Origin of the sequence: Sporosarcina koreensis, from assembly GCF_000826145.2 — a bacterium.
Classification (GTDB): domain Bacteria; phylum Bacillota; class Bacilli; order Bacillales_A; family Planococcaceae; genus Sporosarcina; species Sporosarcina trichiuri.
In genome coordinates this window covers 1,773,714-1,829,738 of sequence record NZ_LN651337.1, presented here as the reverse complement: position 1 = coordinate 1,829,738, position 56,025 = coordinate 1,773,714, and the positions used below count along the sequence as shown (strand labels likewise).

Sequence of the window (56,025 nt, the reverse complement as noted above, 5' to 3'; positions counted from 1 at the left end):
GGACTCCGGATTCTTTCAGTCCCACTGTCACAAACTCATCCCCTTTTGTTTTCGTTGATATACCCCGCAGTTGTCAGGCGATCCCCAAATCACTTGGCAACTAGAGGCAGGACATACCTATTTTGTAAAGGTAACGAAAAGACAGAAAATATGCAATATTATTTTTACATAAGAAACAGACGGCCGGCAGTAAAAAGACCGCAATCTCATAGGAGAGTCGCGGTTTCCGGTGGATCTGATGAAGCTGAATCCCTAATCTGCAGGATTGAACACCACGGTAGACGTGTTAGTGACACGGAGCCACTGCCCTTCCCTGAGCTCCACACGGCTTTCGGTCTTCCCTGACGTGCCGCCGATCAGTTCGTAAAGGATGGGGTCTTTTCCTCTCTCAAGAATCTGCAAGTACCCATAGAGTTCATCAGTTGAAATCGTATATACTCCCGGGTCGATATCCGTTCCCACTTTCCATACACCTGCAGACAGGGTGTTCCTGGGTTCCGTCTCAGCAGGAAAAACTGAAACCGAATCATATCCGCCATCTGCGCGCACGGTCATCGATTCATCCACCGAAACAGTGAGCGTATGAGCACCGGCATAATCGCCGACAATTTCCCGGAGTATTTGCTTGCCGTCTTTATCCAATACATAGATATTCCCGGTAGGATTTCCGGCAATCATATACCGGCCAGGGGGCAGTGTGATGGTTTCACCGGTCTTCGGGACAACAGGGACAGCGGTTTCACGGGCTTCGCTGTTGGCGCGGTCGACTTCCGTAAACAGACCTGGATGAACAGAGCCGATCAGCTCCTGTTTCTCCTTGCCGGTGATTTCCTGATTCTCTGCGTAGCGGACAACGGACTCGGAAGACGGAACGGACTTTGTCTGGCAGCCTGCGGAGAGCGAGATCAGCAGGACGAGCAGCACGTTACGCATAGTAGTTTTCATAGTATTCCACCGTTCCGAGCGGTCCGATCGTCAGTTTGGCTGTGCCCTGCGTAAGAAGCTTTTCGATCCATTGCACCTGATCAGGCATGGACAGTCCGTTCAGCGGAATGCAGAGCAGGTGACGGGCGATATAGAGATGATCCTGCGGTAGGGCCAATGACTCTGCCAGAAGATTATATTGATCTGGCGCCATCTCGGCCTTCAGGAAAAGGTCCCGCTCGCCTGTCAGCTTCTGTTCGTGGACGATCACCCCGTCCTTCAGGAAGATGACACGGTCGGCGTATAAGTCGAGGTTTTCGAGCAGATGGGAGGCGACAAAGATCAGTTTCCCTTCCTCCTTCATCTGCATCAGACAATCGGAAATGAGGGCGACGTTAGCGATATCGAGCCCGTTCATCACCTCATCCATCAGCATGACAGGCGTGTCGGCGGCCATCATCATGGCAAAACAGAGCCGCTGCCGCATGCCGAGTGAATAGGTTTTCACTTTCTTCTTCACATAGTGGCCCATCTGGAGACGTTCGATGATGGCCGGGACTTGCTTGGACGAGTGCTGCCACATCGAGGCGTATAATTTCAGGTGAGCGGTGCCTGTCAATTCTTCAAAAAGGTCCCCCTGTTCCGGGAATGTTGTCAGCTGCCGATGGATCGCAACCTCTTCCCGTTCGCTGCGGTAGGAATGCTTTCCGTCAAACAGCACTTGGCCGGAGTCCGGCTTCGTATAGTTTGCAATGATATTGAACAGCGTCGTCTTCCCGGTGCCGTTCGGTGCAGCAACACCGATGATCTCTCCTTTTCCGGCTGTGAAATCGATCCGATCCAGGACCACCTTGCCCGGATAGGCGATCGATATGTTCGTCAGTTTCAGCATGACTGTCCCTCCTTAGTGTTTCCTGGCTGTCCGGTATGCCCGGGCCGGCTGTCTGTAGCGAAGCCGGTTGACGATGGCGGCTGTGCCGAGAAGGATGGCGGTCAGGCCCGCATACCAGAAGAATGCATGACGGATATCCAGCTGCCTGCTTGCATACCGTTCGGCTGCGATGCCGTTCATCACGGAAGCACTGTCCAGCATGACGAGCGGCCGGAGCCAGCCGGCCTGCAGACCTGCCGTCGACAGGATAGAGGGCAGCAGGATGAAAAAGAGAATAATCAGAACGGCTGCATAGGTGTTTTCCGTGAATTCCTGCAGCAGGGCGAACGCCGCAAGCAGCAGCAGGCTGATGAGCAGGAACGATAGGGACTGGAGCACAATATAGGAGACGGACGAGACCGCCCGGAACTCTCCGCCGTCATAGAGCAGCAGAGGTGATAAGAAGTCCCCCCATCCTGTCTTCAGTCCGGCATACAGCGCGCCGGCACCGATACCGGCGGCCAAGAACAGCGTAATAAGCGCCAGATGGACGCCCAGTTTCGTAAGCATCCGCTGTGACGATGAAACCGGCAGCCCCTCCATGACGGAGCGGTTCGCCCGGTCATGGAGCATCATGCTGCTGCCGATCAGCAGGACGAACAAGCCGAATGGCGCACCGCTGATCCGATCCAGAGCAGCCGGTATGAAAGCACTTGCTGCCAGTGGATCTGCGATAATCGGCACGTCATGCTGCTGCTGATAGGTCAGCAGGGCCGTTTCTTGACGGATCTCTTCTTCCGTCATGATCAATTCCTCAGGCATGCCTTTGTTGCCGGCATCGTAAAGCTGCAGGCGCAGTTCGGTAAGCCGCAGTCCGTCTTCGATGTAAGCCTTGCTGTTCTCCTCTTCATCCCATAAGTAGAAACGCTGCATGTTGATGAGGGATGCCTGTTCCGTCAGGTTGTCGTAGATCATCTGCCCCTCTTCCGACTCCCTCAGCTCTTCCGGAAATGCTTTGAAGATCGTTTCGAACAGTCCGGCTTCTTCATTCTTCTGATCTTGTACGGTTTCGATCTGCTGCTGGCTGTAGTGACCGAAATAGATCGGGAAGAAGAGGACCAGTGCCAGACCGAGCAGCCAGTTTTTCCGGTTATGTGCAAGCATGTTCAGTTCGAATAACAGATAGGTCCGTTTCATGGACAGACTCATTCCTTCCCGGGGTTTGTCAGCGTGCTTGGTAGAGGCGCCGCTTCGTGATGATCCGCGATACGGCGAACAGGAGGAGTTCCACTGCCAGCACAGCAGCCAGCAGGACGATGAATCCCTTCGCGACGGTGATCGTCTCCGTATTCAGCAGGTAATTCTTCTCACCTGTAATAATCTTGCCGAAATCGAAGTAGGTCTGCGGGAAATAGCTGATGTCAATACCGGCAAGTTCCCGCGTCGTCCGGCCGTCATACAGCCGCTCCGCAAAAATGACAGCCGTTCCGAAGAGGAGGACGAGCCATTCGTTCTTCAGCAGGAGTCCGAGCACCGTATTCAGACGGATGATGAGATAGACGAGCAGGGGGACGGCCAGTAATGAAATCCCTATGAACTTCAAGATGCCCATCACGCCGTAGTCCTCGATGGTGAACGTCTGCTGGGCTGTCATGATGGGCACATCGAGATCGGCAGGCCCGAAGCCGAATTGGAGAGCCAGCAGGAGAACACCGACAGCCAGCACAGCGAAGATGACAAGCAGTGTATACAGGAAGGCGGACAGCGATTTCAGGTTCAGCTGCCGGTACCAGGACACGGGAAGACCTTGTAATACAGAACGGTGGAGCCGGTCCCGGGAAACGATATCGCTGCTGAAATACACAGCGCAGAAGAGCATGAAGGCAAAGCCGTATGTCTGGAGAAAGCGCTGCAGCGACTGGAGACCTGTCTTCTCGAACAGCAGCCCTTCCGTAACCGTACGCTTATTGGAAAGGTAGTCTTCGTAGCGCAGCATTGTCTGATGGTACAGATGTTCCCGATCCTTGCCGGGAAATGGTGAATTGCTGAAAAGACGGTCATCCTGTATGTAGACGGAAGGGTCGGACTCCAGATAGGCGGTGCGCAGATGGAGATACCGGAGGAAGTTCCGGTCTTCATAGGCATTCAGGAATGCGGAGAACAGCCCGTGGTAGTATGCATTCATGGCGAATACGGGCTGCCCGGTCATGAGGATGATCCCCGTATTGCCGTTCTTCAGTCGCTGCTCCTGCTCGACTTCCAGTTTCGTCAAGTACAGTTTGGTCTCATCGATATCGAGCGTCTCAGGCGTCTCCCGATTCGGGACGAGCAGGAAACAGTAGATCAGCAGAAGTGTGCCGATGAACAGAAGGAACGGGATGGTCCGTCTGCCCGCAGCCGTCAGCAGAAATTCGTGTTTCAAATATGTGCGGTTCATTCCCGAGTCCCCTTTAACGATTTTCCAGTCATTTACTGAGAGTTGCAACCTACTATAATAGTATGTTCAAAATAGTTCAATATATCTTCTTGTGGAAAAGCCCGGACGTAATCTTCGACGGCCTCTTCACATACACTGTAAATGGTTGAAAATCTCGCTGAGAAAGGTGCGCATGTATGGATAATCGATTTTCCGACGAACATGACAAGTCGGTCACGAATCGCAAGCTCGAACAGCTTGAGGAGTTCCGCATCCAAAATACAGGAAATCCCCTGACGACGAACCAATCACTGAAACGGTCGAATGACGAAGATCAGTTGAAAGCCGGTGTCCGCGGTCCGACGCTGCGGCAGGACTATGAGTTTTTCGAGAAGATGACGCATTTTGTCAAGGAGCCGATCCCAGAGCGGAAAGTGCATGCGAGGGGATACGGCGCACATGGAGAGTTCGAGTGTTACAAATCCATGAAGCAGTACACGAAAGCCGGATTCCTGCAGGAAGAGGGGAAGAAGACACCGGTATTCGTCCGGTTCTCGACTGTTCAGGGGCCCCGCGGATCGAAGGATACTGCCCGTGATCTGCGCTGCAAAGGAGTGAAATTCTATACGGAAGAGGGCAACTACGACCTGACGACAATTGACATGCCGGTGCTCATTAACCAGGATGCCATGAAATTCCCCGATGCCCTGCATGCCTACCAGCCGGAACCGAGGACCGGCATGCCGACAGCTGCAGGCGCCCATGATAATTTCTGGGATTACGTAGCAAACAATCAGGAAGCCCTTCATATGACGCTTTGGGTCATGTCCGACCGCGGAATCCTTAGAAGTTACCGTATGATGGAATCCTGGTCGATCAACACCTATCTGCTCGTGAACGAACAAGGGGTCGCCACCTTTGTACGGTTCGTCTGGAAGCCGATCCTCGGCACGCATTCTCTCTTACAGGACGAAGCACAGAAGATTGGCGGCATCGATCCCGATTACCACCGCCGTGATCTGCGGGAAGCGATCGACCGGGGGGCATACGCAGAATATGAACTTGGCGTGCAGCTCCTGTCCCAGGAGGATGAGTTCAAGTTCGATTTTGACATCTTGGACCCGTCCAAATTTTGGCCGGAAGAACTCATCCCAGTTCAGCTGATCGGAAAAATGACATTGAACCGGAACGTCGACAATGAATTCGCCGAGCTTGAACAAGTGGCATTCAACCCGGCGAACGTCGTGCCCGGCATCGACTTCTCGAACGATCCTGTGCTGCAGGGACGGCTGATGGCCTATCAAAGTGCGCAGTATCACCGGCTCGGCAGTGCGAACTTCCAAGACTTGCCGATCAACCGCCCCCTCTGTCCGTTCACCAATAATACGAGGAAGGGCTTCATGCGGTACCGGATCGATGTCGATCAGACAAACTACCATAAAAACTCCATCTCGGATAATACACCGTATACCGTACCGCCGGAAGAGGGAGGATACGCCTCGTACCCGAAGAAAGTCGAAGGGCACGTCATACGCGCCCGGAGCAAGTCGTTCGATGATTTCTTCACACAGCCGCGGATCTTCTGGAACAGCCTTACTCCTGTCGAAAAACAGCACATGATCGAGGCACTCAGCTTTCAGCTCGGCTGTGTCCAAAGTGAGTCGGTCCGTCAGCAGAACGTCGATATCCTCGTCAAGGTCGATAAGGAGATGGCCAACATCGTTGCAGACAATATTGGTGTCAACCGTCCGAGCGGCAGCCATGTGCCGGTATCCACCAAGTATCCATCCCTCAGCCAGGCCAGCACACCGAAATACGCATATTCCCAAAAGGTCGGGGTGCTGATCACGAACGGATTCGATACGGAGGCGGTCAAAAAAACTCTGGATGTATTGGAGAAGTATGGTGTATTCGTCGTAATCATCAGTGAAACCCTCGGTACAGTGACCGGCAGTGACGGCACCAAACTGAAAGTGGATGAAACGTTCCTGACGACAAGCCCGTATTTGATGGACTCTCTCTATATCGTTGGGGGAACTCCGAAAAATGCAGATAAGTTCAATTACGACATGAACGAATACATTAACGTCGCTTACAAGCACTACAAACCGATCGGGGTTGCGTCCACTGGCCGGGCATTCATCCGGAAATCGGCGCAGAACAATATGGCTGGCGTCGTGTTTGCTGACAATAATCCGGACTTCGTCGAGGAATTTGTGGCAGCAGTCGCACAGCAGCGGTTTTTCGACCGAACGTAAGCAAACGCAAACAGACGCGTATTCCGATAACTGGAATACGCGTCTGTTTTCATTCAGTGCGGATAAGGGAGGGACAGGGCTCTCACGAATCGCAGAGCGTCTCCCCGAGCCGCAGCAGCGTCAGCCGTTCCCGCGGAAGACCGCGCCTGTGCCACTCGGCCAGAAGCCGGTCGAGCGCTTCTTCCGTCGTATCGTCGGCCAGCCGGAATGCGCCGTAATGCATCGGGATGAACGTATCCGCCCGGACATCTTCGAATGCCTGTACAGCTTCCTCAGGCGTCATATGCTGGGTGCCCATGAACCATTCCGGCTCATAGGCACCGATCGGCAGCAGGGCATAGCGGATATCCGGGAAACGGTCGCCGATTGCACGGAACCCCGGAAAGTACCCGCTGTCCCCGGCATAATACAATGTACCGAACCGCTCTTCACCAGCGGCTGCCTGGCGGATCACCCAGCCGCACCAATGGGACGTGTTCGTGTCGGTCAGCGAACGCTTCGTCCAGTGCTGGGCAGGGACCGCATGGTATGAAAGCGGGCCGATGGTGACGTATGCTCCCCAGGGGACTTCGTAAACGCACGACTGTTTCATGATCTTGCGTACCGCCGGCCCCAGACCGTCGGGCACCAGGACTGCCGGACTGCCCGGCAGCTGCAGGAGGGAAGGTTTGTCCATATGATCATAATGGGAATGCGACAGCAGAACGACATCGATCGCAGGCAGTTCCGCAGGCGGCAGACCGGGCGGCTCAAGCCGGACATCCAGCCCCATCCGGCGCGCAAACACCGGGTCCGTGATGATGTTGAGTCCAGCGATCTGCAGCAGGAACGTCGAATGGCCGATCCAGGTAATCGTGGAATCACAGCGGTTCCGCTGCAGGCGCGCCGTCTGCTTGTCCGGCGCCTGGCCGATTTTGAACCGCATGTCCTTTTTCTTCCGCATCCGCTCGCGCCGCCAGCGCATCAGTTCCCCGAACGTCGCTGGCCGTGCCGCCGGATCCAGATTCCGATACCGTCGTTTCTTCATGAAGCAGTCCCCCTGTACAACCAGTTTTCCCCATTATAGCGCAACGGAGTTACCCAGACGATGCAGAAAGAGCGGGCTTCATTGCAAGGGGCTTGGAAACTGCTCATAAACTGGCGAAACTGATCATAAATCTTGGGAAACGCTCATAAAACTTGATAAGTGATCATAAACTCGGGAAAGTGATCATAAATTTCGTAAAGTGATCATAAACACAGAAAATCGCTCATAAACCATGCCAAACCGCTCATAACTTCACACAATCAGGAACACAGCATGCCCGCGGACTGGCTGTCGGCTGCCACCAACCCGCCGTGCCGCTCCGTATGCACTTCAGACAAATCAAACCCCTGGCTTGCCGGCTCCGCTGTGCTACGCATTTTTTTATAGGAACAGAAGGACGCAAAAGGAGTCTCCCAGAGCAGAAAATAGATTGTATCGTTCACGGAAACCTGGCATCATGGACGGTAAAGGAGCAGACGCCTATGGAAATTGGAAATATCATTACATTGACCGCCACCATCACAATCATCGTGAACGCCTTCCTGCTGGCGGGGGTGCTGTTTTTCGAACGCCGGGACATCGGCAATACATGGGCATGGATCCTTGTCCTCGTCTTCCTGCCAATCGTGGGCTTCATCCTCTATCTCTTCCTCGGCAGGAATCTGAAGCAGAACAATTTCTACCGGCTCACGGAAAACGAGCGCGGGGAAATCCAGACGGAAGTCGATGCGCAGCTGGAGGCAATTGACCAGGGGACCTGCTGAAGGAGCCCGCTCTGCAGGTACAGGAAGAACTCATCCATATGAACCTGAAGTCGGCGGATGCCCTGCTGTCCACCGATAACAACATTGAGATCTTCAGCGACGGGCATGCGAAATTCGATGCACTCGAACGCGATATACGCAGCGCCCAAACCGAAGTCAACATCCAGTACTATATCTTCCAGAAAGACGAACTCGGCCGGCGGCTGCGGGATGCGCTGATCGAGCGGGCAAGAGCCGGCGTGAAAGTGCGCCTACTGTATGATGAGGTCGGCTCCAAAAAGACCCCGCCGAAATTCTTCGACGAGCTCCGGAAAGCGGGCGGGGAAGTCGAGGTATTCTTCCCGTCCTTCTTCCGGCTCATCAATTTCCGCATCAACAACCGGAACCACCGCAAACTGGTCATCATCGACGGTAAAATCGCCTACATCGGCGGGTTCAACGTAGGGGATGAATACCTCGGACTCGACAAGAAGTTCGGCTACTGGCGGGACACCCATCTGCGGATCGAAGGGCGGGCCATCCACCACATCCAGGGGAGGTTCATCCTCGACTGGCATCAGGCTGGCCGCGGGAAACCCGGTGAATGGGATCAATACGAATTCGCAGCGGGTCCGGCACGGGGGACGAGCCCCGTCCAGGTCGTCGCAAGCGGCCCCAATTCCCGGACGGAGCACCTGAAGAACATGTACATCAAACTCATCCTGGCGGCGAAGGAACGCGTCTATATCCAGACGCCGTATTTCATTCCTGATACGAGTTTCATGGATGCGTGCAAGATAGCATTGCTGTCGGGCGTCGACGTGCGCATCATGATCCCGTGCAAGCCGGATCATCCGTTCGTCTACTGGGCGACCTGGGCATATGCTGGGGACCTGATTGCGTATGGTGCGAAAATCCTGCTATACAACAACGGATTCCTGCACGCAAAGACGATGGTCGTGGACGGGGAGACGGCATGTGTCGGGACGATGAACATCGATTCCCGCAGCTTCCATCTCAACTTCGAGGTGAGTGCGGTCATCTATGACAAAGCCATTGCCGGACAGCTGCAGGAACTGTTCCTGAAAGACACTGAAATCAGCACCGAGCTGACGGCGGAACGCTACGCTGAACGCTCTTTGCTCATCAAGTTCAAGGAAGGCATCTCCCGGCTGCTGTCGCCTGTCCTATAGGGAAAAGACGTCCGCAGAATATACCCGGACGTCTTTTGCATGAATAATCCTTTTCCTCTGGAAATAAGTTGATAGGATGGCAGCAGATTGGTATGCTGGAACAAACAGAAGAAGAGGAGTGAGCACATGAAGAAGTTATGGACACTTGTCACCGTCATTGGTCTTTCCTTCATCCTCGCGGCACAGCCTGCAGCGGCTGCTGGATTCCCGGATGTCCCGAAAACGAACCGCTTCCACGATGAAATCAATTTCCTCGTCGGCAAAAACATTATCAGCGGCTATACGACCGGAAAGTTCCAGCCGAAAAAGGACGTGACACGCGGGGAAGCGGCCATCATGGTCGGCCGGATGCTCGACCTGAACGGCACGAAGCGCGCGACCAAGTTCAAGGACGTCGGCAAGAACTATGGCGCGAGCGGCTATATCGCCTCAGCAGCGGACCGCAAGATCATCAACGGCTATCCGGACGGCACCTTCCGTCCGAACGAGAAGATTTCACGCGGTGATATGGCGATGATCCTGGAGCGTTCGTTCGGCATCATGGCGGGAAGTTATGGCAGATTCAGTGATGTCGGTCATCACATGAACGCCTCCACGGCCATTTTTGAAATGGCAGGTGCCCATATTGTGACGGGGTATCCGGATGGCACCTTCCGTCCGACCGCGAATGTCACACGCGAGCAATTCTCAGTCTTCCTTGCACGCGGACTCAGTACTGAATTCAAACAGCGGACGCTTAACAAAGACGGCTATGCCTATGATCTGACAAAGACGTATACGTACGCACAGCCGAAAGGCGAGTTGCAAGTCGCGTATAAAAAAGTGACCATCAAGCCTGCAGAAGTGACATTCCACGGATATTTGTGGGAATTCAAGGATACGGGCGACGGCAGTGTCTATCACCTGGATCAGCGGGAAACAAAAGATGGGCTTTACATGGTTCATCCGCTTTCTGAAGCCGAAAAGGAGCTTATCTATCCTGTGAAATTGAACACGAAGTGGCAGCCCGGAATGGATTTCCATGAACGCGTCACGATCACAGGGATCAATAAAACCGTGAAAACACCATATAAGACATTCACAAAGGCCGTGGAAGCCACAAATACAAATGGAAATAAATCTTACTTTGTCAAAGGAATCGGACGAGTGAAGACGGTCGATAAATCCGGCAAGATGATCAGTGAATTGAAATCGATCCAGTAAATGAGGAAACCAGGCGGAACGGGGGATGCCCCTGTTCTGCCTGGTTTTTTCATTCCTTCTTTCTGCTTTCCGCAAACAACAGATTCAGCTTACCGTCCTTCAGCTCGAGCGCCGCATCAAACTTCTTGCCGGCACCGGACTGGAAGCCTTTGATGACGTTCGTCCGGCCCTTCGTGCACAGCAGTTTCACCTGCGCGGGCGTCAGCTTCTTCTTCAGGAAGTAGCCCGGGAATGTCTGCTTGCAGCCACTCTTGTAGTTGCTGCAGCCATAGAAGTCCTTGCGGGCGACAATTGTCCCTTCCTTGCAGGCAGGACACGGCGCCACTTCGACCGGCGTATATGACTTCCGGCCGGACGGCGGCCTCGGCGGCAGCGTGATGTCGATCGTCTGCTGCTCGAGCTGCTTCGGCACATCGTCGAGCAGTTTCCGGATGAACTTCGAGACGTTGTCGAGGAAGTGGGTCCCCGTGCCGTCCCCGCTGCCGATCCGTTTCAAGTACGTCTCCCATTTCGCCGTCATCGACGGGCTCGCGAGCAGGCTGCCTTCGATCGCCTGGCAGAGCACGCGTCCTTTGTCGGTGATCGAGACAATGTTCTTCGTGACGGAGATGTAGCCGTGCTTCTTGATCGTCTCGATGATTCCGCTGCGCGTCGCTTCCGTGCCGAGCCCTTCGATCTCTTTCAGGATATCCGTTTCGCTCTGGTCCTCGACGAGCTTGCCGCACGTCTTCATCATCGCGATCAGCTGGCCTTCCGTATATGGTTTCGGCGGCTGGGTCGCCCCTTCCTTGATGCCGATCTCGCTCTGCACCGTCTCGTTCTGCGACAGCGGCGGCAGGGCGGGTTCCTCTGCATCCTTGCCTTTTTTCGGCGGCACGGCGAAGAGTTCCTTCCAGCCCTTGTCCACCTCTGTCTTGCCCGTTGTGAAGAACGGCAGCCCGTTGACGTCCGTCGTCACTTTCGTCTCGGTGTACAGGTAGTCCCGGTGGAACATCGCAAGCGCCGTCCGGACGACTTCTTCATATAAATTCCGCTCGAGCGGGCCGAGTTTTGCGATGGCGGCCGCAGTCGGCACTTTCTTCGTCGGAATGATCGCATAGTGCTCCTGGACTTTCGAGCTGTCGACGAACCGCTTCTTCGGTGTTTTCGACACGATGTCGAACGGCTGGCCGATGAGCTGCTGATAGTCTTCGGCAGCGTCTGCCAAGTACTTGAACTCACTCGGCGTAATATGCCGCGTATCGGTCCGCGGATAGGATACGAGTTTCTTTTCATAGAGCGCCTGCATCGTTTTCAGCACGGTGGCGGGACTCGCTTTCCAGCGCCGGTTCGCCGTCGCCTGCAGCGTCGACAGGGAATGGAGCTGGGGCGGCGGCATGCGCTTGTCCGATGTCTTGAGCTCCGTAATCACACCGGGCGACCGCTTCGTGATGCCCCGGCTGTTCAAGGCGTCCGCAATCAGTTCCCGTTTCGGCTCCTTCAGTTTCGCCTTTCCTTTGTACGTCCCGTGTTCCGCAGTGAACAGCGCTTCCGCTTCGAAGAACGGCTCGGAGACGAACGTCTCGATCTCCCGCTGCCGCTGGTAGATCAGGTAGACGGTCGGCGACTGCACGCGTCCGATCGGGAATACTTCCTGGATGCCCTTCGCCTTCAGCAGCAGCGTATACAGCCGCGAGCCGTTCATGCCGACAAGCCAGTCGCTGATCTGGCGGGACTTCGCCTCCTCGTACAGCTGCAGATCCTGGCGGTTATCGCGCAAGTTCGCGAACCCTTTCCGCACTTCGTCGGCTTCGAGCGAATTGATCCACAGCCGCTTGATGGTCTGCCCGCGGGCGCCCGTCTGGTTGTAGATGCTGTAGAAGATGTTGGAGCCTTCCCGGTCCACGTCACACGCATTGATAATCGTATCGGCATTCTTCATAAGTTTCTTCACGACTTGGAACTGCTTGTACTTGCCCTTCGACACCTCGAACTCATAGCGCTCGGGCAGGATCGGCAGGCTGCCGAGCGACCACCGTTTCCAGGATGGGTTATACGTATGCGGTTCCTTCAGCTCGACCAGGTGGCCGACGCCCCATGTCAAAAAAGCCCCCTCCGGAAAGGTCGGGCACGGCAGGAGTTCCATATAGCCCTCATGCTTGCGCGCCGAAAACGCATCGGCGTACGCCTTCGCCTGCGACGGTTTCTCCGCCAGGATCACCGGTTTCATGACAGCACCTCGGTTTCTTGTAATAGTACAGGTGTTCTGATTATCTCATAACTAGAATGGGAATGCGAATATTTCCCAATTGAAAAAAGTAACCATCCTCCGCTCTGGCTGCGTGTGAGATGATTACTTTTCAGGTCTAACACCGAATACAGGCCAACCGCTCTTCAAGCGGATGGGACTGCAGCTGATCGGGTGTTCGCGCACCCAGCTAATTTCATGTCTCCCTAGTATAGCATATTGGTAAATTGGATTGGCAGTACAGACTAAGGCTTACCTCAGCACCGACTTCGCCATCCGGACATACGTATGGCGTCTCCCGCGGATGGTGATGGAGTATGTCATGATGTTCTCCGGCACGGCGATGCCGTAGAAACCGGTGTCGCCGATGTGATGGATGTCAGCACCGGCCATCTTGCTGTTCAAGGCGATCTGGCGGATGGTCGCCTCATCGGCCCCTTCCTGGCTCGTGCCGATCGTCAGCATGGCGAGGGCGCCGTTCGCGTGGACATGCCGCACGTAGGATTCCGCTGTCTGCACAGTAATACCGGGAATCGTGCCGGGCGCCGGCATGAGGATGACGTCCGCGCCCGCTTCGATGAACCGCGTCAGCATATCTTCGGAAATGATGTCGCCGCCCATTTCGCCGGCGACTCCAGCACCGTGCATCTTGCCGGCGATGATCAGCCCGGCCACCCCGAATATCCGACGCGCCTCACGGATTGCCGCCACGGTCGCTTCGTTCGAAACACCTGTCTTCGGATTGCCGGTCAGGCAGACGAAATCGAAGCCGAGATCGGCCGCGGCCTGCATCGCTTCCGGGGTCGCGAGCCGGCCGGCATCCACACGGCTGAGCTGTTCCGCAGCGGCGGCATCCGGATCGACCGGCTCGAGGTTCAGCCCGACCGGCCGCCCCGTCAACTCCTTCAATGTGCGGATCACTTCGGACTTTTTCTCACAGTCCAATCCTTCCACCACCGGATGGAACACATCGAACACATTCAGCAGCAGCAGGTCCGCTCCGAACGACGCGGCCAGCTCCGCATTCGTCACGTCCGGATAGAGCGGCGGGGCGGATGCGATCGTCTCCGACAGCATCACCCGGCCCTCGCAGGCCCGGATTGATTGTTTCAAAGTCTGTCCGTCCATTTCCTTGAAATCACTTGCTGTGCAGTCCAATACCCGTTTCATGCCATCTCCTCCTTTGATTGCTTCCTTCATCATCTCACAATCGGAGGGACAAGCGCCAACGCCTGCAGACAGTAAAAAACAGGCACCGGAATGCCGGTGCCTGCTGCGGGTCATGCGTAAATATAAAACAAATACTCCTGTCCGTTCTTCACAGGATCCTGTGCGAACGTGTAGCCGTGTGCGAGTGCCTCTTCCGGCACGTTGCGGAACGAACCGGGGCAGTCGGTGATGACCTGCAGCAGTTCGCCTTTCTTCATGCCTTCAAGCGCTTCCAGTGTATAGATGACCGGATACGGGCACGATTCACCGCGCAGATCGAGCGTGAAATCAGGTTCGAGATCAGTTTGCATGCTGTTTCGCTCCTTTCATCGGTACGAGTTTACTGCGGTATTGCTTTTCCCGGAACACGGTCAGGCCATACAGGACGCCGAGCATGAGGAGGGTCGCCGCGATAGCGCCGACCGGTCCGAGCGTGTCTATCAAGTTGACTTGACTGCCGCTTGCGACGAGTGTCTCATAGACGCCGAGATGATCCCACGCATAGGCGAGGAGGGTGGCGCCGATGATATTGCCGGCGAACACCGGCAAAAAGAGCACTTGGCCTTCCATCAGCCGGTACATCATCCCGGTTTCACAGCCCGATGCCATGACGATACCGAGACCGAACAGCACGCCGCCGACGAACGTACTCAGTGCGGCGATCTGCGTGATCGGCGTCATTCCGTAGACCGAAATCACGATGATTGTAATGACGGAACTGACTGCCATCCCGAGGATAATCGCTTTCGCCATCATGCTGCGGCCGACGAGGAACAGATCCCGGAATGCCGATGTGAAGCAGATCTGGCCGCGCTCGATCAGGATGCCGAATGCGAGGCCGAACAGTGCTCCGAGCCCGAGCCGTGTCTGGCCTGAGGTAAAGAAATAGATTGTCAGCGCCGCGTAGACGAGTGCGATGGCGGCTCCGGCAACCGGCTGGATGGTCCGCGATTTCACTTCCGACGGCTTGACCGCACCGCCGCGGACGAGCGACGGGCGTCCTTTCCACCAGCGCGTCTTCGTCAGTTTTGCACCGAAGAACGTTCCGATGCCTGTCGCGACGATGAAGATCCAGGAGTGGAACGAAAACTGCGGCACACCGGTGAAGAAGGCGGCCAAGTTGCAGCCGAGGGCGAGCCGTGCACCGAATCCCGCGATGATACCGCCCGTCAGCCCCTGGACGTAGCGCCGTTTCTGTTTGGGAAGACGGATCTTGAAACTGCCGCTCAACAGCACCATGACGAGCGCGCCGATGAACATCCCCCACACAATCCAGCCGTCCGGACGGTTCCAGGTCGCCCCCTGCAGGTGTACCATGTCATAGTACGCCCATCCGGAGATGTCCACGCCTGCCAGCTTGAGCAGGTCGCCGCCGAGCCGGGTGAACTCACCGGTCACTGCCCAGACACCGCCCGTGAGGCCGAAATAGACGGCACTGAGGATACCGGCAGCCGCAAGAACCAGATAAGGGTTCCAATAGCGGCCGAAAATCGAATGATATATAGTTTTCATCTCATTTAGCTCCTTCTAAAAGTACTTTTCTATTCTATGCCTATTTCCGGAGAAATCAAGAAGGAAGCCGGACAAACAAACAAGCCCCCGCTGCCGGAGGCTTGTGTACACAGCTATTTCGGATCGATGAAAACCGCTTTCAGGACAGGCACGCCGTCCGTGTCTGTTTCAGTATAGCTGCCATAGACGGTCACCGTCGTTCCTTCCGGGATTTCGGTGCGTTCCCCGAGCCGCAGATCGTCGACCCACAGAACAGTTTCAGCTTCATCTTCAACGTCATGCTTCAAACCGAGCTTCCCGTCTTCGTTTGAGAAGACAGTACCGGTGAAGTTCACTTTCTTATTGGCGGGCACGTTACCGGACGCAAGATCCGCATAGGCCACTTCTTCCGTGTCCCCTTTGAGCCCTTCTTCGAGGTCGGTCACAGCACTCGTCTCAGCGGGCTGTTCGGCAGCAGGCGCCGTATCAGCCGTCTCCGGTTTCGGTTCAGATTTATCTGTATCGCTGCAGGCGGACAGCAGAAGCCCTGCAGCCAGCAGCATCATCAGTTTTTTCATCACAATCGCCTCCTTGTCCAGTGTAAACAATTTTCGGCAAAAAGAAAATACGCAACTGATCAAAAAACCACCGGAATCGGCTGGATGCCCGGGGATGTCCTACTCTTTGACCTGCCAGAACAGCGGAGCCTTCTTCGGCAGTTTTCCAAAAACAAAACTCGCGAACGGCACGAACCGGTGGAAGAACCAGATGATGAGATAGCACAAGATCACCGTAATCGTATATTGCAGGAAGATCGTCACATGCCAGGACAGCGGTGTGCCGCGCGTCGGCAGATACTTCATGACCTGGAACAGGACAAGAGGGTGCATGAGGTAGAAGCCGAATGAGTAGGTCGCAACGCTCCGCATACGGTGCACCGATACCGTGCTGCTCCAGCGGGCAAGGTACTCCCCGAAGTAGAAGAAGAACAAACTGCCGATCACCTTGAACAGGATGCCGATCATCTTATAATAATCATCATCGATCGGCAGCCGCTCGAAGTACGTATTCCGGTAGCGGATGAACACATACGTCAGGCCGAACAGCAGCCCAGCTGCTCCGGCCAGCAGCATTCTCTTCTTCGACATCTTGTCGATGATCGTTTCGTAATGGACGCCGATCCAGGCGCCGAGCATGTACGATCCGATGAAACTGAACATGAGGGGGACTGTCACGAAGTCCGTATGCATCGTAAACTGGAAGTATCCATACTCCGCGAGGATCCCGAAGAGCCATAAGTAGTTCCGGAAGAATGCAAACTTGCGCACCAGCAGCATAAGAAGGGGAAAGACCAAGTAGAATTGCACAACAATGAAGATGAAGTAAAGCTGATATTTACTCTCCCCGAACAGGAGCCGGTGCAGAATATCGGACAGTACGAGCGGACGGTCCTGATAATGCCACATTTCGACTTCGTAGATGAGTGACCAGACAATATACGGAATCAGTATGTAGGTGACCCGTTTCTTCCAATAGGACAGCAGAACATCTTTCGTGAACGGCCTGTCCCGGTACATATAGAAGAACACAATCCCCATGATCATGACGAACATGCCGCCTTCGACACGGACGATATTATTCAGGAAAAAATAGAACGTATTCTGGAACGAAGGAGCGGGGAACAGATGCCGGTATTGAGCTGTCGTATGGACGAGCACGACAAAGAGCGCAGCAAAAAATCGCACATAGTAGATGGAAGCGATTTCTTTTTTCATTGAAATTCAATCCTTTACCGGCGTAATATGTAAACCAACTGCCAGTATACCAAACGGTCGGAACGGAATGCAAAACAATTTCGCAGAGCGAAAAACTCTGCATGTCGCGGAATAGGGTTATACTATATAGACTGTGACAATGAGTGAATAGTTGAGGAGGAATGATCTTGAAGAGATTATGGATGGCAGCGGCGGCGGCCCTCCTGCTGCTGATTGTCGGTGGATGCGCAGAAGGGAATGGATCGAAGGATCTGTTTTCGTATAAGAACTCGAAGATCGGTGACAATAGCAGCATCGGGGCGATAGTCGGACTGCTGCCGGGCAGCGGTCAGTTCGAAGGGATGGAACTGCAGACGGATACGGAACCCTATGGAGCGAAGCTGTTCTATGAGACGGCAGATGGTGCGTTCACGGATGACATGATGCTGCATAATGCCTCGGCCATCTTTGCACTTGTGCCGAATGCAGGAGTCCTCACTTTCGTCGTTGACGGCGATCCGCATACCGTCAGCCGGACGGTTCTCGATGACTGGTATGGCCAAAAACTGTACGACATCGGATCCGAAGATGAACTGAAAAAACTCGAAGAAGAGCATCCGGCGAACGCAGGGGAGATGTCGATGCTTTTCGAATCATAAGGAAAAGCCGGCCGGCATCCCGAAACGGGTGCCGGACCGGCTTTTTCAGTGGAGCAGGCCTGCGTTCTGCAAGTATTCGCGTGCCACGTCCGCCGGCTGTTCACCGCCGGAATTGACCCGGTAGTTCATATCCCGCATTTCATCATCCGTCACCTTGCCTGAAAGCGTATTGAGAATTTCCTTGAGCTCCGGATGCTTATCGAGTGTTTTCTGCAGCAACAGTGGTGCTCCCTGATAAGGCGGGAACAATTCCTTGTCGTCCTTCAAGACAGTCATCTCATACTCCTTCAGCTCACTGTCGGTGGAGTAGGCATCCATCAGGTTGATGTCTCCCGTCTCGATGGCCTGATAGCGCAGTTTCGGCTCCATCGTTCTGACGGATGGGAAATCGAGGCCGTACAGCTTCTGGATACCTTTGTAGCCGTCTTCCCGGTCATTGAATTCAAGTGTGAATCCGGCTTTCACATTGGATTGGACCGCGGCCAGATCGGAAATGGACGAGATGCCGGTCTGTTCCTCGAATGCTTTGGAGATGGCAAGTGTATAGGTGTTGTTATAGGCCATCGGTTCCAGGAACGCCATGCCGAATTGGTCTGCGAGCCCTTTTCTTGCCTGTTCATATACTTCTTTGCGGTCGTTGCTGACAGCTTCCTCCTTCAGGAACTCGGACAGCGCTGTCCCGGTGAATTCCGGATACATGTCGATGCTGCCCGACTTCAGCGCGCTAAAGACGAACGACGTTTTCCCGAGCCCGGGTTTCAGTTCGACGGACAGATCCGTCCCGTCTTCGATCAGCAGTTTGTACATATTTATGAGGATCTCGGGTTCCGCACCGAGTTTCGCGCCGATGACGAACTGCTTCTCTGAACTTCCGGACAGGAACGGAAGGACGATGACGAGCAGGGCAGCGGCGAAGAAGACACCGAGAGCCGCCGCCGCGCGCTTGAAGGGAAGACCTTCGAACTTCTTCAGCAGGAAATCGAAGAGTAGCGCGAGTAATGCAGCGGGAATCGCGCCGAGCACGATCAGGGAAGGGTTGTTCCGGTCGATACCCAGCAGGATCAGGTCACCGAGACCGCCGGCGCCGATCAGGGCGGCCAAAGTAGCCGTTCCGATGATGAGTACCATCGATGTCCGGATCCCCGCCATGATGACAGGCATGGCGAGCGGCAATTCCACTTTGATCAGCCGTTTCCACGTGTTCATGCCCATCGCGGTCGCGGCCTCTCTCAAGGATGGGTCCACCTCTTTGATGCCCGTGTATGTATTGCGCAGGATCGGCAGCAGGGCATAAGCGACGAGTGCGATGATTGCCGGCACTTTGCCTATTCCGAGCAGCGGGATGAGAAGGCCGAGCAGGGCGAGCGACGGGATGGTCTGCAGAACGGCACTCGCCCCGATGACCGGTTCGGCGATGGCGCGCTTGTTCGTCAGCCAGATGCCGAGCGGAATCGCGATCAGCACGGCAAAGAAGAGGGCGATGAACGAGAGCTGTACGTGTTCGAACAGTGCACCTGCCAATTCGCCTTTGCGTTCCTGGAATACGTCTGTGAAATGCGTCATGCAGTCGCCGTCCTTTCCTGATCAGCCAAGTACTTGAGAATGGAGCCACGGGTCAGGATGCCGATCGTCTGTCCGTCTTGGATGACCCGCACAGCATCTCGGGATTGTAATGCTTCCAGGACGGCATGCCAGCCTGCATCTCCGGGCATGGAGGGTGCGTCAGCGGCTTCCGATCCTGCCGGCTCCATATAGTCCTTCACATTGAAAAGGTGAGACGTGCGGCTGCCCGTGAATTCCTCGACAAACGGCGTGGCGGGTGACCGCAGTATTTCTGCCGGTGTGCCGAGCTGCTCGATCCGTCCGTCTTTCATGAGACAAATCCGGTCACCGAGTTTCATCGCTTCCTGGATGTCGTGCGTGACGAACACGATGGTCTTCCGGATGGTGCGCTGCAAGTCCAGCAGGTCGTCCTGCAGCTTGGTCCGGCTGATCGGATCGAGTGCACTGAACGGCTCGTCCATCAGCACGACGTCGGGATCCGCAGCGAGTGCCCGGACAACGCCGATCCGCTGCTGCTCCCCGCCGGACAGTTCGTTCGGTTTCCGGTTCCTGTATGTATCGGGCTCCAGTCCGGCCATTGTAAGCAGTTCGGTGACACGGTCCCGGATCTTCCCCTTTTCCCACTTCTTCAATTCCGGCACGACGGAGATATTCTCTTCGATCGTCATATGCGGGAACAGGGCGATCTGCTGCAGGACGTAGCCGATCTCCCAGCGCAGTTCATGGATGTCATAATCGCTGATACGCTTGCCATGGATCCGGACCGTGCCTCCGGTCAGTGGAATCAGCCGGTTGATCATCTTCAGGGTGGTCGTCTTTCCGCATCCGCTCGGTCCGATCAGTACGAAGAATTCCCCTTTTTCGATTGTGAAATTGATATCCTCCACGACATTCACACGGCCGTCGTATGATTTGTCCACATGCTCAAACTCGATCATTCCCCCACGTCCTCTCTGCTGGTCTCTCCGCAGCTGCCTGTGCAGAGTCCGCCTTCTTACCTATATCCTGATTTGTCGCATCAGAAACATGAATTATATAAGAAGTATAGTGTTTTACAATCGAGTGTTTCATAAGAGAGACGGCAGGGAAGAGGACGAATGGGCAGTGTACTGAATACATAATAAATATAGAAAAATAATCGGCCGATGCAGGATGGCCGATCAGGGAGGGGACAACTTGAAGAACAAATCAGTTTGGGCACTCGGTCTTCTGGCAGTCATAGGGGCCATTGCGATTGTCGTGCTGGCAAATGCATTGAAAGAGAGCAAAGAGGAGAAACAGGCCATCCAGGGCGGAGACGTCGGAGAGGTGCTGGATGATGTCGAAGTGGCGTATAATCCGCCCTCGATGGATGATCTGCCCGACGGACCGGAAGGCGAAGCGATCCAGAGAGGCTACGATCTCATGATGGACACATCCAATCTCCTGCGGGAAAAAGCGAAGGCGACGGATGGTGAGGAAGTGATGAGCCAACTGGCGTGTACGAGCTGCCATGCGGGCGCAGGATTGGATGAGGACGTCTCGTCGCTCGTGGGTGTCACAGTGGAATATCCGAAATACCGCTCCAGGAACGATGCGATCGCAACAATCGGCGACCGTATCAATGGCTGCATGGTGCGCAGCATGAATTACGAAAAATTCGAGGAAGGCGATGAAGATCTGAACGCGATGATCGCTTACATGGCCTACATATCGAAAGGGATTCCGCCTGGAGCTGATATGCCATGGCTCGGCAAGAATGAGGTGGATGAAGTGCCGATCCCGAATGTCGACAAAGGGGAAGGGATCTTCCAGCAGTCCTGCATCACATGCCACGCTGCCGACGGTTCCGGCTCGGGTCCGACGACAGGGCCGGCTTTGTGGGGGGATGGATCGTTCAATGACGGTGCCGGCATGGGACGTATGTCGAAGATGACGGGCTTCGTCCAGAAAAACATGCCACAGAACGCGCCGGGCTCGCTCAGTCTTCAGGAAGCAGCGGACGTGACGGCCTTCATCCTGTCACAGGAGCGGCCGGAATTCCCGGATAGCGGGTCGGACTGGCCGGATGGCGGCGGCCCGACGGATATCATGGATAAGGAAAAACAACAGCAAGTGAAAGACGGGACTATCGACTGGGAAAAGGTTTTGGGACATAAGTAAAAGCCGAAATATTCTGCATAGTAGAGGCGAAGGACAGGGGCGGCTCAGGGATTTCCCTATGTATTTCAATATCGATACAAATAGGCGGAAGGCGGGTGTATACTGTATATATAAGCAAGGAAGAAGGGGGAGAGTAAGTTGAGAAGAACATCTACATTGGTCTTATCCATCATCATTGCGGTCTTTGCGCTTACAATCGTGCTCATGTCTTTCCAGCTGAAGACGAATAAGGCATCCGAAGCGGAGGACATCACAGAAGTCGCTCAGCCCGATGTCACAGACAGCGGAACGATCGCCTATAATCCGCCGTCGATGGATGACGTTCCCGATGATGAGCTGGGAACAGCCATCAAACGGGGCTATGAACTTGTGAACGATACGTCGAATGTGCTCCGCAGTGAAGCGGCCACGGCGGAAGACGGTGAAAAACGGGTGAACGAACTGTCCTGTACAAGCTGCCATGCAGGAGCTGGGCTGGATGAGGAGGTCTCTTCACTGGTCGGCATGTCCTCCGTCTATCCGATGTATATCGGCCGCTCCGGCAAAATCGTTTCCTTGGAAGACCGGATCAACGGCTGCATGGTACGCAGTATGGACGGACAGAAGTTCGACATGGATGACCCCGATCTGCGTGCCATGGTTGCGTACATGACGTATATCTCCGAAGGGATTCCGGTTGGGGCTGAACTCGACTGGCGTCATCAGAACAGCTTCGAAGACATGCCGTTGCCGAATGTGGCAGATGGCGAGAAGGTCTACCAGCAATCCTGTGCAACCTGCCATGCTGGCGACGGCAGCGGAACAGGGTCCAATACAGGCCCGAAATTGTGGGGGCAGGGCTCATTCAATGACGGGGCAGGCATTGCACGTCTGACGAAAATGGCCGGCTACGTCAAGAATAACATGCCGGTCGGCAATGTCGGCAGCCTGTCCGATCAGGAAGTGGCGGATGTCGCTGCATTCATCCTTTCACAGGATCGACCGGAGTTCGCACACCACGACAAGGACTGGCCGAATGGCGGCCGCCCGTCGGACTCGATGACAAAAGAGCGGCGCGATGAAGTCAAAGCCGGCACGATCGATTGGGAAGCCGTCATTGGCAAAAAAGAATGACAGTGAAACACCCCCTCCATCCGTTGCGATGGAGGGGGTGTTTTGGGCAGGTCAGATATGCATAGGAATGGACCGTTCCAGCAGTTCGGCAAGTTCCCCGGCGGACATGAGGCGGGCACCGCCGCCTTGTACGGCGGCAGCTGAACCGCCTCCTTTCCCTTCGATCGCCGGCAGGGCGATCGAGGAGGCTGTCCGCAGATCAGGGGTCAAGGAGGCACTCCGCGACAGGACGAACTGGAGTTTATCCGCAGATTCGGAGACGAGGATGACGATGGCCTGCTCACGAAGTGCAATCGTTTTCTTCGCAAGTTTCTGCAATTCCTTCATTGGACGGTCAGTATACGTCTGCCGGATCTTGATGGACTTGCGGCTTGCCAGACGTTCCGCCTCCCGGTCGAGCAGTTCTTCCCGGGCGTGTTCCAGCTGCTTTTCGAGGGAATGCTGGGTCTGCAGCAGCAGCCCGGCAGCCGAGGAAGTTCCCAGAAGCGGTGCGCTCAGCAGCTGGGATGTCTTCGTCAGCTCCTGATGGACCGCTCCCAGCTGATCCAGCACACGGCCGCCGCACACAAAATGGATGCGGGTATGCTGCTTTTCTTTTTCGGAGGACAGGATCTTCAGGGCGGCGACTTGTCCGGTCGCTTGCGGATGCGTCCCGCCGCATCCGTTCGTGTCGAAGTCGGGAATGATGACAAGACGGATCTCCTCTTCGACACTGACTTCTTTCCGCAATGCATACTGACCGAGTTCTTCCTGCGTGACCCAGCGCTGTTCGATCGGCCGGTTTTCAAGGATGACCTGGTTGGCCAGACGCTCCGCTGCAGCGAGTTCTTCTGGTTTTATATGGGGCGTGTCGATATCGATCGACACAAGTTCCCGGCCTAAGTGGAAACTGACGGTCGGATATCCGAACAGCTCAACAAGCGCAGCGGTCAGGATGTGCTGGCCGGTGTGCTGCTGCATATGATCGAACCGGCGCTTCCAGTCGATTTCCCCCGATATGGTGCCTTCTGCAGAAAGCGGCTGCTCCGTATAATGACGGATTTCGCCATCCGCCTCTTCGACATCTGTTACAGCAACCCCATCGATCGTGCCGATATCATGGGGCTGTCCGCCGCCTGTCGGGTAGAATGCCGTGTTATCCAGGATGGTATATGGCCGTCCGCTCTCATCAGCGCCATGACGGATCACACGTGCAGTGAATTTCGTTACATAAGGATCTTGATAATAGAGACGATCTTTCAGCATCGGAAAACCCCTTTCAACCTTCATATACAACTGTTTCCATTGTACGGCGGGGAGCTTGCAGATGCAAAACAGATGGGGGTTATCATTTCCCGGGAAATAAAAAAACAGGGAGGTTGAACTCCCTGCCTGCATCGGTCACTGGTTATCAAATTTCTCTTCAGTCGCGGATTCGTCTTTCGACTTCCGATGGTTTTCCTGTTTCTCCTCTTCCCATTCCATGCGTGTATCTTCCACAGGAATAGCATCAACGGTCTGCATATCCTCATGCATGTCGAAGAGTGTCTCCTTATCGGTCTTGATCCCTTCAGGGTTGTCCATGTAAGGTTCTATGACGTCTTTCCGGTCTTCTGAAGTGAATGGCTTCTTCTTATCATCCATATCTGGTTCCTCCTTTAGGAGTTACTCCGCTTTGACAAGTTTCAAGAGCAGGCTGGACAGTGCTTTCTGTTCGTCTTTGTCGCCCACCTTCCAGAGCTCCTGGAGCACGTACTGTTCACGGTTTTTCGGTTCTTCGTGCTTCGCAAGGTAGCTGGCAACGAATTCAGTCGCTTTCGTCAGCTGATTGTCACTGAGTCCTAATTTTTCACCTTTTGCAACCTGATCCGCCAAATAAGACTTGAAACGGTTGAAGTTCTCAAGAATATCCTCTTTCTTCTCACTGTCCATATTCTGCAGCTCGCCTTCAACTTTGCCTTTAACGTCCATTCAAGCGTCCACTCCTTTTGTGTAGTAGTATCAGTATTCACCTTTCCGGAAATATTAAACCTGGCTGACAAAGGGTTTCTAACCCCCGGAGAATGGGGAATAGATACTGTAACCGGAAAGGCATTCATTTAAGGAAGGGATGTGAAACGACAATGAAACAGAAGAGATACGTCGGCACCTACCACTCCATTGATGTGGTACTTGCAAAAATCACTGAGCTGAAGTCACTCGGCTACACGAAGGATGAAATTTTTGCCGTTTCCAATACTGAAGACAATGATCGTATGTTGGAAGACCAGACCGATATCATGCTGCCGACACGGGAGCAGGACGGCTGGCTGGCGCGCATGAAGTTCCTATTCACCGACCAGGAGCCTGCCAAAGAGGCATTCGATCAGCTCGGCTTCAATGAGCAGCAGACGCAGGCGTTCTATAATGAAGTCAAGGACGGCGGTGTGGCATTGTTCGTCATGGATGATCCGGACGCACCGACCCATCATGATCCGGCAGGCACGCGCGGCGGAACATCCGCACCGACACCGTTTGACAGTGAGGGCGAGATGACGGACAGCGGCATCCCGCTTGAGAACGCAAGTGAGGATGTGGAAGCTGAAGAGAATGCCGGGCGGTATCCCCGCATCAACACAAATAAGCTGTAAGAAACCAGTTGTAGGCTGACCGGTTTTTTTGCAATAAAAATAGCCGGAACAGCTGGTCATTCAGCTGTTCCGGCTGCTTATCAGCAGGTATCAGCGGCGATCACGATCGTCTTTGTGCTCGCCGACCTGCTCCTGTACCTCGCCTTTCATTTTGTCGTACTTCCCTTCAGCCTGTTTGCTGATATCATCCGTCGCATTGCCGTACTGGTCTTTTGCTTCGCCTTTCACTTTGTTCACAGCACCTTTTACCTTATCTGAAAACCCGTTGTCGTTGCTCATTCAAAAAACCTCCTCTATGTGTAATAGTCATTTCATACCCTTCGTGGTGCCGAGTTAAACTACAAGCGAAAAAGGGTATAGTTACTATCTACCAAGCAGCAGGTATGTTTTTAAGTCTTCGCCCTTACTCGTAAATAGGGCGAAACATATCTATCGGAATTGCTGAATTATTTATATACTGGAAGATAGATGCAGAACTTCACGACTCGGAGGTGATGGCATGTTTCGAAGAGGAAGATTCGCACGCTGGAACGGAAACGAGTATGAAATCAGTTCCAGGAACCGACAGATTTATTTGACAACCACCGACAAGACTGAACTGGAGAATGGCTTTTCACGCTTGGGAGGGAAGACTTCTTCTTTTGTCCGGCCTGTCACAATCAGTGAATTGGAGGACGCTTATGAAATTGTTCCATATGCATTACTGGAGGGACATCGATTTGCAATAGAGGGGATCGACAGCCGGACAGGCCTCCTGAAGCTGGTGACCAACAACCCATTCGCTGCGAAAAAGGTAGCTGTGCTTCCGCATGGGAGTGACGCTTTTATGATCGAACTCCCGATGGACAATGTGCAAGTGGCGGAAGACCGCATCCCGATTTTAGGCTTCGAAGACCGGCTGGCCTGACCTCCCAGCCGGTTCTTTCGCGGGTCTGTCGGCTGCAACCAATCGCAGCGGCTTGCCCATTTATAGAGTGTAAACCATGATACCGCATAGGAAAACCGCTTCCGGTAAACCGGAAAGCGGTTTTTTTTTACTTATGTGCAGGTGATGGCGTCTGTGGAGAACGGGAATCCTTGTGTTTGTCTCCGCGCATCGGTGTGTTGGCGAAATCATCGAACTGCTTAGAGATTTTGTCCCGCGCATCTTTGTTGCGCATCAGGAAGGCGGCGCCGAGTCCTACCGCAGCAAGTGCTAATGTTTTTTTCATCGTGAACTGCCTCCTCTTTTAAAGTGTACCGTTCCATTCCCTATCCGGTGAGAAGTCAAACAGCTGCTCGGGGGCAGCGATGAATCATCGGTGAATGAGGGGGGTGATCATAAATCGGTGGAAGTGATCATAAACCCCGCAAAGTGATCATAAATCCGCGAAACCGCTCATAAACCTCGCAAAGTGATCATAAATCCGTGAAACCGCTCATAAACCCCGCAAAGTGATCATAAATCCGTGAAACCGCTCATAAACCTCGCAAAGTGATCATAAATCTGTGAAACCGCTCATAAACCACGTCAAAGTGATCATAAACCCTGTCAAACTGCTCATAACCTCAGCAAGCCAGCCTGCCAACTCACAAAGCCTTGCCTTTTCTCATTGTTTTCTAATCAATTCGACAGTGTTTTCCCATTTTCCCGCTGTAAAGTAGTCATCACAAGGAAATAGACCAGGAAAGAGAGGGAGACCCATGGCGATTGAGATCTTTTGCAGGAAAGAACAGAAATATTTGATCACACGCCGCCAATACGAGCAATTGGTTGACCAGATCGGTCCGAGGATGCGGAACGACAAGAATGGGGTGGAGGGGAAGTATTCCGTCACAAGCCTGTACTTCGACAGTCCGGACAAGACGATCTACTTTGAAACAAAGAACAAGCTGAAGTACCGGCAGAAGCTTCGGCTCCGCGTCTATGATGACACTGATCTGAACAGCACAGCATTTTTCGAATTGAAGCAGAAGCATAAGAAAGTCGTCAACAAACGGCGCATGCTCCTGCCGCTGAAAGAGGCCTACCGGTATTTGTCGGATGAAGGCAAGACGGATCTGTCCGATTATGAGACGTCGAATCGGCAGGTCATGAAGGAGATCGATTATTTCAAGAACTATTACAACCTGAAGCCTGAGATGGTCGTCAGCTACAGCCGGCATGCGCTGCATGGCGTCACTGATCCGGAACTGCGGATCACGTTCGATTTCGACTTGAAATGCAGAAAAGGTGACCTGCATATCGAGCACGGTCCATACGGTGAGCACTTCATCGATCCGGATCTTGTCGTGCTTGAAGTGAAGGTGGATCACGCCGTGCCGCTCTGGCTTGCGCGGGTGCTGCAATCGCTGAACTGCGAGCAGCGCAGTGCCTCGAAGTTCTGCACAAGCATGGAACTGCTGAGCGGGGATGTCCTTCCGCAAAGCGGATTACTGGAACCAAAACAACTGGAAGAACCAACAATTGGGGGAATCGAAGATGGATCAGATCACGAGCTTGTTTACGTCTAATGGAGTGGAAGGGGCGCCGACCCTCTGGATGAGCCTGGCCGCTATGGCGCTGGCGTTCGTCCTCAGTTTGCTCATTACGAAAATCTACCAGATCACCTTTACAGGAGAACGCTATTCTCAGGCATTCGTCCATACGATCATCATGATGAGTGTCGTCGTATCGGTCGTCATGAATGTCGTCAGCGGCAACGCGGGGGTCGCATTCGGGCTGTTCGCCGTCTTCTCGCTCATCCGGTTCCGGAGTGCTGTGACCAATGCGAAAGACATCGCCTATATTTTCTTCGGCCTTTGTGTCGGGATGACAGCTGGTCTGTTCCAATTCCAGCTGGCCATCGTGCTGACCGTGTTCTCCTGCCTGGTCTTCTACTTCATCTACAAAGTGGATTACGGGAAAGGGAAGGATACGCAGCTGCTGAAAGTGACGGTTCCTGAGAACTTGAATCACGAAAATCTTCTCGATGATATTCTGGATGAAAAAACCGATTTCTACCAGCTGCGCCAAGTCGAGACAACCAACCTCGGCACGATGATCCTTTACACGTTTGCCATCCGCAGCAAAACGGACACGAAAGACCAGGTGCTGCTCGATGCGATCCGTGAACGCAACGCCAACTTGAAAGTTTCGCTTTCCTATCTGGAAATGCGCGACTGATCAAAATTCCCGCTCTCAGCCGAGAGACGGGGATTTTTTTCGTTCGTGTTCGACAGAGGGCAGGGAAACTCGTATACTAGAAACAATTCAACGGAATAAATGGAAGAAAGGAGGCTGCCGTGTGACAAAGAAATTATGGTTCCAGACAGGGGTCGCCATTTTGCTGGCACTGCTCATCATCAAGTTCTTCCTGGAAATCAACTATATTTTCGCGCCGGTCGGCATCATTGCAAAGGCGATCATCCTGCCGCTGATTGCAGGCGGAGTCCTGTATTACATGACGGAGCCCATCCAGCGCTTCCTCGAGAAGCGGAAAGTGCCGCGCTGGGGAAGCATCCTCATCATCCTTGTGCTGCTGGCAGGCGCCATCTATGCCTTCTCGGCACTCATCGGTCCGCCGATCGCCAAACAGGTGAACAACCTGATCGACAACGGCCCGAAGATTTCTGCGGAACTCATCCATCTGAAGGACCTGGCACTTGAGCAGAAGGATGATCTGCCGCCGCAAGTGAAAGACTCGCTGAACAGCGCAACGGATAAATTGCAGTCGTATTTACTGAAATTCGGCGGTTGGTTCATCTCCTTCCTGCAATCGTTCGTCCAGGCAATCGTCCTGCTCGTCCTTGTGCCGTTCTTCTTCATCTTCATGCTGAAGGACCATGAGAAACTCGCGCCGAATATCTATAAGTATTTCCACGGCAAGCGCCGTCAGTGGATCAAGAAAACGATCGACGATATCGATCATGTGCTCCGCAGCTACATCCAGGGACAGCTGCTGATCAGCGCCATCCTGGCGACGATCATCCTGGTCGGTTATTGGATCATCGGACTCCAGTATGCACTGCTGATTGCGATTTTCACGCTGTTCATGAACTTGATTCCATTCCTCGGCCCGTGGATTGCTGTAATGCCTGCGATCCTGATCGCCTTTACACAAGACCCGAAAATGGTCATCTGGGTGGCGGTCATCACCCTGGCGGCCAACCAGATCGACAGCAACTTCATTACCCCGAATATTATGGGGAAAACGCTTGATATCCATCCGCTCACCGTTATTACGCTGCTCCTGGCAGCAGGGAATATGGCGGGATTTGTGGGGATCCTTCTGGCGGTGCCTGTATACGCAGTGGCGAAGGTCATCGTCGCAAACATCTATGCAGCCAGACAGGATATCAAGAAAACGGCCACGAAGTCAGTGTGAAGAACGCCTGCATCCATACATACCGGATGCGGGCTTTTTTTATTGTGCCTGCACGTCTGCCTATGTTGCGGAACAGGCGAACGCATAGAGTACGGTGAGGTGGTGAACATGACTCAACCAGTCGACGCAAGACAAGACGCGGTGCAGATCGAGCGCATCGAATGGAGGCGGCGGCAGGCAAAAGCGAGATGGCAGCAGCTCCTGACTGTGGTGTCGCCCGTATTTCTCCTCGCCCTGTGGGAAGTGCTGTCACGGACAGGAGCGATCGACATCCGGTTCTTCCCGCCGCCAACAGCGATTCTCGGGACGTTCTGGGAAATGCTTATGAACGGCGCGATCGCCGAACATGTCGGCGTGTCGCTGTACCGGATCGCCCTCGGATTCCTGGCAGGGGTCATCCCCGGTATTCTGATCGGCCTTCTGATGGGACTCTACAAACCAGTCCGTCACTTCGTATCGCCGCTCGTCATGGCACTCATGCCGATACCGACGCTCGCCCTCCTGCCGATCATCATCATCCTGTTCGGCATCGGAGACGTCTCGAAAGTGGTGACGATTGCAGGCAGCGTCTTCTTTCCTGTTGTCATCAACACGGCTGCAGGCGTGCTCAGCATCGACAAGATCTATCTGGATGTCGCGGACAATTACGGTGCCAGCAAATCACAGTTCTTCTTCAAAATTGCGCTGCCCGGCGCACTTCCCGTCATGCTCGAAGGGATCCAGATGGGGCAGGCGATCGCCTTGCTGACAATCGTCGCCGCTGAAATGATGGGCGCGACGTCCGGGATCGGCTACCTGATCTGGACCTCATACAAAGCATTCCTGCTGCAGAATATGTTTGTCGGTCTCATCATGATTTCGTTTTTCGGATACGTCTTTTCCCTGCTGCTGCGCGGCCTGCAGAAAAAACTGCTGCCTTGGAGGTGACTGAATGCAGTCAAAAATTGAAATCCGCAACTTGACGAAAGTGTTTGTGAAGAAGAACGGGAGTGTGACAGCGCTGCAGGATATTTCGCTGGATGTGGCAGACGGGGAATTCGTCTGTCTCGTCGGCCCGAGCGGCTGTGGTAAGACGACATTGCTCCGTATACTGGCCGGCCTGGAAACACACAGTGCAGGTGAAATCGCCATCCATTCCGAACAGACGGGACGGCCGCTGCAGTCCATGGTATTCCAGGAGAAAGGGATCCTCCCGTGGATGACGGTGAAAGATAATGTGGCATTCGGACTGGAGATGCGGAAAGCCCCGAAACCAGTGATTGCCGAACAGACAGCATATTACCTGGAAAAGACCGGTCTGGCGAAATTCGCCCATCTGTATCCGAGTGAGCTGTCGGGCGGCATGAAGCAGCGGGTCAGTATCGCGCGCGCATTCGCCAATGACCCGGAGATCCTGCTGATGGATGAACCGTTCGCAGCACTCGATGAACAGAACAAATTCATCCTGCAGGAAGAACTGCTGTCCATCTGGTCGGAAACGAAAAAGACAGTGCTGTTCATCACGCACAGTATCGACGAAGCACTCATGCTGAGTGACCGGATTTTACTGATGAGCGCCCAGCCGGGACGGATCATCCAGGAAGTCCGTATCGACCGGCCCCGGCCGCGCAAGATCGAAGAAATCCGGAAAGACCCGGAGCTGGCCGGACAGTTCGTAGAAATCTGGAAACACTTGCAGCAGGAAGTCCAGAAGACGAGAACATGACGAAAGGGGAAGCGTGTGAAGAAGTGGATGAAAGCGGGGGGACTCGCGCTCGTGCTCGGTGCTGCACTCGTCCTTGGGGGATGTACAGGAAAAGAGGAAGAAAAGAAGCCTGCAGCCAAACCGGCTGACCAGACGGAAGAGGGAACTCTCAGCCCGCTCAGCAAGAAGACAAAAGTACTGATTGCCGAAGACGGGGCCGCCTCCGGAGCAGGGTTTTATATCGCGAAAGAACGCGGGTATTTCGATGACTACAATATCGACGTGGAATTCACAGATTTCGCGAACAGCGATGACATGCTGCCGGCACTCGCAGCAGGGGAAGTCTCCATCGCGGGCGGTGTCTCGACAGCGTCATTCTTCAATGCAATCGCACAGGGAATCGATGTGCGGATCGTTGCCGACAAAGGACATAACATGCCTGGCGAATCGTATTTCTCATTCGTCATCGGCAATCATATGAAAGACGTCATCCAGGACTACCCGGATTTCAAAGGGAAGAAGATTGCGGTCTCCTCCCGAAACTCGATAGACGGCTATATTTATGAAGAGATGCTGAAGCATGCGGGACTGACGGAGGATGATGTGGAGTATGTCCATATTGCAGATTTCAGCGCCATGCTCGGGGCACTCGATTCCGGTACGGTGGATGCTGCGCTCAGCATCGAGCCGCTCATCGCGCAGGGAATCGAAAACGGATTCCATCTGCGGTTCGGTGATACGACCGATTATGCACCCGAATCCCAGATCGCGATGGTCCTCGCCTCTCCGCAGTTCATGGAAGACGAGGAATTGTCCCTCCGTTTCATGGCAGCCTATCTGAAAGGCGTCCGTGATTATAACGATGCGTTCTTCGAAGGGGTGGACGAAGAGGAGATCATCGAGATCATGGTGAAGCATACGGCCCTGAAAGATGCCGCCCTGTGGGATAAAGTCTTCGTGACCGGTCTCGACCCTGATGGTAAGATGTTCATCGAAGATATCAAAAAGCAATATGAGACATACAAGGCGAACGGAGCGATCCAGGGGGAGATCGATTTCGATAAAGCGATCGATACGTCCCTTGCAGAAGAAGCGGTCAGCCTGCTTGGCGCCTATGAAGCCGCCCAATAAGAAAAAAGGATCCGAACGGAAAATCCGTTCGGGTCCTTTTTCATGGAATTTCAGAAGCTGCCCGCTTTGCGGCAGCTGCTGTCTGCCAGCTGTGCAGCGACATGCCGAGTATGATGATAGCAGTGCCTGCCAGCGAAACAGGTCCCGGCAATGCCATATGCAGCAGCAGCATTTCACCGAGCATCGCAAACAGGAGCTCGAGTGACTGCGTCGCTTCGACGGCTGCCAGACGGCCCTGGTCGTGCCGGGCGAGGTCCGTCGCCATGAAGAACAAAGTGGTCGCAATGACACCGGAACTGACCCCGACGACGAATGATTGGACGAGCTGGCTCCACGAGGGAAGGCCGACCGTCAGCCAGGCGTACAGCGCCAGCAGGAACCAGACCGGCAGTGTCATGAGCGTCATGCCGAGCACCCGCTGGAACGTATCCAGCGAACCGCCGAGCAGTTCCATCATCTTGCGGTTGCCGAGCGGATAGGCGAATGCGGCCAATACGACAGGCAGTATGCCCAGCAGCAGTGCATCCGCCGGCACGGACCGGGCATGCGGAATCTGGATCAGCACCACGCCGCCGAGAATGACGAGCGAAATAAGAAGGGAGGCAACCGGGATGCGCTGCCGGACTCCGCGTTCCGTGCCATCCGATCCATCCCCTGACAAAAACAGGGGAGCCAGCAGGACTCCTGCAACAATCGTCAATTGCCACGTACCGGCGAGAAGCCAGCCGGGGGCATATCCTGCTGAAAAGGTGAGTGGTCCATAAAACAGCACGAAAGCAACCGTACTCCAGATGAAGAACTGCCAGGGATGACGGCGCATCTCCCGCTGGACGGGCGTAAAGCCGCCCCTCATGGCGACAATAGCGGCCAGAAACGGCACCATGAAGAAATAGCGGAGGGAGGCGCTCCACATCCAGCTGCCGCCTGATAACTCCATGGAACGGTTCAATACGAACGTGACCGCAAAAAACACGGCGGCCAGTACCCCGAGCCAGATCCCTTTCATGCCGTTGCCCTCCTTATGCGCGAGCTTCGTATAACTGGACGGCTTCGACGATCACCTGTGCCGCCTTCTCCATCGTTTCTGCAGAGACGAACTCATAGCGGCCGTGGAAATTTTCACCGCCCGCAAAGATGTTCGGTGTCGGGATGCCCATATAGGAAATCTGTGAGCCGTCCGTGCCGCCCCGGATCGGTTCGATGACCGGTTCGATGCCGAGATTGCTGAAAGCATCTTTGATGATTTCGATGATTTCCATGTGCGGCATGATTTTCTCGCCCATATTATAATATTGGTCTGCGAGCTCGAGCATGACCGCCTCTTCCCCGTAGTCGGACTGCATCTGTGACGCTGTGTCCCGGAACAGCTGCTTGCGCGATTCGAACGTCTCTTTGTCGAAATAGCGGATGATATACTCAAGCTCCGTCTTTTCGACAGATCCCCGGATGTCCATCAGATGGACGAACCCTTCCCGTCCGTCGGTCAGCTCCGGCACTTCCAAAGACGGCATTGCCGCCATGAATTCCTGCGCCCGCAAAATGGAATTCACCATCTTGCCTTTCGCTGTCCCGGGGTGGACGTTGGTGCCGGTGAATGTCACCTTTGCGCCTGCGGCATTGAAGCTTTCGTACTGAAGTTCGCCGAGAGGCCCTCCGTCCATCGTATACGCGAAGTCCGCGCCAAACGCTTTGACATCAAAGTGATTCGGTCCGCTGCCGATCTCTTCGTCTGGTGTGAAAGCGACACGCAGCTTTCCATGCTTCACCTCAGGGTGTGATTGCAGATAGGCCATTGCCGTCATGATTTCCGCAATGCCCGCCTTATCATCTGCACCGAGGAGAGTGGTTCCGTCCGTCGTGATTAGTGTCTGACCCATATAATTCTTCAGCTCTGGGAAACGCTCGGCTGATAGTGTTGTTTGGTCATTCAGAATAAGGTCACTGCCGTCATAGTTGTTGTGGATCTTCGGCTTGACATCCTTACCGGAATAATCGGGAGACGTATCGACATGTGCAAGGAAGCCGATGACAGGCACGTTTTTATCCGAATTGGAAGGAAGTGTCGCAAACAGATATCCATTGTCGTCAAGGGTGATGTCTTCCATATTCAACGCTTCCAACTCGGCTTTGAGTAAATGGAGGAGATCCCACTGGCATTTGGTGGATGGAACAGTCAGGCTTTTTTCATCGGACTGTGTATTGACTTTTGCATAACGGATGAACCGTTCAAGTACTTGCTGTTTCATGGATGTATGAACTCCTTTCGGCTTGGAGGCAGTCCCGGTGCAGCCCTTCCTCAGCGATTGCAGGGACGCCAAAACGGCCGCTGTCCCAGCAGACGGCCTGGCGGGCGGTCAGTGCTGTACAGCGTCCTCTAATTGGTTTGGTACACGAAGTAACGTTTTCAAGTATAACATAATTCGAACAATTTCACGCCATCAGCGTTTCTATGCAACTGTTTCATTGACGAAATACGCGATGGGGTATAGAGTGAAGAGAAAAGGAAGGGGACGGTATAGTGGAATACGATGCAAAGGTCGTGAACCGGCTGAAACGGATCGAAGGACAGATCCGCGGTGTTCTGCGGATGATTGAAGCGGGGGATGATTGCAGGGATGTCGTCACCCAGCTGTCCGCCTCACGTTCTGCGATCGACCGGACGATCGGCGTGATTGTCAGCAGCAACCTGATCGCCTGCATGGAAGGACAGGAACTGTCCGGATCGCCGGAAGACAAAGAGGCACTGGTCAAGGAAGCCGTCGATCTGCTGGTGAAGAGCCGCTGATCGATGGCTCTTTTTTAACCGGGTAAACATTAGAAATCATCTTTACAATTCTCATCGTCTCTTAATTTGCATCTCAGTCTCCTCTCAGACAGCGGGGTTATGATAATAGCATCCCAACAAGATAAGGAGAGGAACAAGATGAAAAAAACATTGATCACAGCAGTAAGCGCACTGATGCTATCCGCAGGAGGTGCCCAGGCGGCGACATTCGCACACGGCCATCAGGCAGACGGGCAGAGTTCGTACTCGCACGTATCGTACAGCCAGCAAGTGAACCAGGACATTACAGGATTCGAGGAATACGCATCAATCGCCTCCGTCATCGATCCATCAAGCTTCACGGTACGCGTAACGGAAAACAATGTTTCCAACCGGGTCATCCTTTTCTCCGACAATTATGGACGTACGCAGTATAAGAGTGTGTTCGTGAAGAAGACAGGTCTTCTGAAAGTCATCAGCCAAAAAGGCGGCGGTGTCCTGCTCCAGACAACAGTGACAGGAAACACAGCAGCTCCGGAAGCGAAACCGGACCAGAAACCCGCACAGCCGGCAAGCACAATCAGCAGCCTGCCTGAGTACAAGACACTTGCTGCGCATGTCGACATGAGCGGTCTGGCACCTGCCGTTGTTTCCGATAACTACAACAACCGCACAATCCTGCTGAAAGATGCGAATGGCCGCGGCCAGTACAAGAGCATCTTCGTAAAACGCACGAACATGCTCAAAATCGTTGATTTGAATGGCGGCCAGATTTTCTACGGTGCTGCCGAGTAATGAATGTCACCTGCATACCGCGTCCAATGACGCCCGGTATGCGGGTTTTTCTATTTGCGGAAGCAGCCGCCTTGAAGAGGATCGGGCACGGCGTTGATTGGCTGAATACGAAACTGTCAAATTATTTTGAGTAACCTGTTGACTTTCTGATTTTACGTGTGTATACTCGTTTCCAAGATGGAAAACTGAATAAGTCACAAACTCTTATCAAGAGCGGCGGAGGGACTAGGCCCTGCGATGCCCGGCAACCGGCAAGCATACCAGCTTGCAAAGGTGCTACTTCCTACAGATCCAGTGATCTGAAAGATAAGGGGAAGTGCCAGCAATGGCGGTCCTCTTCTATTTTCAGAAGGGGGCTTTTTCGTTTTCCCCCACCCGTCCGGTGTGCACAGTTCCATCAAAACTACTTTCCGGAGGTTAGGTATATGACAAATCTTCAACCCGAAACACAGCTGCTTCACGGCGGCCAGCAGCCTGATCCGACAACAGGCTCCCGTGCAGTCCCGATTCATCGGACGACATCGTTCGTATTCAAGGATACGGAGCAGGCAAGAAACTTGTTCGCCCTTCAGGAAGCCGGCAATATCTACACACGGATCACGAATCCGACAGTTGCCGTTTTCGAAGAGCGGATTGCATTGCTGGAAGGCGGTACTGCGGCTGTCGCTTTGTCGTCCGGAATGGCGGCCATCGCCTTCTCCATCCTGAATATCGCGGAAGCGGGGGATGAAATCGTAGCGGCGGCCAATCTGTATGGCGGCACCTATAACCTGTTCGCGACCACGCTGCCGAAATACGGGATCACCGTGAAATTTGTCGACTCGGCCGATCCGGATAACTTCCGGAATGCCATTACGGAAAAGACGAAAGGGATCTTCGCCGAAACGATCGGCAACCCGAGCCTGCAGGTGCTCGATATCGAACGTGTCGCGGACATCGCCCACGAAAACGGCATTCCGTTCCTGATCGATAACACATTTGCGTCCCCATACGGATGCAATCCGATCGAATTCGGAGCGGATGTCGTCATCCATTCGGCAACGAAGTGGATCGGCGGCCACGGCACTACAATCGGCGGCGTTGTCGTCGATGCAGGCAAATTCGATTGGACACAGGGCCGGTTCCCCGGCTTCACGGAACCGGATGAATCCTATCACGGCCTCCGGTACGGCATCGACACGGCAAACGCTGCATTTGCGACGAAACTCCGGGTACAGGGTCTTCGGGATTTCGGGCCCTGCCTCGATCCGGACAGTGCCTTCAACTTCCTCCAGGGACTGGAAACGCTCCATCTGCGGATCCAGCGGCACGGGGAGAATGCACGTCAAGTGGCCGAGTTCCTGTCTTCGCATCCATCTGTCGAATGGGTGACATTCACCGGCCTCGACAGCCATCCGACAGCGGAACAGGCGAAGAAGTATCTGAAGAACGGCGCCGGCTCCATGATCGTCTTCGGGATCAAAGGAGGGCGCGATGCCGGCCGGCGGGTGATCGACAACGTCACGCTGTGGTCTCATGTGGCCAATGTCGGCGATGCAAAGTCGCTCATCATCCATCCGGCCTCGACGACCCACCAGCAGCTCTCTGCGGAAGACTTGAAAAACTCAGGAGTGACTGAAGAACTCATCCGTTTGTCAGTCGGTCTCGAGTCCGTGGATGACATCATTGCCGACCTGAAGCAGGCGATCGAAAAGGCGGCGCCGGTCAGCGTCTGAATAGAAAACACCCGGGTTCCCCATTCGGAACCCGGGTGTTCTTTATTTACGATGATGGTGTCTGTGCGGAAGCGACTCATTGCCGAGCTCCTTGAACAGGGAGTACACCATCAACAGGATGATGAACGAAAACGGCAGTGCCGCAATGATGATCGTATTTTGCAAAGCGTCGAGTCCGCCGACGGACAGCAGTACGAGCGCGATAGAGGACTGCAGCAGCCCCCAGATGATCTTGACGCTGTTCGGCGGCGTCAGCGAACCGTATGTCGACTGCATGCCGAGGACGAATGTCGCCGAGTCCGCCGAGGTGATGAAGAACGAGGCAATCAGCAGTATCGCAAATCCTGAAGTGATAGCAGCCCAGGGAAGCTGGCTGAACATCTGGAAGATGACGATCTCCGTATCCACGGAAGCCAGGTCGAAAGAGCCTGACTTTTGGATTTCGATTGCAGTCGTCCCGAACGCCGCAAACCAGATGAAGCTGAGGAGGCTCGGTGCAAGCAGCACTCCCACCATGAACTCACGGATTGTACGGCCTTTCGAAACACGGGCGATGAACATACTGACGAACGGCGCCCAGGAGATCCACCATGCCCAGTAGAAGATCGTCCATACATCAAGCCACTCGCGGTTGCCTGCATTGAGCGGTGATGTACTCAGGCTTAGGTCTATGAAGTTCGAGAAATAACCGCCGATCGAGTCCGTGAAAATGTTCATGATCAGCAGCGTCGGCCCGAGAATCAGGATGAAGCCGAGAAGCGCCAGTGCGAGAACAAGATTCGTATTGGACAGATACCGGATCCCCTTGCTGAGACCGGACCAGGCGGAAAAGATGAACAGCACGGTGACGACCGAAATGATGATGAACTGGGACCGGATGCCGATCTCGAAGCCGAACAGGTAATGCAGTCCGGCGTTAATTTGGACAGCGCCGAAGCCGAGAGAAGTGGCTACGCCGAAAGACGTTGCAAAGACAGCGAGGACGTCGATGACCGTACCCCAGGGGCCTTTCATTTTATCGCCAAAAATCGGCTTCAGTGTTGAAGAAATTAACCCCGGCTCCTCTTTGCGGAATTGGAAGTAGGCAAGTGCCAGTGCAACAATTCCATACAAAGCCCAGACATGGATACCATAGTGGAAGAAAGTCTGCCGCATCGATTCACGGAAAGCTGCATTCGTCCCAGGTTCAGCGGTTGCCGGATTGACGGCAAAATGGGAGAGCGGTTCAGCTGCCCCGTAGAAGACGAGCCCGATCCCCATTCCGGCGGAGAACAGCATGGCAATCCAGGTGACCGTTGAAAACTGCGGGCGGTCGGAATCTTTGCCGAGACGTATTTTTCCATACGGACTGAAGATGAAGTACACACTGACTGCGACCAGCAGGGTCATCAGCAGCATATAATACCAGCCGAACGACGTCGAGACGAAGGATTTCACGATATTGGTCCCCGCTTCGAAACGATCCGGATCGATGGCACCATATCCGACGGCCAGTACGATGAGCCCGATGGTTATATAGAAGACGTTTGATATTTTTTTCATGGTTCCCCCTTAACGATGTAGTTGTAACAAACAGTTTACCACTATACTATTGATTCTACAGAAGTGCAACCGGTTTGATACACCGCTGGAAAAGCTTCATTCACTCACTTATTCTTTACAGTATTCACAAAACATTGAGCCATCAAACGCGTTAGCAAGCCGTCAGAAAAATAAGTTCGGAAACAGACGAAAAGCCGTCCAGCGTCAGCACACAGCTGCCATCGGACGGCTTTTCAAATCAATCTTCGTCTTTTATATCACGGTCAGGCGGGATCGGTTCGTTCCGCCAGTCATCGATCTGCTGCTTCAGCAGCTTGAGCTGTTCGAAATACAGACTGAACTGATCTTCATTGATGAGCCAGTCGTTTCCATCGTGCACTGCCCGGATTTTTCCGTTCAATACATATCGACGGACCTGTTCCAGCGGCATGCCGAGCTGATCCGCAGTTTCTTCCATAGTGAGATACATACAATCGCCTCTCTCAGATCAGTTTTCCGAGCGGCACCCGTTTGTTCAGTGCTGCCATCAGCGGGATGCCGATTGCCATGACGATGAATTCACTGATCGATAAGTAGCCCCACGTGATCCAGAACGGGAAACCGAGTACAAGCTGCAGCTGCCAGGCGATGATGCCCATTGTGCAGGTGAAGACGGCCGTGCTGATGAACATGCGCGTCACCGGAGCGGAAACCTTTTTCACGAGCAGGATGGTGATACCAAGTGAAAGGGCCGTATGGCCGACGCCGAAGATCAGATCGAGTGGCCCGACTTCCGACAACAGCAGATTCGACACGAATACGCCGATGACGATGCCAGCAAAGTACTTCTTATTGAAGACCACCAGATGGTTGAAGATTTCAGCCAGGCGGAACTGGATGTTGGTAAATCCGAACGGAGCGATGACGATCATGACTGCTACGTACAATGCTCCTACAATACCGCTGACTGCCAGAGTTTTTGTTTTCATATGATGACTGGGCTCCTTAGTTTTTTTGCGTGGGAGGATTTCGAACCACGTATGTTGACCGCTACTCAGTGTACCATCCCGGCGGTGTTTCGTACAGACCGGCAAGCGGCATAATCAACGGTTGTTGGTGATTGGAATAGATATAGTGAACTCCTTTTTCTTCCAGTAAAATCTGCAAGCTATTCAATTCCTTCTATATAATTACCTGTCAGACCGGATAGTCCTTACCATAAGTTAACGTAACGAACAACCCGTCAAATGTTTAAGAAGAGGAGCGGTGGGAATATAACCTGTACGCAACATAAAACATCAAATTTTAGGAGGAATTACACATGGCTGACGATAACAAAAACGGTAAGATGTCACTTGAAGAGGCAGGCAAAAAAGGCGGCGAAGCAACTGCTAAGAATCATGACAAAGAGTTCTACCAGGAAATCGGCAAAAAGGGCGGCGAAGCAACTGCCAATAGCCACGGTAAGGAATTCTACGAAGACATCGGCCACAAAGGCGGCGAAGCCCGTGCGAAGCAGCGCGATGATCAGTGATCTGACAAGATAATATAAAAAATGAACGGCAGGAAGTTTAAAAGAAAAGCTATCGGGAATATAAACGATACGTTACTTATTAATTAAAAAAATTAGGAGGAATTCAAAATGGCAAACGACAACAATAACAACAACGGTAAAATGTCTCTAGAGGAAGCAGGCAAAAAAGGCGGCGAAGCGACAGCGAAGAATCATGATAAAGGATTCTATGAAGAGATCGGTAAAAAGGGCGGCGAAGCCACAGCTAAGAACCATGATAAGGAATTCTATCAGGAGATCGGTGAAAAAGGCGGCGAAGCCACAGCGAAGAATCATGATAAAGAGTTCTATGAAGAGATTGGTAAAAAAGGCGGCGAAGCACGTGCCAACCAGGACACTTCAGGTACAAACAAGATGAGCCAGTCCGAAGCAGGCAAAAAAGGCGGCGAAGCACGCGCCAACCAGCGCGACAACAAGTAATCTCGATACTATACAGATGATACCTCAGTAAAACACAAAAACTATTCATTTTTTGAATGAAAAATAGGAGGAATAACAAATGGCTGAAGAAAAAAACAACGGTAAAATGACGGTAGAAGAAGCAGGTAAAATGGGCGGCGAGAAAACAGCACAAACACATGACAAAGAATTCTACCAGGAAATCGGTAAAAAAGGCGGCGAAGCTACATCTGATAGCCATGGTAAGGAATTCTATGAAGAAATCGGTCAAAAGGGCGGCGAAGCCCGTGCGAACCAGGATACTTCAGGCACAAACAAGATGAGCCAGTCAGAGGCAGGCCGCAAAGGCGGAGAAGCACGCGCCAACCAACGCGACAATAACTGATTGATTGAATGATAAAAACGGTCTGGAATGGCTAATTTCCAGACCGTTTTTTCATGTCCGCTTTTTCGTTCTGTCTGGGATGGCGACTTGTGGATAAGAGCGCTACCCGTTCCACAGGCAGGATCGGAGTAAACAAACACAGTGATGAGCAGACTGTCCTGAAGATATGTCCTGGAAATATTGGATGTAACTGCTCATTTGAAGGAGGGGCTGCAATGGCGCATACTCATGATCATGGTCAAACAGCAAGCCGGAAAGTCCTCTTGTTCAGCTTCCTCATCACTACAGTGTATATGATCATAGAGGCGGCAGGCGGATTTCTTACGAACAGTCTCGCCCTATTATCGGATGCAGGTCATATGCTGAGTGATTCCATATCGCTCGGTGTCGGTGTCCTTGCGTTCACACTGGGTGCAAAATCGGCGGACCCCCAGAAGACGTTCGGCTATCGCCGTTTTGAAATACTGGCTGCTGTCTTCAATGGCACAGCCCTGTTGGCAGTCTCCATAGTTATTTTAGTGGAGGCATTCCGACGTTTTGCGGAACCTCCGGATGTCTCATCAATCGGCATGCTATGGATTGCCATTGCCGGACTTGTCGTCAATCTTCTCGTAGCTTACATTATGCGGAAGGGGGATACGCACGGTAATTTGAATGTACGGGCTGCATTTTTGCATGTGCTCGGCGATCTGTTAGGATCGGTGGGTGCGATACTCGCCGCTTTCCTGATCATGTTTTTCGATTGGAGCTGGGCGGATCCCCTGGCCAGCATCGTCGTGGCGATTTTAGTGTTGATAAGCGGCTGGCGGGTCACCCGGGATGCTGTTCACGTGCTGATGGAAGGGACTCCATCGGAAGTGGATATCCAAGCGGTTGAAAAACAACTCCGTTCGTTTGAGGAAGTGACGGATGTCCATGATTTGCACATCTGGTCCATCTCAAGCGGGTTCAATGCGATCGCATGCCATATCGAAGTCCGCTCTGATTTCACAATGCGCAAGGCGAAGCCCCTGCTGACTGAAATCGAACGACGGCTCGCTGAGGAAAACATTCATCATAGCACCATTCAGTTCGAACCTCCGGCCTATCAACATGTCCTGGATGAGGAAGGGCCGCGTCACTAATTGAAAGGAAATCCCCCGTTTTATTCGAAACGGGGGATTTTGCGACTTTATTTGCGTTTGGAATTTTCTCTTCCCTGCGACTTTCCTGTTTGTCGATTGTGCTTTTTCGCAGCATCATTCTGTCCGATCACATCGAAGTCATCCGGGCTTAAGTCCATGCCAAATCCGAATTCCTCACGGCCCAGCTGCTTCGCTTTGTGCTTTCGCTTTTCCTCTTTTTCCACGTCGCTCACCTCCTCAAAAAAGTATGTGCGGTTTCCGCCAATCCATCCGCCTCCCGTTCTTAAGAATTTCTTCATTATTTCCCTTCTCAATTGTTAAGAAGTCCCTGTTACAATGAATATAACGAGTGGGAAAGAGGTGCGGCAGATGGCGGCCATGACAGTAGTAGTGGCGGATGATGACAAGGAAATCCGCGACGGAATCGAAATTTATCTGAAAAACGAAGGATATCGTGTGCTGAAAGCATCAGACGGACGGGAAGCATTGGAGCTGCTGGAAACGGAAGAGGTGCATCTGCTCATCCTGGACATCATGATGCCTACTATGGACGGCATCACCGCCACTTTCAAAATCCGGGAAGCGCAGAATATTCCGATCATCATGCTCAGCGCAAAAGTGGAGGAATCGGACAAAATACACGGACTGTCCGTCGGTGCGGATGATTATGTCGCGAAGCCGTTCCAACCGATGGAACTGATGGCGCGGGTTAAATCACAGCTCCGGCGCTATGTCCAGCTCGGTACGTACGATGGAAGTTCCACCCTGTCCGTCGGGGGGCTTGAACTGGATGAAGAGGCGAAGACACTGACGCTCGACGGAACGCCTGTCCGTCTGACACCGATCGAATTCAAAATCACGGAGCTGCTCATGAAGCATCCGGGACGCGTATTCTCAATCAACGAGATCTACGAACGGGTGTGGAACGAAGAAGCGTACAATGCGGAAAATATCGTAGCGGTCCATATCCGGAAGATCCGGGAAAAGATCGAAGCTGATCCGAAAAATCCAAGATATGTAAAGGTGGTGTGGGGTGTTGGGTACAAAATCGAAAAATAACAGTGCGCTGTACTGGTCATTGGCGTCCATCGTTATTGCGGCAGCAAGCCTGGCGTACTGCTTCCCGCACATCACCGACCTTGCCGGCAGCGGAATCGACCGCACCAGCCGCACGGTGGCGTATTTCATCCGGATCATCAAAGGAGAGACGATTTAATGAAGCGATTCACACCGATGCTCATCTGGTCGATGCTGGCGGCGATTGCGATCGGCGGACTTGTTACATTCACGAGCCACGGTTTTTCCATCCTGTTCAAGGATTATACGCAGTCCGGCCAATTCCAGAGCCATATGGATGATTTCTACAGGGAACTGGGCCGCAATGTGCTGAATCCGGTGGAACTCGGGGAGGCTGAGAAGAAACTGACGGCCTCCCAGGAAGAAATTGAAGCGTACCGGACGTATTACGGCAGTCTGGCATCGCAGGTCGAAAATATCGACATGCAGTACAGGGACCAGATCCGGGAAGCGGAGAACCAGCCTGAAGTGAAAAAGGCACTGGTGGAAGAGCGGGATGGAAAAATAGCCGATATCCGAAAAAACTTCGAGGATGATGCCTATGTCGAGGAGAAGATTCTTCAAAAGAAAAAGTACATCCTCTCCCAGATTCTGCAGGATGCGAAAACGGAAAGCGGCAGTCTGGCCATCCCTGCTGCCTATGAACTGACGCCTGTTGCAGGCGGTGAATCCGTCAGACGCGGGGATACAGCCGGAACAGCCCCGTACGAAAAGGAGTTCAATGAGAACACGGGATATCTGAAGATCGACGGCCAGGACCTCGATGGAATCGACAGGATGTATGAAGGGACGATCCAGGGCGAGCTGTATAATGGGGAAGGGATTTCCTTATCCGCACGGGATATCGATGCGATTTTCCCTTCGCATACTCTCTATAAGGGGACTGTACACGTGCCGGCTTCAGCATTTGACAAGGGCGGAGTTCTCTACGAGGAAGTGAAGGAGTACAACTCGCTGAAGATCATGCTGCTGCTGTCAGGGGTTGCCGGAATCGCGGCACTCGTCAGTTTGCTCACCATCTGGAAGTTCAAATGGACTTGGTTTGTCGACCTTCCGTTTACGGATCGATATAATGCACTTAAAATCGATGTGAAAGCTGCCGTCTTCCTGTTTTTGCTTGTGAATGTCCTTAGCATGGCGAACGGCATTTCAGGCAGGCTGAATATGATGGCATTTGGGGAGTATTCGTTCAACCCGGTCAGAGGGGCAATCTACTTCCTCTTGAATGCTGTGATAATTGCCGGTTTGACGTTCCAAGTGGGGAATGCCATCGTGCAGTATCGCCAGCCGGGACGATTCGCATCTGAAATGCGGGACAGTTATATGATGAAATTCCTGGAATACAGCAGAGCAGTCTTCCAGAACCGCTCCATTGCCATCCAGACCCTGCTGCTGCTGTTCGGATTCTTCCTTGCAGGCGTCGGGTTCGTGGTGGGGGCAATGGAACCTGTCTTGTTCGTCATCTATGCATTCTGCGTACTGTTCCTCGGGCTGCCTGTATTATTCTTCTACATGCGCCGGATGGGGTATCTCGGCAAGATTCTCACAGCGACGGATGAAATGGCGGCGGGCCGGCTGAACCGCGACATCCCGGTCATCGGGCGTTCTCCATTCGCTGCCCATGCCGCCAATCTCAACAATCTCCGTGAAGGGGTGGAGCGGTCCGTCAGCAGCCAGGCGAAAAGCGAACGCATGAAGACGGAGCTCATCACCAATGTGAGCCATGATCTGCGGACACCGCTGACGTCCATCATCACCTACACCGACCTGCTGAAGAACCCAGGACTGTCCGAGACGGAACGGGCGGAGTACGTCGATGTGCTGGACCGCAAATCGCAGCGCCTGAAAACGCTGATCGAGGATCTGTTCGAAGTGTCGAAGATGTCGAGCGGTACAATGGAACTGTACAAACAGCGCGTCGACCTGTCACAGCTCGTCCGCCAGGCGGTCGGGGAGCATTCGGAACGGATGGCGAAAATTCCGCTCGACTTCCGGGTAGCCGTGCCCGAGGAGCCTGTGCCCGCTATCGTCGATGGACAGCGTTGGTGGCGCATGCTCGACAACCTGATCGGCAATGCGCTGAAATATTCACTGCCGGGGACACGGGTCTACGTGACACTCCGGGAAATTGGAGGAACCGCCGAATTCACCATCAAGAACATCACGGCCTATGAACTCGAGGAAAACGTCGATGAACTGTACGAACGCTTCAAGCGGGGGGATGCGTCACGTCATACGGAAGGCTCCGGACTCGGCTTGGCGATCGCCCAGTCGATCGTCGACATGCATGGCGGGTCGATGGATATCCAGGTGGACGGGGATCTGTTCAAGGTGACGGTCCGTGTGCCCGCAGCATTATGAACACGGCAGAGTTTAAATTGTCCGGAAGCCGGGAATTCTAAGGGGACAATGGATAGCCGTCTGGACAGACAGGCTATGGAGGGGGCGAACACAATGACCATCCATGACAACAAATATCCCAACAAGCGTGACCTGGAACCGAAAGTGCCGAAAAAAGGCAAACCGGCCGGTCCCACCGAGGAGCTGCCATTGTCGGACCCGGCGGATTCCAACTATACGCATGTCGTGCACGAACCCGGCGACACCGCCGGCGCGGAAGACCCAACTGCCGATGGCCAGACCAAGGTGACTCCGGCAGACAAGGGGAAAAACGGCAAGTGAAGCGTCACCCATACGACAACGAAGAAAACCAGCTGCCTGCAGGCAGCTGGTTTTCTTCGTGTTACGGATGGATCGGCATCCGGCCGCTCTTGAAGTTGTGGAAACGTGCAGGAATGCTCATAAAACGGTAAAAGTGCTCATAAACCTGTGATTCTGCTCATAAACCGATGAAAGTGATCATAAATCGCAGTTTCCGCTCATAAACCGGCCGAAGTGATCATAAAACCGGATTTCCGCTCATAAACCACCTTAAAGCGCTCATAACTTCACAAACGCCCCTCTGCCCGCGGCCGGTTCACGACTTCCGGACGCCTCCGAGCCGCGCAGCAAACAAGCAAATCAAAGACTGGCTTGTCAACTCCGCCTGCGGCTCCGCTTTTCAGTGAAGCCGTCAGGGTGGGGGGACGCCGTTGAAAGCAAAATAATCATAAACCCTGAGAACCGCTCATAAACCAGCAGCGGGACCATCATGCAGCAATACCGGCCGGCGCCAAGCTGTTCCGCGGCCTGCCTGCAAAGGTTTATCCAAGCAAGTTAACAGGTATAAACATAGCAATCTACTATATAGAATGGAGGATACGAATGTTCAGTGATCCCTATTATGCAAATATCTTCAGCTGGCTTCCAGATCTGATACTCGGCATCATTGTATTAATTATCGGATTCATTATTGCGAAAGTACTCGAAAACATCGTCACCAAGGCAATGAAAAAGGCACGTGTGGACGAAAGGCTCAATATGCGTGACAAAAAATGGGGCGCTGACAGGATTGCCGGTAAGATCGTATTCTTCATCGTCCTGCTGCTGACGGTTCTCATCTTCTTCAACATGATGAACCTTAACCCGATTGCGGCGCCGTTCCTAAATGTCTTCGCAGGCTTCAGCGGTGCTGTGCTCGGTATCTTAAAGGCGGCTCTCATCCTGCTGTTCGCGTATGTCCTCGCAACGGTCGTGAAGAAACTCGTCATGAGGGCCGGGCACAAAGTGGACGTCCACAAAGCCGTTTCGAAAACAGGCGGCTCACCGGAAACGGTCGATAAGGAGCAGTGGGTCAGCACGGCTGCGAACATCGCATTCTACGGCATCCTGCTGCTGTTCATCCCCGCGGTGCTCAGTGCGCTCGGCCTCAGCGGCGTAAGCGGACCGTTCGAACACCTGCTGACCGGGTTCGTCGCGTTCATTCCGAAGTTGGTCGGGGCTGCACTCATCTTTGCGGTCGGCTATGTTGTGGCGAAGATTGTCCGTACGATCGTGACAAAACTGCTGGAGTCTGTCGGCACTGACAAGATTGCGGACAAGCTGCATCTGTCATCTGCCGTCCAGGGAACGAGCGTTTCCAAAGTGATCGGCACGATCGCTTTCGTCCTGATCATGATTCCGGTGACGATCTCCGGTCTTGAAGTGCTGGATCTCGAGGGGATTTCACAGCCGGCCATTGCGATGCTCAATGACATCATGGTCATGCTGCCGCGCATCATCATTGCGGTTGTTCTTGTGATCGTCGGTGTCTATGTCGCGAAGTGGGTGAAGAAGGTTGTCGCCCAGCTGCTTGCGAACCTCGGTGTGGATTCCCTGTCCGGTAAGCTCGGCGTGAAGTCCGGCAGCCATTCGCCGTCCGCCTTCACCGTATCTTCCGTGATTGCAACGATTGTGCAGATCGTGATCATCCTTCTGTTCGTCGTGGAAGCGCTGCAGATTGTCCAGCTTGCCTTCATGGTGACGCTTGCGACAGCCATCTTTGCATACTTGCCGATGGTGCTGGCTGCGGTGCTCATCCTTGCTGTCGGTTTCTGGCTGGCGAACCTGGCTGAGCAGTTCATCGGCAGTGTCATGAAAACGAAATCGGGCAGTCCGCATATCCTGCGCTTCGTCGCGAAGTATGCAATCCTGGCCTTTGCGTTCTTCATGGCACTCAGCCAGCTCGGAATTGCACCCGCGATCATCAATGCGGCATTCATTCTCATCCTCGGTGGTGTGGCTCTCGCGTTCGGCCTGGCATTCGGTCTCGGTGGTCGCGATCATGCCTCCCGCTACCTATCCAAAATGGAATCGAGCCTGCAGGATGCAGATGTCTCGAAGGAAGATTGGGAACAGAAGAAGGAAGAGATGAAAAAGGATGCCGAACAGGCGAAAGCCCAAGCGAAATCGGGCATGCGTGAAACTCGATCTGAAATGCATCAGAAGAAACAGGATATGAAACAAGCGGCTGACCAGGCACCGCCGATGCCGTCTTCAGATGACGTACCGGAAGATCCGGCAGACAGCCTGAAAGGTCCGGCGTACTCGGACGTACAGCCGCCGGTATCCGATAACTTCGGCGGAACCGACCCGGTGCCGTTTACGGACGATGCTGCGGACCCGGGATATAACGAAGTGGAACCGGGGGAGGAGTACCCGTACGGCGAACATGACCGCCGCAGCCGGTTCAACAAAGAAGCGCACGATCAGTGGAATAACCAGAAACCGAGAGACGATCGCTGAGACGGCCGTCAGGTTTCAGGTAAACCGAATAAACCGCATGGCACCCGGATCGGTGTCATGCGGTTTTTCGTTTGTAAATCTCAATTGGCGAGATGGTGCTGAAAGGCGTAGATGACCGCCTGGGTGCGGTCCTGGACGTCAAGCTTCGACAGGACATTGCTGACATGTGTCTTCACCGTCTTCAGGGAGATGAACAGTTCGTCCGCAATCTCCTGGTTGGACCTGCCTTTCGCCAGAAGCAGAAGCGTTTCAAGTTCCCGTTCTGTCAGGCTTTCATGGAGCGGCTGATCCGGCGCTCCGCTTCGCATCTTCTCCATCATCTTGCTCGTCACTTCCGGTTCCAGCACGCTCTGCCCCTGTGCTGTATCGCGGATCGCCTGTGCAATCCGTGACGCATTGGAGGTCTTCAGAATGTAACTGGAAGCGCCGGCTTCGAGAGCCGGATACACCTTATCGTCGTCGAGGAAGCTGGTGACTATGATGATGCGGGCTTCCGGCCACTGCCGGATGATTTCGCCCGTCGCCTCCGCGCCGGTCATGACCGGCATCACCATATCCATCAGGATGACGTCGGGACGGAGGGCGAGTGCTTTCTCCACGGCTTCCCCGCCGTCCGACGCTTCGGCAACCACTTCCATATCGTCCTGCATGCTCAAATAGGCGGACACGCCAATGCGCACCATTTCATGATCATCCGCGAGCAGTATACGGATCATGGGTATCCTCTCCTTTACGAATCGGCAATTTCACTTCCACGATGGTCCCTTGGGAAGGGACGGAAACGATCTTACAGACGCCGCCGATTTCGACGGCGCGCTCTTTCACGTTCTGCAGGCCGTAGGCGCCTCCGCGATCCGGCATCTCACTGAAGCCGACGCCGTTATCCTGCACGCGGAAGATGGCCAGCTCATCCCGGCTTATGAACAGCACATCGACTTCCGTCGCCTGGGCATGGCGCAGCGTGTTCGACAAGGTCTCCTGGGCGATGCGGAACAAGTGGTCTTCCGCGCCTTTTGACAACGGCACATCTTCAAGCCGGTACCGGATCGTGAATGTCACTTTCTGCTGCAGTTCCACCAGCAGCTCTTCCAGTCCTTCCTTCAGCGTCTTGCTGTTGAGGACGGCCGGCCGTAAGTGCAGCAAGAGCGCTCTCATTTCGAGCTGCGCCTGCTGCACCATCCGTTCGACTTGCAACAGTGGTTTCCGAGCGGCGTCCGCTGTCGGCTGCTCGGTCAAAGAGGACAGAAGCATGGACGCGGCGAACAGCTGCTGGGAGACGGAATCGTGAAGTTCGCGAGCAAGCCGCTGCCGTTCTTCGATCAGCCGCTCCTGGATGATTTTATCCTGATCCTCCGCGCGCTGGTCGGTGATCCTCTGCAGGCTGCGTTTCTGCGTATCGAGCACTTCCGATATTTCGTCGACCGACCGCTTCAGTTTACGGGACAGCCCTTTCGTGGACGGCTGGGGATTTTCCTCCGCCAGCTGCCCGAGACTCCGCTCCACTGCTTTTTCACGGTTGCGTGCAATGCCGTAAATCCAGCCGGAGAACGACCAGCCAAGTGCAATTGGCACGGCTGCGAGCCAGACACCAAGCGGCACTTCAAGCAATTCATCCTCGAACAGCTGCTGCCATTCGAGGACCGGGGCGTATTCAACCAGACCATAGACGCCGGCTGCCGTAGCGGCGAGGAACAGGAACGACAGGAGGATCGCCCGCCAGAAAAATCCGCTCATTTCCGGATCACCTCGATATCACCGAACCGGACGGAGATGGAGATGATGAGTTCCGCTTCCGCTCCTATATTCCGATCATAGCCGTCTTTCATATGGATCGATTCGTTCAGCAGCCGTTTCGGCTCCAGGTCGAACAGCCGGCACTCCCCGAACAGGATGGAACAGTGAACACGGACTGGCAGATCGTACGGCAGCTCGACCTTCACGCGGCCGAGTCCCTGTCGGATGGAGATGAGCGATGTTTCTTTCGGCAGCACGGTGTCCGTCACATCGATATGGAAGTCGCCGATCAGGCCCTGCACATGGACGTCCTGCCATTCGTACGAAGTGAATGGAGTCGACTGCTGGGAGAACAGCCGGTCTTTCCAGATGCCGTTCGGCGTCTGCCGTTCCATCTCCTTCAGCGGGCGCATGATTTCCTCCGCAGGCGTCCCTTTCCAGAGCCGTATCACGAGATAGAGCAGAATGCCGAAAATGAGCAGGCGGAGGCTCCAGAGGGACAGAAGCGCGATGATGATGAAGACGCCGGCCGTAAATACCATCCATTTGGAGCGCTGGTGTGTCCCGTAGTACAGCACAATGGCACCGAGAAAGAAGAAGATGACATTGCCGTTGCCAAACAGGCCGGCTTCCACGAAAACCAGCAGGAAAAAAGCGACGATCCACAGTGTGAAGCGCTCCGTCTTTGTCCGTTTCATGCGTTGTCTTCCTCCTTTCTCGAAGTCATTGATATAGCTGCGGTGTGTAGATTTACCAGCAAAGCGATCCATTCAGGCGGGGGACCGATCCATTGTGCTGGCGAAGCGATCGATTCAGCCTGGAAACCGATCCATTTCACTGACAAAGTGATCGATTGTGTTCGCGAACCGCTCGATTAGGCCAGCAAAGCGATCCATTCCGTCCATCGTGCGCCCGCCGGCATCCCATGCAGGCAAAACGGCTGCCGGGCCGGCACTAGTTCCTCTGCCGTCCGGTCAGCCAGCTGCTGTTTCTCTTAGTTTACACGATTTCCGTCCGGCCTGCTTCGTCGGCCGTCAATTTGTCTAGACGCTGACGCATGGATGCGATATCACCAGGAGTGCGGTCGTCCTTATCACTGTCAAACTCGTTACGCGGCGTCAGATCGGCATTGAAGATTCTGTCCATCCGGTAGTTTGCGCGATTTTCGTTCTCCTCGCCCATCAGCTTGAGCCGGCGGACTTTCATGTCTTTCACTTTGTGTTTCATGTTTTCGAAGCGCCGTTCGAGCTTGAGCATCGACTGGGTCGTCTCGTCTGCGAGTGCCTGGAGTTCATCCCGGCGTCTTTCATAAGCATGGACTTCATCAGCTGCATAGCTGATCAGCTCGTCATCCTCCGTGGCTTCGGCCAGCTGCAGCTGCTCCTTCCGTTTGGCGGCCATCCGTTCCGCTTCCGCCAGTTCCTTCGTGATCTCATCCCGCAGCAACCGCTGCCGGTCCATCAGTTTCCCGACGGCAGCCGTCTGCTGTTCCGCTTCCTTGATCGTCTCGTTCAATACATCGGCTGCATGGTGGGGTGTCCGTTTTTCTGTCAGCTTCTCCAAGTCTTCCTGTACGGCAAATTTGAATTTATACCATAGTTCGTTCATGCAATGACCTCCTTATTTTGTGAACTCGTTCCATTGTTTCTCGAATTTCGTGAATGGGTCTGCGTCGATGATGGGATCGTCGGCACGCTTCTCCTTCTTCCAAGTGCGCCATGCATAGTACGCACCGGCAGCAGCGAGCAGTCCGATGAATGCCGGGATATTTGAGATGCCCGACAAGATCCCGATCACGAGCACGAAGCCGGCGAGGAAGCGGACGAATCCCGATCCGCTTTTCCGTACATAATGCAGGCCGAAGAATACGGCTGCAGCGGACAGGGCAAGCGCAGCGATTGAACCGATATTCGCGACAGCGACGATGGCCGCGATGATTCCGAGTGATGCGAGTGCAAATTTTTTCATGGTGATGATGGCCTCCCTTCGTTTGTATCCCTATCATAAGATGTTTCCCCTGCCTGCCAAACAGGCGCTGTACGGAGATTCATCTCAGTCTTTAGGCTGAGATGCGGCGGAAGATGACGAATTGGCAGTTGAAGACGTTTTCATTCATTGGTATAGTTGTTGGAAAACTATAACTATTTGAAGGTTGAGGAGGGGCAGCTATGAAAGAGACGGTAATTGTGGCGGGTGTCAGGACACCGGTCGGACGGCGGAAAGGGAGTTTATCCGGAACACGGCCTGATGAGCTGGCGGCACTTGTCCTGGACGAACTGATGACGCGTGCAGGGGTTTCAAAGGATGAGGCGGAAGATGTGATCCTGGGCTGCGTGACGCAATCCGGTGAACAGGGCGGCAACATCGCCAGGACAGCTGCTCTCATTGCAGGCTTTCCGGTCCGCGTGCCTGGGGTCACCATCGACCGTCAATGCGGATCGAGCCAGCAGGCGGTACACTTCGCTTCACAGGCGATTGCAAGTGGTGACATGGATATCGTGGTTGCGGGCGGCGTGGAAAGTATGACGCGGGAGCCGATGTTCTCCAATATGCATGCCGCAAAACCGAGCGCCAAGTTGACGGCGCGTTACGAGATTATCAATCAGGGATTGTCCGCCGAACGGATCGCCCGGAAATGGAACCTGTCCAGGGAGAGGCTCGATCAGTATGCCTATGAAAGTCATCAGAAGGCGATGCAGGCCATCGACGGGGGACGATTCAGCGAGGAGATTGTCCCGGTACCGGTCGTCAGCGCCGACGGCACGGCCGAGCTGTTCATGGAAGATGAAGGGCCCCGCCCCGATACGACACCGGCCGCGCTGGCGGGCCTGCGGACGGTGTTCGACGAAAATGGGGTCATCACAGCGGGGAATGCAAGCCAGATGAGCGACGGGGCATCCGCCGTACTGCTCATGAGCCTCGAGAAAGCCGAACAGCTCGGCGTCCGGCCGCTGGCGCGGATCGTCGCCCGTACGGTTGTCGGATCGGACCCGACACTCATGCTGACAGGGCCGATCGAAGCGACCCGCCAGGTGCTCCGAAAAGCAGGAATGACGATCGATGAAATGGATCTGTACGAAGTGAATGAAGCGTTCGCCTCCGTGCCGCTCGCCTGGCTGGCGGAAACAGGAGCAGATCCGAAAAAGCTCAACGTCAACGGCGGCGCGATCGCGCTTGGCCACCCTCTTGGAGCGACAGGAACAAAGCTGCTCGTGTCGCTGCTGCATGAGCTGAAAGCTTCCGGCGGACGATACGGCCTGCTGGCGATCTGCGAAGGTATGGGAATGGCGAACGCCACGATCATTGAAATGATTCATTGAAAGCGACGTCCGGAATATGCATGTAAGGATAGAGCGGACAGAGCGATACCGAAACAGGCGGCCAGTCATAGACGGCCGCCTGTTTTCGTACACTGGCAGGGAAAGGGGAAACCTGCTCTGCCGTGCGTCGTCCATATGTCGGACAGACCGGGTCCCGGGGGTCGAAAGCCGGTGTCCGACGGGCTCGTGCCGCGATAAAAAGGAACAAGCTGACGGTCTTCACGGAAATCACAGCGGAGGGGCCGTAACCTATCGTTTGGCGGGAAACCGTGCGGAGGAAAAGGCGGCAGGCCTGATCGATTGTGTGAAGTTATGAGCGCAATTATGTGGTTTATGATCACTTTGACGGCTTTATGAGCGTTTTCCGTGGTTTATGATCACTTTTCAAGGTTTATGATCATTTTCCGTGGTTTATGAGCGGAACGGGCCTGTTTATGAGCGGAATCCGACCGCTCCGGAGTATCAGAAGTCCCTGGGTACATACACCGGCCTTATGATGGAGAGGCGGCACTGAAATTTCCTCTTCTTCGGGCGGCGCAATGGCTGTATGATAAATGAAAAGGAAGGGAGGGCATGGATGGAAGGCTGGATACTGGCCGTGCTGGAGCAGTATGGCTATTTTGGCGTGCTGGCATTGATTCTCATCGAGAACGTCTTTCCGCCGATTCCATCCGAGCTGATTTTGACGTTCGGCGGCTTCCTGACCGTTTCCCGGGAGCTGTCGGCGGTATGGATGATCACCGCAGCGACAGCGGGGTCTGTCATCGGCGCCATGATCCTATATGGGATCGGCATGTTCATGGACATACAGCGTCTGGAAAGACTTGCGGACCGTCATGGGAAGTGGCTGCGGGTCACCCGGCACGACATCCGGCGGGCGGATGCCTGGTTCCGCAAGTACGGTCCATGGACGGTGCTCCTCTGCCGTGTCATCCCGCTCGTCCGGAGCCTGATTTCGATACCCGCAGGCATGGCGGGCATGAATTTCCCGCTGTTCGTGATACTGACCGCAATCGGCAGCTTCGTCTGGAACACTGTGCTGATCGCCCTCGGCATGCAGCTCGGCACCCATTGGAAACTCGTCCTCCAGTATATGGATACGTATTCCGTCATCATCTATGCACTTCTTCTGGCTGGATTGGTCTTTGCAGGCCTCCGGTACATAGCCTTTTACAGAAAGCGGAGGTAACAGACAATGGACTTATTTGAATTACTGAAATCCCTGATCCTCGGGTTTGTCGAAGGGATGACGGAGTTTGCGCCCGTTTCATCCACCGGGCATCTGATCATCGTGGATGATATGTGGCTGAAGAGTGAGGAGTTTCTCGGGAAATACCCTTCCATCACCTTCAAGATCGTCATCCAGCTCGGCTCGATCCTGGCGGTGGTCGTCGTCTTCTGGAAGCGGCTGTTCAGCCTCGTCGGCCTGTACAAAGTCGACGGACAGCCGGCGAGCAAGAGTTTCAACCTGCTGCACGTCATCGTCGGCATGCTGCCGGCGGTCATCCTCGGATTCGCATTGAAAGACCTGATCGACGACTACTTGTTCGGCGTCAAAACGGTGATCTTCGCCTTGGTCGCTGGGGCTGTCCTCATGATTGCAGCTGACCGCTTCGGGCCGAAGAAACCACGGGTGACGAGCCTGGATCAGATCACCTACCGTCAGGCCTTCACGGTCGGTCTCGTCCAGTGTCTCTCACTATGGCCCGGGTTCTCGCGTTCCGGTGCAACCATTTCGGGGGGTGTCCTGTTCGGCATGAACCACAGGACGGCCGCTGACTTCACCTTCATCATGGCGGTGCCGATCATGATGGGGGCAAGTCTCGTTTCGGTTTTGAAAAACTGGGAATACTTATCGGTGGATCATCTTTCGTTCTACGTCGTCGGATTCC

The 56,025-nt window shown here is 54.0% G+C and carries 58 protein-coding genes, 1 pseudogene and 2 riboswitches (2 of these 61 running past the window's edge); of the genes and pseudogenes, 29 read left to right on the top strand and 30 right to left on the bottom strand.

Going from position 1 to position 56,025, the window contains the following annotated elements:
* From BN1190_RS14640 to BN1190_RS14620, 5 genes are all read right to left on the bottom strand, one after another.
* Positions 1-31 carry the start of a DUF485 domain-containing protein gene (locus tag BN1190_RS14640; protein ID WP_244898722.1) on the bottom strand. The gene continues 332 nt to the left of window position 1, outside the view, so 31 of the gene's 363 nt are visible here — the first part of the coding sequence; it begins with the start codon at positions 29-31; its stop codon lies beyond the left edge, outside the window.
* A 221-nt stretch (positions 32-252) separates the two neighbouring features.
* Positions 253-945 carry a hypothetical protein gene (locus BN1190_RS14635; RefSeq protein ID WP_144036123.1) on the bottom strand — a complete coding sequence of 231 codons (693 nt, stop codon included), beginning with the start codon at positions 943-945 and terminating at the stop codon, positions 253-255.
* Positions 926-1,816 carry an ABC transporter ATP-binding protein gene (locus BN1190_RS14630; protein WP_040287712.1) on the bottom strand — a complete coding sequence of 297 codons (891 nt, stop codon included), beginning with the start codon at positions 1,814-1,816 and terminating at the stop codon, positions 926-928. The genes BN1190_RS14635 and BN1190_RS14630 overlap by 20 nt, the downstream gene beginning before the upstream one ends.
* 12 nt (positions 1,817-1,828) lie before the next feature.
* Positions 1,829-2,992 (bottom strand): hypothetical protein, encoded by a 1,164-nt coding sequence (locus tag BN1190_RS14625; protein WP_040287711.1) that lies wholly within the window; start codon positions 2,990-2,992, stop codon positions 1,829-1,831.
* Between the two features lie 28 nt (positions 2,993-3,020).
* Complete coding sequence (locus tag BN1190_RS14620; RefSeq protein WP_040287710.1) at positions 3,021-4,232, bottom strand: hypothetical protein; 1,212 nt, start codon at positions 4,230-4,232, stop codon at positions 3,021-3,023.
* Positions 4,233-4,408: 176 nt separating this feature from the next.
* On the opposite strand from BN1190_RS14620, the gene BN1190_RS14615 reads away from it, so the two are divergent.
* Positions 4,409-6,469 (top strand): catalase, encoded by a 2,061-nt coding sequence (locus BN1190_RS14615; protein WP_040287709.1) that lies wholly within the window; start codon positions 4,409-4,411, stop codon positions 6,467-6,469.
* An 82-nt stretch (positions 6,470-6,551) separates the two neighbouring features.
* On the opposite strand, the gene BN1190_RS14610 is transcribed toward BN1190_RS14615, so the two are convergent.
* Positions 6,552-7,496, bottom strand: a complete 945-nt coding sequence (locus BN1190_RS14610; RefSeq protein WP_040287708.1) for an MBL fold metallo-hydrolase — start codon at positions 7,494-7,496, stop codon at positions 6,552-6,554.
* A 482-nt stretch (positions 7,497-7,978) separates the two neighbouring features.
* On the opposite strand from BN1190_RS14610, the pseudogene cls reads away from it, so the two are divergent.
* Positions 7,979-9,432 (top strand): annotated as a pseudogene (gene cls, locus BN1190_RS14605) (cardiolipin synthase).
* Between the two features lie 126 nt (positions 9,433-9,558).
* The gene (locus BN1190_RS14600; protein WP_052461911.1) at positions 9,559-10,635 is read left to right on the top strand and encodes an S-layer homology domain-containing protein; all 1,077 of its coding nucleotides are present in this window, start codon (positions 9,559-9,561) and stop codon (positions 10,633-10,635) included.
* A 49-nt stretch (positions 10,636-10,684) separates the two neighbouring features.
* Here the strand turns inward: BN1190_RS14600 and BN1190_RS14595 are convergent, their stop codons facing one another.
* From BN1190_RS14595 to BN1190_RS14570, 6 genes are all read right to left on the bottom strand, one after another.
* On the bottom strand, positions 10,685-12,844 hold the full coding sequence (locus BN1190_RS14595) for a type IA DNA topoisomerase (RefSeq protein ID WP_040287707.1): 2,160 nt from the start codon (positions 12,842-12,844) through the stop codon (positions 10,685-10,687).
* A 270-nt stretch (positions 12,845-13,114) separates the two neighbouring features.
* The gene (locus BN1190_RS14590; protein ID WP_040287706.1) at positions 13,115-14,032 is read right to left on the bottom strand and encodes a PEP phosphonomutase; all 918 of its coding nucleotides are present in this window, start codon (positions 14,030-14,032) and stop codon (positions 13,115-13,117) included.
* Between the two features lie 110 nt (positions 14,033-14,142).
* Positions 14,143-14,382, bottom strand: coding sequence for a sulfurtransferase-like selenium metabolism protein YedF (yedF, locus tag BN1190_RS14585; protein ID WP_040287705.1), 240 nt, complete (start codon positions 14,380-14,382; stop codon positions 14,143-14,145).
* Entirely contained in the window at positions 14,372-15,583 is a 1,212-nt protein-coding gene (yedE, locus tag BN1190_RS14580; RefSeq protein WP_040287704.1) for a selenium metabolism membrane protein YedE/FdhT, read from the bottom strand. The genes yedF and yedE overlap by 11 nt, the downstream gene beginning before the upstream one ends.
* Positions 15,584-15,696: 113 nt before the next feature.
* Positions 15,697-16,140 carry a hypothetical protein gene (locus BN1190_RS14575; RefSeq protein WP_040287703.1) on the bottom strand — a complete coding sequence of 148 codons (444 nt, stop codon included), beginning with the start codon at positions 16,138-16,140 and terminating at the stop codon, positions 15,697-15,699.
* Positions 16,141-16,239: 99 nt separating this feature from the next.
* Complete coding sequence (locus BN1190_RS14570; protein ID WP_040287702.1) at positions 16,240-17,337, bottom strand: acyltransferase; 1,098 nt, start codon at positions 17,335-17,337, stop codon at positions 16,240-16,242.
* Positions 17,338-17,504: 167 nt separating this feature from the next.
* Here BN1190_RS14570 and BN1190_RS14565 point away from each other — a divergent pair, with 167 nt between their 5' ends.
* A complete protein-coding gene (locus BN1190_RS14565) occupies positions 17,505-17,975 on the top strand; it encodes a DUF4825 domain-containing protein (RefSeq protein ID WP_179860804.1) in 471 nt (156 codons plus the stop codon).
* 45 nt (positions 17,976-18,020) lie between these two features.
* Here BN1190_RS14565 and opuFB read toward each other — a convergent pair whose 3' ends face one another.
* A complete protein-coding gene (gene opuFB / locus BN1190_RS14560; RefSeq protein WP_040287700.1) occupies positions 18,021-19,538 on the bottom strand; it encodes an osmoprotectant update ABC transporter permease/substrate-binding subunit OpuFB in 1,518 nt (505 codons plus the stop codon).
* On the bottom strand, positions 19,535-20,476 hold the full coding sequence (locus BN1190_RS14555; RefSeq protein ID WP_040287699.1) for an ABC transporter ATP-binding protein: 942 nt from the start codon (positions 20,474-20,476) through the stop codon (positions 19,535-19,537). The genes opuFB and BN1190_RS14555 overlap by 4 nt, the downstream gene beginning before the upstream one ends.
* Before the next feature lie 238 nt (positions 20,477-20,714).
* Between BN1190_RS14555 and BN1190_RS14550 the strand changes: the two genes are divergently transcribed.
* The gene (locus BN1190_RS14550) at positions 20,715-21,680 is read left to right on the top strand and encodes a c-type cytochrome (protein WP_040287698.1); all 966 of its coding nucleotides are present in this window, start codon (positions 20,715-20,717) and stop codon (positions 21,678-21,680) included.
* 138 nt (positions 21,681-21,818) lie between these two features.
* On the top strand, positions 21,819-22,793 hold the full coding sequence (locus tag BN1190_RS14545) for a c-type cytochrome (RefSeq protein WP_040287697.1): 975 nt from the start codon (positions 21,819-21,821) through the stop codon (positions 22,791-22,793).
* Between the two features lie 51 nt (positions 22,794-22,844).
* On the opposite strand, the gene BN1190_RS14540 is transcribed toward BN1190_RS14545, so the two are convergent.
* The 3 genes from BN1190_RS14540 to BN1190_RS14530 form a co-directional block, all read right to left on the bottom strand.
* Positions 22,845-24,038, bottom strand: coding sequence for a serine-tRNA(Ala) deacylase AlaX (locus tag BN1190_RS14540; protein WP_052461909.1), 1,194 nt, complete (start codon positions 24,036-24,038; stop codon positions 22,845-22,847).
* Between the two features lie 135 nt (positions 24,039-24,173).
* Positions 24,174-24,416, bottom strand: a complete 243-nt coding sequence (locus BN1190_RS14535) for a hypothetical protein (protein ID WP_040287696.1) — start codon at positions 24,414-24,416, stop codon at positions 24,174-24,176.
* A gap of 21 nt (positions 24,417-24,437) precedes the next feature.
* Positions 24,438-24,743, bottom strand: coding sequence for a DUF3243 family protein (locus BN1190_RS14530; RefSeq protein ID WP_040287695.1), 306 nt, complete (start codon positions 24,741-24,743; stop codon positions 24,438-24,440).
* Positions 24,744-24,895: 152 nt separating this feature from the next.
* On the opposite strand from BN1190_RS14530, the gene BN1190_RS14525 reads away from it, so the two are divergent.
* Entirely contained in the window at positions 24,896-25,402 is a 507-nt protein-coding gene (locus BN1190_RS14525) for a general stress protein (protein ID WP_040287694.1), read from the top strand.
* 90 nt (positions 25,403-25,492) lie between these two features.
* Here the strand turns inward: BN1190_RS14525 and BN1190_RS14520 are convergent, their stop codons facing one another.
* On the bottom strand, positions 25,493-25,681 hold the full coding sequence (locus BN1190_RS14520; RefSeq protein WP_040287693.1) for a CsbD family protein: 189 nt from the start codon (positions 25,679-25,681) through the stop codon (positions 25,493-25,495).
* A 220-nt stretch (positions 25,682-25,901) separates the two neighbouring features.
* Here BN1190_RS14520 and BN1190_RS14515 point away from each other — a divergent pair, with 220 nt between their 5' ends.
* Positions 25,902-26,309, top strand: a complete 408-nt coding sequence (locus BN1190_RS14515) for a hypothetical protein (RefSeq protein ID WP_040287692.1) — start codon at positions 25,902-25,904, stop codon at positions 26,307-26,309.
* A gap of 127 nt (positions 26,310-26,436) precedes the next feature.
* Here the strand turns inward: BN1190_RS14515 and BN1190_RS15140 are convergent, their stop codons facing one another.
* Positions 26,437-26,613 carry a hypothetical protein gene (locus tag BN1190_RS15140; protein WP_179860758.1) on the bottom strand — a complete coding sequence of 59 codons (177 nt, stop codon included), beginning with the start codon at positions 26,611-26,613 and terminating at the stop codon, positions 26,437-26,439.
* Between the two features lie 472 nt (positions 26,614-27,085).
* On the opposite strand from BN1190_RS15140, the gene BN1190_RS14510 reads away from it, so the two are divergent.
* The 6 genes from BN1190_RS14510 (at position 27,086) to BN1190_RS14485 (ending at position 32,563) form a co-directional block, all read left to right on the top strand.
* Positions 27,086-27,895, top strand: a complete 810-nt coding sequence (locus BN1190_RS14510) for a polyphosphate polymerase domain-containing protein (protein ID WP_052461908.1) — start codon at positions 27,086-27,088, stop codon at positions 27,893-27,895.
* Positions 27,864-28,547 carry a DUF4956 domain-containing protein gene (locus BN1190_RS14505; RefSeq protein ID WP_052461907.1) on the top strand — a complete coding sequence of 228 codons (684 nt, stop codon included), beginning with the start codon at positions 27,864-27,866 and terminating at the stop codon, positions 28,545-28,547. Before BN1190_RS14510 ends, BN1190_RS14505 begins: the two co-directional genes overlap by 32 nt.
* A gap of 121 nt (positions 28,548-28,668) precedes the next feature.
* Positions 28,669-29,748 carry an AI-2E family transporter gene (locus BN1190_RS14500; protein ID WP_040287690.1) on the top strand — a complete coding sequence of 360 codons (1,080 nt, stop codon included), beginning with the start codon at positions 28,669-28,671 and terminating at the stop codon, positions 29,746-29,748.
* A 108-nt stretch (positions 29,749-29,856) separates the two neighbouring features.
* A complete protein-coding gene (locus BN1190_RS14495; protein ID WP_040287689.1) occupies positions 29,857-30,675 on the top strand; it encodes an ABC transporter permease in 819 nt (272 codons plus the stop codon).
* A gap of 4 nt (positions 30,676-30,679) precedes the next feature.
* Positions 30,680-31,453, top strand: a complete 774-nt coding sequence (locus BN1190_RS14490) for an ABC transporter ATP-binding protein (protein WP_040287688.1) — start codon at positions 30,680-30,682, stop codon at positions 31,451-31,453.
* Positions 31,454-31,480: 27 nt separating this feature from the next.
* Complete coding sequence (locus BN1190_RS14485) at positions 31,481-32,563, top strand: ABC transporter substrate-binding protein (RefSeq protein ID WP_052461920.1); 1,083 nt, start codon at positions 31,481-31,483, stop codon at positions 32,561-32,563.
* Between the two features lie 40 nt (positions 32,564-32,603).
* Here the strand turns inward: BN1190_RS14485 and BN1190_RS14480 are convergent, their stop codons facing one another.
* Together BN1190_RS14480 and pepT are read right to left on the bottom strand one after the other, a co-directional pair.
* Positions 32,604-33,569 (bottom strand): DMT family transporter, encoded by a 966-nt coding sequence (locus BN1190_RS14480; RefSeq protein ID WP_040287686.1) that lies wholly within the window; start codon positions 33,567-33,569, stop codon positions 32,604-32,606.
* 13 nt (positions 33,570-33,582) lie between these two features.
* Positions 33,583-34,809, bottom strand: a complete 1,227-nt coding sequence (pepT, locus tag BN1190_RS14475) for a peptidase T (RefSeq protein WP_040287685.1) — start codon at positions 34,807-34,809, stop codon at positions 33,583-33,585.
* 272 nt (positions 34,810-35,081) lie between these two features.
* Between pepT and BN1190_RS14470 the strand changes: the two genes are divergently transcribed.
* The 3 genes from BN1190_RS14470 to BN1190_RS14460 all read left to right on the top strand — a co-directional run bounded on the left by BN1190_RS14470 (position 35,082) and on the right by BN1190_RS14460 (position 37,837).
* Positions 35,082-35,348 (top strand): metal-sensitive transcriptional regulator, encoded by a 267-nt coding sequence (locus BN1190_RS14470; RefSeq protein ID WP_040287684.1) that lies wholly within the window; start codon positions 35,082-35,084, stop codon positions 35,346-35,348.
* 138 nt (positions 35,349-35,486) lie between these two features.
* The gene (locus BN1190_RS14465) at positions 35,487-36,122 is read left to right on the top strand and encodes a hypothetical protein (protein WP_040287683.1); all 636 of its coding nucleotides are present in this window, start codon (positions 35,487-35,489) and stop codon (positions 36,120-36,122) included.
* A gap of 201 nt (positions 36,123-36,323) precedes the next feature.
* A riboswitch (SAM riboswitch) is annotated at positions 36,324-36,435 on the top strand.
* A 112-nt stretch (positions 36,436-36,547) separates the two neighbouring features.
* Positions 36,548-37,837 carry an O-acetylhomoserine aminocarboxypropyltransferase/cysteine synthase family protein gene (locus BN1190_RS14460; protein WP_040287682.1) on the top strand — a complete coding sequence of 430 codons (1,290 nt, stop codon included), beginning with the start codon at positions 36,548-36,550 and terminating at the stop codon, positions 37,835-37,837.
* A 42-nt stretch (positions 37,838-37,879) separates the two neighbouring features.
* Here the strand turns inward: BN1190_RS14460 and BN1190_RS14455 are convergent, their stop codons facing one another.
* From BN1190_RS14455 to BN1190_RS14445, 3 genes are all read right to left on the bottom strand, one after another.
* Positions 37,880-39,379, bottom strand: a complete 1,500-nt coding sequence (locus tag BN1190_RS14455) for a glycine betaine uptake BCCT transporter (RefSeq protein ID WP_040287681.1) — start codon at positions 39,377-39,379, stop codon at positions 37,880-37,882.
* A gap of 238 nt (positions 39,380-39,617) precedes the next feature.
* A complete protein-coding gene (locus BN1190_RS14450) occupies positions 39,618-39,848 on the bottom strand; it encodes an excisionase family DNA-binding protein (protein ID WP_040287680.1) in 231 nt (76 codons plus the stop codon).
* Positions 39,849-39,861: 13 nt separating this feature from the next.
* A complete protein-coding gene (locus BN1190_RS14445; protein ID WP_040287679.1) occupies positions 39,862-40,347 on the bottom strand; it encodes a QueT transporter family protein in 486 nt (161 codons plus the stop codon).
* A 10-nt stretch (positions 40,348-40,357) separates the two neighbouring features.
* A riboswitch (PreQ1 riboswitch) is annotated at positions 40,358-40,402 on the bottom strand.
* 277 nt (positions 40,403-40,679) lie between these two features.
* Between BN1190_RS14445 and BN1190_RS14440 the strand changes: the two genes are divergently transcribed.
* The 4 genes from BN1190_RS14440 (at position 40,680) to BN1190_RS14425 (ending at position 42,839) form a co-directional block, all read left to right on the top strand.
* Entirely contained in the window at positions 40,680-40,892 is a 213-nt protein-coding gene (locus tag BN1190_RS14440; RefSeq protein ID WP_040287678.1) for a KGG domain-containing protein, read from the top strand.
* A 108-nt stretch (positions 40,893-41,000) separates the two neighbouring features.
* A complete protein-coding gene (locus BN1190_RS14435; protein WP_040287677.1) occupies positions 41,001-41,351 on the top strand; it encodes a KGG domain-containing protein in 351 nt (116 codons plus the stop codon).
* A 79-nt stretch (positions 41,352-41,430) separates the two neighbouring features.
* Positions 41,431-41,715, top strand: a complete 285-nt coding sequence (locus tag BN1190_RS14430; RefSeq protein ID WP_040287676.1) for a KGG domain-containing protein — start codon at positions 41,431-41,433, stop codon at positions 41,713-41,715.
* Positions 41,716-41,930: 215 nt separating this feature from the next.
* Positions 41,931-42,839, top strand: a complete 909-nt coding sequence (locus BN1190_RS14425; protein WP_040287675.1) for a cation diffusion facilitator family transporter — start codon at positions 41,931-41,933, stop codon at positions 42,837-42,839.
* 47 nt (positions 42,840-42,886) lie between these two features.
* Here the strand turns inward: BN1190_RS14425 and BN1190_RS15135 are convergent, their stop codons facing one another.
* Positions 42,887-43,063: a hypothetical protein gene (locus BN1190_RS15135; RefSeq protein WP_179860803.1), complete on the bottom strand. Its 177-nt coding sequence runs from the start codon at positions 43,061-43,063 to the stop codon at positions 42,887-42,889.
* 145 nt (positions 43,064-43,208) lie between these two features.
* Here BN1190_RS15135 and BN1190_RS14420 point away from each other — a divergent pair, with 145 nt between their 5' ends.
* From BN1190_RS14420 to BN1190_RS14400, 5 genes are all read left to right on the top strand, one after another.
* A complete protein-coding gene (locus tag BN1190_RS14420) occupies positions 43,209-43,898 on the top strand; it encodes a response regulator transcription factor (protein WP_040287674.1) in 690 nt (229 codons plus the stop codon).
* Positions 43,876-44,055: a hypothetical protein gene (locus BN1190_RS14415; RefSeq protein ID WP_040287673.1), complete on the top strand. Its 180-nt coding sequence runs from the start codon at positions 43,876-43,878 to the stop codon at positions 44,053-44,055. The genes BN1190_RS14420 and BN1190_RS14415 overlap by 23 nt, the downstream gene beginning before the upstream one ends.
* Complete coding sequence (locus tag BN1190_RS14410) at positions 44,055-46,277, top strand: sensor histidine kinase (protein ID WP_040287672.1); 2,223 nt, start codon at positions 44,055-44,057, stop codon at positions 46,275-46,277. Before BN1190_RS14415 ends, BN1190_RS14410 begins: the two co-directional genes overlap by 1 nt.
* A 93-nt stretch (positions 46,278-46,370) precedes the next feature.
* Positions 46,371-46,598, top strand: a complete 228-nt coding sequence (locus BN1190_RS14405) for a hypothetical protein (RefSeq protein WP_040287671.1) — start codon at positions 46,371-46,373, stop codon at positions 46,596-46,598.
* 582 nt (positions 46,599-47,180) lie between these two features.
* Positions 47,181-49,079, top strand: a complete 1,899-nt coding sequence (locus BN1190_RS14400; RefSeq protein WP_040287670.1) for a mechanosensitive ion channel — start codon at positions 47,181-47,183, stop codon at positions 49,077-49,079.
* An 80-nt stretch (positions 49,080-49,159) separates the two neighbouring features.
* On the opposite strand, the gene BN1190_RS14395 is transcribed toward BN1190_RS14400, so the two are convergent.
* From BN1190_RS14395 to BN1190_RS14375, 5 genes are all read right to left on the bottom strand, one after another.
* On the bottom strand, positions 49,160-49,795 hold the full coding sequence (locus BN1190_RS14395) for a response regulator transcription factor (protein WP_040287669.1): 636 nt from the start codon (positions 49,793-49,795) through the stop codon (positions 49,160-49,162).
* Positions 49,770-50,813 (bottom strand): sensor histidine kinase, encoded by a 1,044-nt coding sequence (locus BN1190_RS14390; protein WP_040287668.1) that lies wholly within the window; start codon positions 50,811-50,813, stop codon positions 49,770-49,772. Before BN1190_RS14390 ends, BN1190_RS14395 begins: the two co-directional genes overlap by 26 nt.
* A complete protein-coding gene (gene liaF / locus BN1190_RS14385; RefSeq protein ID WP_040287667.1) occupies positions 50,810-51,511 on the bottom strand; it encodes a cell wall-active antibiotics response protein LiaF in 702 nt (233 codons plus the stop codon). The genes BN1190_RS14390 and liaF overlap by 4 nt, the downstream gene beginning before the upstream one ends.
* 301 nt (positions 51,512-51,812) lie before the next feature.
* Complete coding sequence (locus BN1190_RS14380; protein WP_040287666.1) at positions 51,813-52,421, bottom strand: PspA/IM30 family protein; 609 nt, start codon at positions 52,419-52,421, stop codon at positions 51,813-51,815.
* 12 nt (positions 52,422-52,433) lie between these two features.
* A complete protein-coding gene (locus tag BN1190_RS14375) occupies positions 52,434-52,781 on the bottom strand; it encodes a hypothetical protein (RefSeq protein WP_040287665.1) in 348 nt (115 codons plus the stop codon).
* Between the two features lie 200 nt (positions 52,782-52,981).
* Here BN1190_RS14375 and BN1190_RS14370 point away from each other — a divergent pair, with 200 nt between their 5' ends.
* The 3 genes from BN1190_RS14370 to BN1190_RS14360 all read left to right on the top strand — a co-directional run.
* Positions 52,982-54,133, top strand: a complete 1,152-nt coding sequence (locus tag BN1190_RS14370; RefSeq protein ID WP_040287664.1) for a thiolase family protein — start codon at positions 52,982-52,984, stop codon at positions 54,131-54,133.
* Between the two features lie 577 nt (positions 54,134-54,710).
* Positions 54,711-55,322, top strand: a complete 612-nt coding sequence (locus tag BN1190_RS14365; protein ID WP_040287663.1) for a DedA family protein — start codon at positions 54,711-54,713, stop codon at positions 55,320-55,322.
* A gap of 6 nt (positions 55,323-55,328) precedes the next feature.
* Positions 55,329-56,025, top strand: partial view of an undecaprenyl-diphosphate phosphatase gene (locus BN1190_RS14360; RefSeq protein ID WP_040287662.1) — the 5' portion only. The gene runs 131 nt beyond the window's last position; only the first 697 of its 828 coding nucleotides appear in the window; its start codon is at positions 55,329-55,331; its stop codon lies beyond the right edge, outside the window.

What these genes read in the sequence shown, in the direction of transcription:
- BN1190_RS14405 (WP_040287671.1), top strand. Translation starts at nt 46,371, where the DNA reads ATGACCATCCATGACAACAAATATCCCAACAAGCGTGACCTGGAACCG.
- BN1190_RS14370 (WP_040287664.1), top strand. Translation starts at nt 52,982, where the DNA reads ATGAAAGAGACGGTAATTGTGGCGGGTGTCAGGACACCGGTCGGACGG.
- BN1190_RS14380 (WP_040287666.1), bottom strand. Translation starts at nt 52,421, where the DNA reads ATGAACGAACTATGGTATAAATTCAAATTTGCCGTACAGGAAGACTTG.
- BN1190_RS14515 (WP_040287692.1), top strand. Translation starts at nt 25,902, where the DNA reads ATGTTTCGAAGAGGAAGATTCGCACGCTGGAACGGAAACGAGTATGAA.
- BN1190_RS14425 (WP_040287675.1), top strand. Translation starts at nt 41,931, where the DNA reads ATGGCGCATACTCATGATCATGGTCAAACAGCAAGCCGGAAAGTCCTC.
- BN1190_RS14620 (WP_040287710.1), bottom strand. Translation starts at nt 4,232, where the DNA reads ATGAACCGCACATATTTGAAACACGAATTTCTGCTGACGGCTGCGGGC.
- BN1190_RS14610 (WP_040287708.1), bottom strand. Translation starts at nt 7,496, where the DNA reads ATGAAGAAACGACGGTATCGGAATCTGGATCCGGCGGCACGGCCAGCG.
- BN1190_RS14435 (WP_040287677.1), top strand. Translation starts at nt 41,001, where the DNA reads ATGGCAAACGACAACAATAACAACAACGGTAAAATGTCTCTAGAGGAA.
- BN1190_RS14635 (WP_144036123.1), bottom strand. Translation starts at nt 945, where the DNA reads ATGAAAACTACTATGCGTAACGTGCTGCTCGTCCTGCTGATCTCGCTC.
- BN1190_RS14455 (WP_040287681.1), bottom strand. Translation starts at nt 39,379, where the DNA reads ATGAAAAAAATATCAAACGTCTTCTATATAACCATCGGGCTCATCGTA.
- BN1190_RS14555 (WP_040287699.1), bottom strand. Translation starts at nt 20,476, where the DNA reads ATGATCGAGTTTGAGCATGTGGACAAATCATACGACGGCCGTGTGAAT.
- BN1190_RS14495 (WP_040287689.1), top strand. Translation starts at nt 29,857, where the DNA reads ATGACTCAACCAGTCGACGCAAGACAAGACGCGGTGCAGATCGAGCGC.
- pepT (WP_040287685.1), bottom strand. Translation starts at nt 34,809, where the DNA reads ATGAAACAGCAAGTACTTGAACGGTTCATCCGTTATGCAAAAGTCAAT.
- BN1190_RS14625 (WP_040287711.1), bottom strand. Translation starts at nt 2,992, where the DNA reads ATGAAACGGACCTATCTGTTATTCGAACTGAACATGCTTGCACATAAC.
- BN1190_RS14535 (WP_040287696.1), bottom strand. Translation starts at nt 24,416, where the DNA reads ATGGATGATAAGAAGAAGCCATTCACTTCAGAAGACCGGAAAGACGTC.
- BN1190_RS14365 (WP_040287663.1), top strand. Translation starts at nt 54,711, where the DNA reads ATGGAAGGCTGGATACTGGCCGTGCTGGAGCAGTATGGCTATTTTGGC.
- BN1190_RS14480 (WP_040287686.1), bottom strand. Translation starts at nt 33,569, where the DNA reads ATGAAAGGGATCTGGCTCGGGGTACTGGCCGCCGTGTTTTTTGCGGTC.
- BN1190_RS14630 (WP_040287712.1), bottom strand. Translation starts at nt 1,816, where the DNA reads ATGCTGAAACTGACGAACATATCGATCGCCTATCCGGGCAAGGTGGTC.
- BN1190_RS14510 (WP_052461908.1), top strand. Translation starts at nt 27,086, where the DNA reads ATGGCGATTGAGATCTTTTGCAGGAAAGAACAGAAATATTTGATCACA.
- BN1190_RS14595 (WP_040287707.1), bottom strand. Translation starts at nt 12,844, where the DNA reads ATGAAACCGGTGATCCTGGCGGAGAAACCGTCGCAGGCGAAGGCGTAC.
- BN1190_RS14540 (WP_052461909.1), bottom strand. Translation starts at nt 24,038, where the DNA reads ATGCTGAAAGATCGTCTCTATTATCAAGATCCTTATGTAACGAAATTC.
- BN1190_RS14375 (WP_040287665.1), bottom strand. Translation starts at nt 52,781, where the DNA reads ATGAAAAAATTTGCACTCGCATCACTCGGAATCATCGCGGCCATCGTC.
- BN1190_RS14600 (WP_052461911.1), top strand. Translation starts at nt 9,559, where the DNA reads ATGAAGAAGTTATGGACACTTGTCACCGTCATTGGTCTTTCCTTCATC.
- opuFB (WP_040287700.1), bottom strand. Translation starts at nt 19,538, where the DNA reads ATGACGCATTTCACAGACGTATTCCAGGAACGCAAAGGCGAATTGGCA.
- BN1190_RS14390 (WP_040287668.1), bottom strand. Translation starts at nt 50,813, where the DNA reads ATGAGCGGATTTTTCTGGCGGGCGATCCTCCTGTCGTTCCTGTTCCTC.
- BN1190_RS14430 (WP_040287676.1), top strand. Translation starts at nt 41,431, where the DNA reads ATGGCTGAAGAAAAAAACAACGGTAAAATGACGGTAGAAGAAGCAGGT.
- BN1190_RS14420 (WP_040287674.1), top strand. Translation starts at nt 43,209, where the DNA reads ATGGCGGCCATGACAGTAGTAGTGGCGGATGATGACAAGGAAATCCGC.
- BN1190_RS14525 (WP_040287694.1), top strand. Translation starts at nt 24,896, where the DNA reads ATGAAACAGAAGAGATACGTCGGCACCTACCACTCCATTGATGTGGTA.
- BN1190_RS14485 (WP_052461920.1), top strand. Translation starts at nt 31,481, where the DNA reads ATGAAAGCGGGGGGACTCGCGCTCGTGCTCGGTGCTGCACTCGTCCTT.
- BN1190_RS14490 (WP_040287688.1), top strand. Translation starts at nt 30,680, where the DNA reads ATGCAGTCAAAAATTGAAATCCGCAACTTGACGAAAGTGTTTGTGAAG.
- BN1190_RS14440 (WP_040287678.1), top strand. Translation starts at nt 40,680, where the DNA reads ATGGCTGACGATAACAAAAACGGTAAGATGTCACTTGAAGAGGCAGGC.
- BN1190_RS14465 (WP_040287683.1), top strand. Translation starts at nt 35,487, where the DNA reads ATGAAAAAAACATTGATCACAGCAGTAAGCGCACTGATGCTATCCGCA.
- BN1190_RS14395 (WP_040287669.1), bottom strand. Translation starts at nt 49,795, where the DNA reads ATGATCCGTATACTGCTCGCGGATGATCATGAAATGGTGCGCATTGGC.
- BN1190_RS14520 (WP_040287693.1), bottom strand. Translation starts at nt 25,681, where the DNA reads ATGAGCAACGACAACGGGTTTTCAGATAAGGTAAAAGGTGCTGTGAAC.
- yedE (WP_040287704.1), bottom strand. Translation starts at nt 15,583, where the DNA reads ATGAAAACTATATATCATTCGATTTTCGGCCGCTATTGGAACCCTTAT.
- BN1190_RS15140 (WP_179860758.1), bottom strand. Translation starts at nt 26,613, where the DNA reads ATGAAAAAAACATTAGCACTTGCTGCGGTAGGACTCGGCGCCGCCTTC.
- BN1190_RS14460 (WP_040287682.1), top strand. Translation starts at nt 36,548, where the DNA reads ATGACAAATCTTCAACCCGAAACACAGCTGCTTCACGGCGGCCAGCAG.
- BN1190_RS14575 (WP_040287703.1), bottom strand. Translation starts at nt 16,140, where the DNA reads ATGAAAAAACTGATGATGCTGCTGGCTGCAGGGCTTCTGCTGTCCGCC.
- BN1190_RS14410 (WP_040287672.1), top strand. Translation starts at nt 44,055, where the DNA reads ATGAAGCGATTCACACCGATGCTCATCTGGTCGATGCTGGCGGCGATT.
- BN1190_RS14615 (WP_040287709.1), top strand. Translation starts at nt 4,409, where the DNA reads ATGGATAATCGATTTTCCGACGAACATGACAAGTCGGTCACGAATCGC.
- BN1190_RS14570 (WP_040287702.1), bottom strand. Translation starts at nt 17,337, where the DNA reads ATGAAAAAAGAAATCGCTTCCATCTACTATGTGCGATTTTTTGCTGCG.
- yedF (WP_040287705.1), bottom strand. Translation starts at nt 14,382, where the DNA reads ATGCAAACTGATCTCGAACCTGATTTCACGCTCGATCTGCGCGGTGAA.
- BN1190_RS14445 (WP_040287679.1), bottom strand. Translation starts at nt 40,347, where the DNA reads ATGAAAACAAAAACTCTGGCAGTCAGCGGTATTGTAGGAGCATTGTAC.
- BN1190_RS14590 (WP_040287706.1), bottom strand. Translation starts at nt 14,032, where the DNA reads ATGAAACGGGTATTGGACTGCACAGCAAGTGATTTCAAGGAAATGGAC.
- BN1190_RS14400 (WP_040287670.1), top strand. Translation starts at nt 47,181, where the DNA reads ATGTTCAGTGATCCCTATTATGCAAATATCTTCAGCTGGCTTCCAGAT.
- BN1190_RS14450 (WP_040287680.1), bottom strand. Translation starts at nt 39,848, where the DNA reads ATGTATCTCACTATGGAAGAAACTGCGGATCAGCTCGGCATGCCGCTG.
- BN1190_RS14530 (WP_040287695.1), bottom strand. Translation starts at nt 24,743, where the DNA reads ATGGACGTTAAAGGCAAAGTTGAAGGCGAGCTGCAGAATATGGACAGT.
- liaF (WP_040287667.1), bottom strand. Translation starts at nt 51,511, where the DNA reads ATGAAACGGACAAAGACGGAGCGCTTCACACTGTGGATCGTCGCTTTT.
- BN1190_RS14505 (WP_052461907.1), top strand. Translation starts at nt 27,864, where the DNA reads ATGGATCAGATCACGAGCTTGTTTACGTCTAATGGAGTGGAAGGGGCG.